47 protein-coding genes and 1 pseudogene (1 of these 48 running past the window's edge) are annotated in these 50,155 nt (G+C 74.0%); 13 read left to right on the top strand and 35 right to left on the bottom strand.

The genetic code is table 11. The features are described from left to right. The 15 genes and pseudogenes from AB0N04_RS15675 to AB0N04_RS15605 all read right to left on the bottom strand — a co-directional run. Positions 1-1,583: pseudogene (locus AB0N04_RS15675) on the bottom strand (hypothetical protein); the annotation flags it as partial. A gap of 504 nt (positions 1,584-2,087) precedes the next feature. Then, positions 2,088-3,353, bottom strand: coding sequence for a precorrin-6y C5,15-methyltransferase (decarboxylating) subunit CbiE (gene cbiE / locus AB0N04_RS15670; RefSeq protein WP_360208806.1), 1,266 nt, complete (start codon positions 3,351-3,353; stop codon positions 2,088-2,090). A 181-nt stretch (positions 3,354-3,534) separates the two neighbouring features. Beyond that, on the bottom strand, positions 3,535-4,206 hold the full coding sequence (locus AB0N04_RS15665) for a GNAT family N-acetyltransferase (RefSeq protein WP_360208803.1): 672 nt from the start codon (positions 4,204-4,206) through the stop codon (positions 3,535-3,537). 196 nt (positions 4,207-4,402) lie between these two features. Then, positions 4,403-5,224 carry a MetQ/NlpA family ABC transporter substrate-binding protein gene (locus tag AB0N04_RS15660; protein WP_360208800.1) on the bottom strand — a complete coding sequence of 274 codons (822 nt, stop codon included), beginning with the start codon at positions 5,222-5,224 and terminating at the stop codon, positions 4,403-4,405. Between the two features lie 90 nt (positions 5,225-5,314). Then, positions 5,315-6,043 (bottom strand): methionine ABC transporter permease, encoded by a 729-nt coding sequence (locus AB0N04_RS15655; protein WP_360208797.1) that lies wholly within the window; start codon positions 6,041-6,043, stop codon positions 5,315-5,317. Next, positions 6,040-7,065 (bottom strand): ATP-binding cassette domain-containing protein, encoded by a 1,026-nt coding sequence (locus AB0N04_RS15650; RefSeq protein WP_360208794.1) that lies wholly within the window; start codon positions 7,063-7,065, stop codon positions 6,040-6,042. The genes AB0N04_RS15655 and AB0N04_RS15650 overlap by 4 nt, the downstream gene beginning before the upstream one ends. Positions 7,066-7,630: 565 nt before the next feature. Beyond that, positions 7,631-8,134: a GNAT family N-acetyltransferase gene (locus tag AB0N04_RS15645; protein WP_360208791.1), complete on the bottom strand. Its 504-nt coding sequence runs from the start codon at positions 8,132-8,134 to the stop codon at positions 7,631-7,633. Positions 8,135-8,527: 393 nt separating this feature from the next. Beyond that, positions 8,528-8,785 carry a hypothetical protein gene (locus AB0N04_RS15640; protein ID WP_360208788.1) on the bottom strand — a complete coding sequence of 86 codons (258 nt, stop codon included), beginning with the start codon at positions 8,783-8,785 and terminating at the stop codon, positions 8,528-8,530. Between the two features lie 107 nt (positions 8,786-8,892). Beyond that, positions 8,893-10,317, bottom strand: a complete 1,425-nt coding sequence (gene argH, locus AB0N04_RS15635; RefSeq protein WP_360208786.1) for an argininosuccinate lyase — start codon at positions 10,315-10,317, stop codon at positions 8,893-8,895. A gap of 159 nt (positions 10,318-10,476) precedes the next feature. Further along, the gene (locus tag AB0N04_RS15630) at positions 10,477-11,025 is read right to left on the bottom strand and encodes an arginine repressor (RefSeq protein WP_360208783.1); all 549 of its coding nucleotides are present in this window, start codon (positions 11,023-11,025) and stop codon (positions 10,477-10,479) included. A 23-nt stretch (positions 11,026-11,048) separates the two neighbouring features. Beyond that, positions 11,049-12,254 carry an acetylornithine transaminase gene (locus AB0N04_RS15625; RefSeq protein ID WP_360208780.1) on the bottom strand — a complete coding sequence of 402 codons (1,206 nt, stop codon included), beginning with the start codon at positions 12,252-12,254 and terminating at the stop codon, positions 11,049-11,051. Continuing rightward, the gene (gene argB / locus AB0N04_RS15620) at positions 12,251-13,126 is read right to left on the bottom strand and encodes an acetylglutamate kinase (RefSeq protein ID WP_360208943.1); all 876 of its coding nucleotides are present in this window, start codon (positions 13,124-13,126) and stop codon (positions 12,251-12,253) included. The genes AB0N04_RS15625 and argB overlap by 4 nt, the downstream gene beginning before the upstream one ends. 127 nt (positions 13,127-13,253) lie before the next feature. Then, positions 13,254-14,408, bottom strand: coding sequence for a bifunctional glutamate N-acetyltransferase/amino-acid acetyltransferase ArgJ (argJ, locus tag AB0N04_RS15615; protein WP_360208940.1), 1,155 nt, complete (start codon positions 14,406-14,408; stop codon positions 13,254-13,256). 14 nt (positions 14,409-14,422) lie between these two features. Further along, complete coding sequence (argC, locus tag AB0N04_RS15610; RefSeq protein ID WP_360208777.1) at positions 14,423-15,451, bottom strand: N-acetyl-gamma-glutamyl-phosphate reductase; 1,029 nt, start codon at positions 15,449-15,451, stop codon at positions 14,423-14,425. Positions 15,452-15,558: 107 nt separating this feature from the next. Continuing rightward, positions 15,559-16,809: a methyltransferase gene (locus AB0N04_RS15605; RefSeq protein WP_360208774.1), complete on the bottom strand. Its 1,251-nt coding sequence runs from the start codon at positions 16,807-16,809 to the stop codon at positions 15,559-15,561. A gap of 84 nt (positions 16,810-16,893) precedes the next feature. Between AB0N04_RS15605 and AB0N04_RS15600 the strand changes: the two genes are divergently transcribed. Beyond that, positions 16,894-17,319, top strand: coding sequence for a VOC family protein (locus AB0N04_RS15600; protein ID WP_360208771.1), 426 nt, complete (start codon positions 16,894-16,896; stop codon positions 17,317-17,319). After that, positions 17,312-17,695, top strand: a complete 384-nt coding sequence (locus AB0N04_RS15595) for a S4 domain-containing protein (RefSeq protein ID WP_360208768.1) — start codon at positions 17,312-17,314, stop codon at positions 17,693-17,695. Before AB0N04_RS15600 ends, AB0N04_RS15595 begins: the two co-directional genes overlap by 8 nt. A 7-nt stretch (positions 17,696-17,702) precedes the next feature. Here AB0N04_RS15595 and AB0N04_RS15590 read toward each other — a convergent pair whose 3' ends face one another. Next, entirely contained in the window at positions 17,703-18,209 is a 507-nt protein-coding gene (locus AB0N04_RS15590) for an FBP domain-containing protein (RefSeq protein WP_360208765.1), read from the bottom strand. Positions 18,210-18,366: 157 nt separating this feature from the next. After that, positions 18,367-19,251: an SAM-dependent methyltransferase gene (locus tag AB0N04_RS15585; RefSeq protein WP_360208762.1), complete on the bottom strand. Its 885-nt coding sequence runs from the start codon at positions 19,249-19,251 to the stop codon at positions 18,367-18,369. Positions 19,252-19,541: 290 nt separating this feature from the next. On the opposite strand from AB0N04_RS15585, the gene AB0N04_RS15580 reads away from it, so the two are divergent. Beyond that, positions 19,542-20,438: a polysaccharide deacetylase family protein gene (locus AB0N04_RS15580; protein ID WP_360208759.1), complete on the top strand. Its 897-nt coding sequence runs from the start codon at positions 19,542-19,544 to the stop codon at positions 20,436-20,438. 27 nt (positions 20,439-20,465) lie between these two features. On the opposite strand, the gene AB0N04_RS15575 is transcribed toward AB0N04_RS15580, so the two are convergent. Continuing rightward, positions 20,466-21,284, bottom strand: coding sequence for an SDR family oxidoreductase (locus AB0N04_RS15575; RefSeq protein WP_360208757.1), 819 nt, complete (start codon positions 21,282-21,284; stop codon positions 20,466-20,468). Between the two features lie 316 nt (positions 21,285-21,600). On the opposite strand from AB0N04_RS15575, the gene AB0N04_RS15570 reads away from it, so the two are divergent. Next, positions 21,601-22,470 carry a 3-hydroxybutyryl-CoA dehydrogenase gene (locus tag AB0N04_RS15570; RefSeq protein WP_360208754.1) on the top strand — a complete coding sequence of 290 codons (870 nt, stop codon included), beginning with the start codon at positions 21,601-21,603 and terminating at the stop codon, positions 22,468-22,470. Between the two features lie 69 nt (positions 22,471-22,539). Here AB0N04_RS15570 and AB0N04_RS15565 read toward each other — a convergent pair whose 3' ends face one another. The 11 genes from AB0N04_RS15565 to infC form a co-directional block, all read right to left on the bottom strand. Continuing rightward, the gene (locus AB0N04_RS15565; RefSeq protein WP_360208751.1) at positions 22,540-23,379 is read right to left on the bottom strand and encodes a chitosanase; all 840 of its coding nucleotides are present in this window, start codon (positions 23,377-23,379) and stop codon (positions 22,540-22,542) included. Positions 23,380-23,487: 108 nt separating this feature from the next. Further along, entirely contained in the window at positions 23,488-24,453 is a 966-nt protein-coding gene (locus tag AB0N04_RS15560; RefSeq protein ID WP_360208748.1) for an ABC transporter permease subunit, read from the bottom strand. Continuing rightward, positions 24,450-25,376: an ATP-binding cassette domain-containing protein gene (locus AB0N04_RS15555; protein ID WP_360208745.1), complete on the bottom strand. Its 927-nt coding sequence runs from the start codon at positions 25,374-25,376 to the stop codon at positions 24,450-24,452. Before AB0N04_RS15555 ends, AB0N04_RS15560 begins: the two co-directional genes overlap by 4 nt. Continuing rightward, positions 25,376-25,813, bottom strand: coding sequence for a GntR family transcriptional regulator (locus tag AB0N04_RS15550; protein ID WP_360208742.1), 438 nt, complete (start codon positions 25,811-25,813; stop codon positions 25,376-25,378). The genes AB0N04_RS15555 and AB0N04_RS15550 overlap by 1 nt, the downstream gene beginning before the upstream one ends. Before the next feature lie 173 nt (positions 25,814-25,986). Continuing rightward, positions 25,987-28,488 carry a phenylalanine--tRNA ligase subunit beta gene (gene pheT / locus AB0N04_RS15545; protein WP_360208739.1) on the bottom strand — a complete coding sequence of 834 codons (2,502 nt, stop codon included), beginning with the start codon at positions 28,486-28,488 and terminating at the stop codon, positions 25,987-25,989. Continuing rightward, positions 28,488-29,609 carry a phenylalanine--tRNA ligase subunit alpha gene (gene pheS, locus AB0N04_RS15540; protein ID WP_360208737.1) on the bottom strand — a complete coding sequence of 374 codons (1,122 nt, stop codon included), beginning with the start codon at positions 29,607-29,609 and terminating at the stop codon, positions 28,488-28,490. Before pheS ends, pheT begins: the two co-directional genes overlap by 1 nt. A gap of 222 nt (positions 29,610-29,831) precedes the next feature. Beyond that, entirely contained in the window at positions 29,832-30,935 is a 1,104-nt protein-coding gene (locus tag AB0N04_RS15535) for an ATP-binding protein (protein ID WP_360208735.1), read from the bottom strand. Between the two features lie 145 nt (positions 30,936-31,080). Continuing rightward, entirely contained in the window at positions 31,081-31,947 is an 867-nt protein-coding gene (locus AB0N04_RS15530; RefSeq protein WP_360208732.1) for an RNA methyltransferase, read from the bottom strand. Between the two features lie 122 nt (positions 31,948-32,069). Then, positions 32,070-32,465 carry a 50S ribosomal protein L20 gene (rplT, locus tag AB0N04_RS15525; protein ID WP_030055649.1) on the bottom strand — a complete coding sequence of 132 codons (396 nt, stop codon included), beginning with the start codon at positions 32,463-32,465 and terminating at the stop codon, positions 32,070-32,072. 109 nt (positions 32,466-32,574) lie between these two features. Continuing rightward, on the bottom strand, positions 32,575-32,769 hold the full coding sequence (rpmI, locus tag AB0N04_RS15520; RefSeq protein ID WP_360208729.1) for a 50S ribosomal protein L35: 195 nt from the start codon (positions 32,767-32,769) through the stop codon (positions 32,575-32,577). A gap of 139 nt (positions 32,770-32,908) precedes the next feature. Beyond that, positions 32,909-33,634: a translation initiation factor IF-3 gene (infC, locus tag AB0N04_RS15515; protein WP_360208938.1), complete on the bottom strand. Its 726-nt coding sequence runs from the start codon at positions 33,632-33,634 to the stop codon at positions 32,909-32,911. 491 nt (positions 33,635-34,125) lie between these two features. On the opposite strand from infC, the gene AB0N04_RS15510 reads away from it, so the two are divergent. Then, positions 34,126-34,503 (top strand): DUF1844 domain-containing protein, encoded by a 378-nt coding sequence (locus AB0N04_RS15510; RefSeq protein WP_360208727.1) that lies wholly within the window; start codon positions 34,126-34,128, stop codon positions 34,501-34,503. Between the two features lie 77 nt (positions 34,504-34,580). On the opposite strand, the gene AB0N04_RS15505 is transcribed toward AB0N04_RS15510, so the two are convergent. After that, the gene (locus AB0N04_RS15505; RefSeq protein ID WP_360208724.1) at positions 34,581-35,354 is read right to left on the bottom strand and encodes an SseB family protein; all 774 of its coding nucleotides are present in this window, start codon (positions 35,352-35,354) and stop codon (positions 34,581-34,583) included. Between the two features lie 91 nt (positions 35,355-35,445). Here AB0N04_RS15505 and AB0N04_RS15500 point away from each other — a divergent pair, with 91 nt between their 5' ends. From AB0N04_RS15500 to AB0N04_RS15490, 3 genes are all read left to right on the top strand, one after another. Then, entirely contained in the window at positions 35,446-36,657 is a 1,212-nt protein-coding gene (locus AB0N04_RS15500) for an alanine racemase (RefSeq protein ID WP_360208721.1), read from the top strand. 63 nt (positions 36,658-36,720) lie between these two features. Continuing rightward, positions 36,721-37,131 carry a hypothetical protein gene (locus tag AB0N04_RS15495; RefSeq protein ID WP_360208718.1) on the top strand — a complete coding sequence of 137 codons (411 nt, stop codon included), beginning with the start codon at positions 36,721-36,723 and terminating at the stop codon, positions 37,129-37,131. A 240-nt stretch (positions 37,132-37,371) separates the two neighbouring features. Continuing rightward, the gene (locus AB0N04_RS15490; RefSeq protein WP_360208716.1) at positions 37,372-38,295 is read left to right on the top strand and encodes a lytic polysaccharide monooxygenase; all 924 of its coding nucleotides are present in this window, start codon (positions 37,372-37,374) and stop codon (positions 38,293-38,295) included. 159 nt (positions 38,296-38,454) lie between these two features. Here the strand turns inward: AB0N04_RS15490 and AB0N04_RS15485 are convergent, their stop codons facing one another. The 3 genes from AB0N04_RS15485 to AB0N04_RS15475 all read right to left on the bottom strand — a co-directional run bounded on the left by AB0N04_RS15485 (position 38,455) and on the right by AB0N04_RS15475 (position 41,989). Then, positions 38,455-39,645, bottom strand: a complete 1,191-nt coding sequence (locus AB0N04_RS15485) for a DUF2510 domain-containing protein (protein WP_360208714.1) — start codon at positions 39,643-39,645, stop codon at positions 38,455-38,457. 108 nt (positions 39,646-39,753) lie between these two features. Beyond that, on the bottom strand, positions 39,754-40,542 hold the full coding sequence (locus AB0N04_RS15480; protein WP_360208712.1) for a 3-oxoacyl-ACP reductase: 789 nt from the start codon (positions 40,540-40,542) through the stop codon (positions 39,754-39,756). A 61-nt stretch (positions 40,543-40,603) separates the two neighbouring features. Beyond that, complete coding sequence (locus tag AB0N04_RS15475; RefSeq protein ID WP_360208709.1) at positions 40,604-41,989, bottom strand: glutamine synthetase family protein; 1,386 nt, start codon at positions 41,987-41,989, stop codon at positions 40,604-40,606. A 155-nt stretch (positions 41,990-42,144) separates the two neighbouring features. Here AB0N04_RS15475 and AB0N04_RS15470 point away from each other — a divergent pair, with 155 nt between their 5' ends. From AB0N04_RS15470 to AB0N04_RS15460, 3 genes are all read left to right on the top strand, one after another. Next, on the top strand, positions 42,145-42,873 hold the full coding sequence (locus tag AB0N04_RS15470; protein ID WP_360208707.1) for a gamma-glutamyl-gamma-aminobutyrate hydrolase family protein: 729 nt from the start codon (positions 42,145-42,147) through the stop codon (positions 42,871-42,873). A gap of 152 nt (positions 42,874-43,025) precedes the next feature. Further along, the gene (locus AB0N04_RS15465; protein WP_360208705.1) at positions 43,026-44,087 is read left to right on the top strand and encodes a cation diffusion facilitator family transporter; all 1,062 of its coding nucleotides are present in this window, start codon (positions 43,026-43,028) and stop codon (positions 44,085-44,087) included. A 58-nt stretch (positions 44,088-44,145) separates the two neighbouring features. Continuing rightward, on the top strand, positions 44,146-45,048 hold the full coding sequence (locus AB0N04_RS15460; RefSeq protein ID WP_360208936.1) for a 5'-3' exonuclease: 903 nt from the start codon (positions 44,146-44,148) through the stop codon (positions 45,046-45,048). Between the two features lie 70 nt (positions 45,049-45,118). Here AB0N04_RS15460 and AB0N04_RS15455 read toward each other — a convergent pair whose 3' ends face one another. Continuing rightward, positions 45,119-47,974 carry a DEAD/DEAH box helicase gene (locus AB0N04_RS15455; RefSeq protein ID WP_360208933.1) on the bottom strand — a complete coding sequence of 952 codons (2,856 nt, stop codon included), beginning with the start codon at positions 47,972-47,974 and terminating at the stop codon, positions 45,119-45,121. Between the two features lie 254 nt (positions 47,975-48,228). Here AB0N04_RS15455 and AB0N04_RS15450 point away from each other — a divergent pair, with 254 nt between their 5' ends. Next, a complete protein-coding gene (locus AB0N04_RS15450) occupies positions 48,229-48,603 on the top strand; it encodes a hypothetical protein (protein WP_360208703.1) in 375 nt (124 codons plus the stop codon). 29 nt (positions 48,604-48,632) lie between these two features. Beyond that, positions 48,633-49,037 carry a metalloregulator ArsR/SmtB family transcription factor gene (locus tag AB0N04_RS15445; RefSeq protein WP_360208701.1) on the top strand — a complete coding sequence of 135 codons (405 nt, stop codon included), beginning with the start codon at positions 48,633-48,635 and terminating at the stop codon, positions 49,035-49,037. A 59-nt stretch (positions 49,038-49,096) separates the two neighbouring features. Here the strand turns inward: AB0N04_RS15445 and AB0N04_RS15440 are convergent, their stop codons facing one another. Continuing rightward, positions 49,097-50,155 carry the 3' portion of an aminotransferase class V-fold PLP-dependent enzyme gene (locus AB0N04_RS15440; protein WP_360208698.1) on the bottom strand. Its footprint extends 144 nt past the window's final position, so only the last 1,059 of its 1,203 coding nucleotides appear in the window; its start codon lies beyond the right edge, outside the window; the stop codon is at positions 49,097-49,099.

Below are 50,155 nucleotides of genomic sequence, written 5' to 3'. Positions count from 1 at the left end.
GACTCCACCGACTCCACGGCCTCGACGACCACGGGCACCTCGGCGGCGGCCTCGACGACGGGCTGGCCGGAGGGCATCTCCCCGGTGCCGGCGGCCGTCTCGGCGACGGCCTCGACGACCGGCTCCGAGGCGGGGGCCGCGGTCTCCCCGGCCTCGACCGGCTGGGCGGCCTCGACCGGCTGGGCGGCCTCGACGGGCTGGGCGGCCTCGACCGTCTCCACGGGCTGAGCGGCCACGACCGGCTCGGTGGCCGCTATGGGCGCGGGCTGCGGTGTGGCGGCCTCGTCGGCCGCAGGGTTCTGACCGACCGCCTCGACCGGGGGCAGACCGTGCGGGGGGGGCGCGGCGAGGAAGGCCGAGATGCGGCGCGGCTGGCCGGCCTGGGCGGCCTCGGCCTGCTCGGCGGGCTCGGTGGCCGGCGCAGCGGCGGGCTCGGTGACGGCGGCGGCCTCGACGGCGCCCTCCGCCACGGCGACGACGGGCTCGGCGATCGGCTGCACGGCCTGCGCCTGCTCGGCCGCCACGGCCTCGACCGCGTCGACGGCCTGGGCCTGCTCGGCGGCGGCCGGCTCGACGACCGACTGCTCGGCGACCGGCTGCTCGACGGCGGCACCCGCGGCCGACAGGACGTCCGGCAGCTCGACGACCTCGACGACCTCGATCGCCCCGACCGTCTCGACGCCCAGCAGGCCCTCGACCGGCTGCCCGGCCAGCGGCACCTGCTGGTACTGCGGGACCTCCTGGGCCACCGGCGCACCGGCGGCCGGAGCCGTCGGCGGCACGGACACCGGGACGGCCTGCGGCGCGGTGGCCGGCACCGGCGCGACGGGCTCGGCCGTCGGCGGACGGCCGACCACCGGGATGCCGTGCGCGGGCGTGCCGCCCTGCGACGGGCCGCGGTCGGCGAGCGAGCGGACCGGGACCTGGCCGGTCATCAGCGACGGGTCCGGGATCGGCGGACCGGCGTGCAGCGGGCGGCGCGGCGGCTGAGCGGCCGTCATCTGGTCCTGCGCCTGCGGCTGCAGCGGCGCGCCCTGGAGCGGCTGCTGGGACTGCTCGGCGCCGAGCACCGGCGGGTCCAGCGGCGGCCAGGACGGCTCGACCGGCATGCCGTCGTGCTGCGGCGCGAGCGGCTGCTCGCCCCAGGAGCCCTGCGGGCCGGGCATCAGCAGGACGTCGTCCTCGTCGTCCAGCCCGTCGGGCTGGTCGAGGAAGTGGAAGGCCGGGCGCGGGGCGCCCTGGTCGGCGCCCCAGCCCTCGACGGGCACGCCGGGCATGCCCGGGGCCGGAACGCCGGGGGCCTGCATGCCGGGGGCCGGGACGGCGAATCCGGGCGCGCCCAGCGGCTGTCCCATCGCCTGGCCCACCGGCTGGCCCTGCGGCGGGATGACACCCGCACCGGGGGGCACCGCACCGGGGAGCCCGTGGCCGGGTGCCGTCGGGTTCGGGATCACGCCGCCGTCGGTCGCGACGCCCTGCAGGGGTGCAACGCCCGCGACGCCCTCCGGTCCGCCGAGCGGGTCGGGCCCGGCGTACAGGTGCTCCGGCAGTCCCTCGCCCGGGACGTGGCCGCCATCGGTCATTGTCAAAGCTCCTTCCAGGCCGCTGCCGCGCCCTTGGCGACACGATCACCGACCGCAGCGCCCATCCGCACGGGCCGGGCCTGCACCGACCCGCCCCTCAACCACACGCGGCCGCCGCGCCGTGGCGCTGCGGCCCAAGTCCTTCCGGCGCGCTGCGGCACCCCGGCCCGCGCCGTCCTCGGAGGACGGCGCACCATCTGAAACAACGACAACCCGGAGCAACCGGCACGACCGCACCGGACCCTACGGCATTCTCCAGGTCCGGCACGCGGCCCGTCGAATCGCCCACACTCCGGGCGGTCCCGGCCTGCGCCACGTCAAAAAGGCGACAAACCGACCCGATCGGGCGGGTCGCCGACCGCCGCAGCCGTCCAGGACGCCACACTACCGGCCCGGCGCCGTCACCTCTCGAATCATTGTCCGGATGCGACCTGGATCACCGCCCGGGCCGGGCCGCGCGGGGCGCCGGCCGCACAGGACCGGCGCCGGACGGGCCCAAGGCCTTCACGTGATCTGCTCACCCCAGAGCAGCAGCACGCCCTCCTCGCCCGACCCCGGCAGCAGGCCGCCGCCGGGGCTCCAGGCCGGGCGCAGCGGGGTGGACTGCAGCAGCGCGCCGTCCGCCCGGTAGCCGGCCTCGGTCATCGCCCGGTGGACCTCCTCGGCCTCGCCGAGGCTGCGCGGCACCGCGACGAACCGCTCCGGCCTGCGGGCCAGCACCGCGCGCACCACCTCGGGGTCCGACGACTCCACCACAGCCGCGTCCGGCTCCGGCAGTCCGCCGAGCACCTCGGGGCCCTGCCCGTGCACCGTCTCCACCTCGACGCCGTAGCGGCGGGCGTTGACGGTCAGCCGGGCGCAGGCGGAGCGGGAGGCCTCCACCGCGACCACGGCGGCGCCGAACCCGGCGGCCTCCACCGCGAGGGCGCCGTTGCCGGCGCCGACCGACCAGACCAGGTCCCCGGGACGAGCACCCAGACGGGCCAGCACCAGGGCGCGCACGTGCGCGGGGAGCGCGTTCGACGCGCCCGGCTCACCCTCCGTGCGCCCGGCGCCCGCGTAGGCGTCGCCGGGGAGCGCCCAGCCGCGGTCAGCGCCGGGGAATCCCACCGGGCGCCCCGCGAGCCAGCCGGCCGCCCCGTCGACCGCCCCGGCCTGGGGGCCGCCGTTGCCGCCGATCACCAGGACCACGTTCGGGTCGCGCCAGCCGTGGTCGGCGATCCGGTCGGAGGTGAGGACGGTGACGTCCTCGTCCGGTGTGCCGAGCGCCTCGCAGACCACGAAGGTCCGGTGCACCCCGCGGAGCATGAGGGCCAGTTCGCCCGGCCCGGCACCCGGCGCGGTGAGCACCGCGACCTTGGGGTGGGCGCGGCAGATGTTGGCCGCGCGGCGCAGCCGCCCGCCGTGGGCGCTGACCACCTGGGCGTCCTCCCAGGGCATCCCGGCCCGGGCGAAGGCGGCGGCGACCGAGGAGACCGCGGGCAGCACCTCCAGTTCGAGGCCGTACTCGGGGCGGCGCAGCGCGCGCACGACGCCGAAGAAGCCGGGGTCGCCCTCGGCGACCACGACGGCGGCGCCGCGGTGCTCGGCGATCCGCCTGGCGGCCTGCGGGATGTTGCCGAGGGCGATCCGCTCGGCGGCCTCCGGCACCGGCAGGGCGCCCAGTTGGTAGGGGGCGCCGGCCACCAGGGTCGCCGCGGCGAGGGCCGCGCCGGCGGCCTCGGTCAGCGGCGTGCCGTCCCACCCGATGACCGTGATCCGGTCAGCCATCTGCGGCCGTTCTCCCTCGACTCGGTGCGCCGACAAACCACGCCGAACTGCGGCGCCGGAGGAAGGTTACCGGGTGTGATCCCCCTGCCGCCGACATCTCGCACACATGTCCGCGCCGGACGGCCGCCGGACGGCCGCCGCACCGGCCCCGGAGCGGCGCACGGGCGGACGGGCGGGCGGCTCAGTCCCGCAGCACGTAGCGCTGGTCGCCGTGCCGGCCGCCCCGGTGCGGCTCGGGCACCTCCATGTCCTCCGGCAACAGGCTCCACAGGATCAGGTCGCTGCGGCTCTCGCCCCCGGCCCGGCGCCCGGGCGGCGCCCCCACGCCCGTGTCGGACTCGCCGGACTCGCCGCGCACTATCCAGGCGCTGCGCAGCACTCCCTCACTGATCCCGCCGATCTTCTGGGCGACCTGCTGGGCGGAGGTGTTCCCCGCGGCGGTGCGCATCTCCAGGCGCAGGAAGTCGCGGTCCTCGAAGAGCCACTGGGCGACGCCGAGGACGGCCTCCGGGGCGTAGCCCTCGCCGCGCGCCCAGGCGGCGGTGACGTAGGAGATCTCGGTGGTGCGCAGCCGCCAGTCGGTGTTGCGCAGTTCGACCAGGCCGACCAGGCGCTGGGTGAGGTGCTCGGTGACCGCGAGGACGATGCCGCGGCCGGCGGCCCGGTGGGCCGGGGCGAGGGTGCGGGCGAGCTCGACGGCGTACGCCTCGGTGAAGGGGTGCGGCAGGTCGGTCCAGGTGACGACGAGGTCGTCGGCCATCATGGTGGCGAGGCCGGGGGCGTCGTCCTCCGCAAGGGGACGCAGCAGCAGCCGTTCGGTGCTGATGGCGGTCTCGGGGAAGCTCGCTGCCATGCCGTCTCTCCTCGCCGGGTCGTGGACACAACACCGTACGCCTCCCGTGCGCCCCGGGTATCACGCGGTGCGCCGCCCGCACGACGGTACGTCAGAACGCCTTCGGCGGCGGCGTCCCTGGTGCATACTGCCCGACCGGGCCCCCGCCGAGGTGCGGCGGGGGCCCGGTCGGACGGGGCGCGGATCGGTCCGCGGCTCAGAAGGCCGGGATGACGGAGCCCTTGTAGGTGTCGTCGATGTACTTCTTGACCTCGGCGGAGTGCAGCAGCTCGGCAAGCTTCTTGACCCGCGGGTCGTTCTCCTTGCCCTTCTTGACGGCGAGGATGTTGGCGTACGGGTTGCCGTCGGCCTTCTCCAGCACCAGCGCGTCGGTGGCCGGCTTCAGGCCGGAGTCGAGCGCGTAGTTGCCGTTGATGACGGCCGCGTCGAGGTCGGCGACGGAGCGGGGCAGCTGGGCGGCCTCCAGCTCCTTCCACTTGAGGTTCTTCGGGTTGCCCGTCACGTCGGCCGGGGTGGCGGCGGTGGTGACGCCCTCCTTGAGGGTGATGAGCTTGTTGTCGGCGAGCAGCTTGAGCGCGCGGCCCTCGTTGGTGGCGTCGTTGGGCAGGCCCACGGTGGCGCCGTCCGGCAGGTCGGCGATCGCCTTGACCTTCTTGGAGTAGAGGCCCAGCGGCTCCAGGTGCACCGGCTCGACGGAGACGATGTCGGTGCCGTGCTTCTTGTTGAAGTCCTCCAGGTACGGGACGTGCTGGAAGTAGTTGGCGTCGGCCGAACCGTCCTGCACCGCCGTGTTGGGGGTCACGTAGTCGGTGACCTCCTTGATGTCGAGCTTGAGCCCGGCCTTGTCCGCGAGGTTGTCCTTGACGTACTTGAGGATCTGCCCGTGCGGGGTGGGGCTGGCGACGACCTTCAGCGGCGCGTTCGGGTCCGAGGAGGACCCGGAGCTGCCGCAGGCGGCCAGCGAGAGGGCGAGGCCGGCGGTGGCGAGGATGCTGGTGGACTTCAGGACGTTGCGCACGAAAAGTGCCTTTCTGCGTGATGCGGGGAGCCGCGTCCGGAGATCGGACGAGGGAGGTCTTGGGGGCGACGGGGCCGGGGGCGGGGCCGCCTAGGAGGCGACGAGGTCCTCGTCGGGGGTCGTCCGGGTGCGGCCGAGCAGCCTGGTCCGCCCGCCGTCGCGGCCGCGGTGGGCGAGCCGGCGGACGGCGAAGTCGCCGATCAGCTGGACAGCGGTGACGATGATCACCAGCTCGGCCACGATGACCCACATGAAGGCCGTCTCGAAGCGCTGGTAGCCGTAGTTGACGGCGAGGGTGCCGAGGCCGCCGCCGCCGACGGTGCCGGCCATCGCGGAGTAGCTGATCAGGGTGATGACCGTGGTGGTCACCGAGGCCACCACGCCGGGCAGCGCCTCGGGGAGCAGCGTCTTGCGGACGATCGTCCAGCTGCTGCCGCCCATCGACTGGACCGCCTCGACCAGGCCGCCGTCGACCTCGCGGATCGAGGTCTCCACCAGGCGGGCGAAGAACGGGATGGCGCCGATGGTGAGCGGCACGGTGGCCGCCTGCCAGCCGATGGAGGTGCCGACCAGCCAGCGGGTGAAGGAGATCAGCGCGATCATCAGGATGATGAACGGCACCGAGCGGGCCAGGTTCACCACGAAGCCGATGGACTTGTTGACGAAGCGGTTGGCCAGCAGGCCGCCCTTGTCGGTGAGCACCAGGAGGACGCCCAGCGGCAGTCCGAGCAGCACGGTGAAGAACGTGGAGACGCCGACCATCTGGAAGGTCTCGCGCGTGGCCGGACCCATCAGGGCCCACATCTGGTCCCAGGTCATGCCACCGCTCCGTCCACCGCGCCGAGTACGTCCACCTGCAGGCCCTGCTCGCGCAGGTAGCCGATCGGCACCACGTTGTCCTGGTGGCCGCCGGACAGTTCGACCCGCATCCGGCCGACCATCCGGCCTGCGATGGTCTCGACGGCGGCGCCGAGGATGTTGATGTCGATCTGGTAGGTGCGGGCCAGCTGGGAGACGAACGGCTGGGCCGAGGTGTCGCCCTGGAAGGTGATCTCCAGCACGGTGGAGCCCGCGTGGCCGGTGCCGAACTCGCTGAGCGGGAACAGCTCGCGGGCCAGCTCGGAGCCGGGCTTGGCGAGCAGGTCGGTCAGCTCGCCGGACTCGACGACCCGGCCGCCGCGCATCAGGGCGGCGGAGTCGCAGACGGACTTGATGACGTCCATCTCGTGGGTGATCAGCAGGACGGTGAGGCCGAGCTGCTGGTTGAGGTCGCGCAGCAGCTTGAGGATCGAGCGGGTGGTCTCGGGGTCGAGCGCCGAGGTGGCCTCGTCGGAGAGCAGCACCTTGGGGTCGCCGGCCAGGGCGCGGGCGATGCCGACGCGCTGCTTCTGGCCGCCGGAGAGCTGGTTGGGGTAGCTGCCGGACTTGTCGCCGAGGCCCACCAGGTCGAGCAGCTCGGAGGCCCTGCGGCGGCGCTGGGTGCGGTCCAGGCCGATGATCTCCAGCGGGAGCTCGACGTTCTGCTGGACGGTCCGCGAGGAGAGCAGGTTGAAGTGCTGGAAGACCATACCGATCCGGCGCCGCGCCTCGCGCAGCTCCTTCCCGGCCCGGTTCTCGCCGCCGGGCAGGGCGGTCAGCTCCACGCCGTCCACGGTGACGGTGCCGGAGGACGGGCGCTCCAGCATGTTCACGCAGCGGATGAGGGTGGACTTGCCGGCGCCGCTGGTGCCGACGACTCCGTAGACCTCGCCCGGGCGGACGTGCAGGTCGACGCCGGCGAGGGCGGTCACCTCGCGGCCTCGGGACTGGTAGACCTTCGTGAGGTCCGTGGTGGTGATCACAGCTGCTTCCGTGGGTCGGGGGCGGGCGGCGGCGTCGACCGCCCGACCGGGTTGCGGTCGGCGGCTTCTACGGCGCTTCGCCAGGGGGATCCGGACCTGCCACCCCTTGATCGTGGCCGCTGGACGGCCGGGCCGCGCGACGGCGTGGCCCTTACGAGTCATCCGGGCGGAGTCGTCGTGGACGACCACCCGCCCGTGGACGGGCAGGCGGGAGGGAGGGGTGCGGCAGGCTGGGCGCGCTCGCACGGACGGGAGCGGCGCCGGGTCTCGCTTCGGGGCGCGAGGTGGGACACCCGGGAGGGGTGCCGGGGGCGGTGGCCCTCAGCAGTGACACATTCGACGGCACATGGCACGCTCACCTGCCGGCAGGGTGCCGGTGGGGGTCCATTTCGTCGTCGCAGTCATGTGAGCCAGTAAATCAGACCGGCCGAGGTGAGCCCAATTATTCGGATGCGCTGTCCGCAATGCGGACACACAACCCTGTGACCTGCATATATGCGACTCGGCGCCGCCTCCGGGGTGTCCGGATGATGGCGGCGCCGAGGAGGTCGGGCGAGCGGGAGGCTCAGGCGGTCGCGGCGAGCGGCGGCAACGCGGGCTTCTCCAGGTGCACCAGGCTGAGCCGGTCGCTGACCGCCTCGACCGCGGCCTGCCGGTAGCCCAGCCGCGCGTAGAGGCGCAGGTTGCCGAGGCTGCGGTGGCCGGTGAACAGGCGGTAGGAGGTCAGCGGGCGGCCGTCCTCGGCGAGGCGGCGCTCCAGCGCGTCCAGCAGCCGGCCGCCCAGGCCGTGCCGCTGCATCCTCGGGTGGACCACCAGTCGCCCTATCCGGCCGACGCCCTCGGCATCCACGTGGCCGCGGACCGTACCGACCACCTCGCCGCCGAGGCGGGCCACCAGGACGCACTGCTCGGACAGTTCGGCGCGCAGGCTCTCCAGGCTCTGCGTCAGCGGCTCGATCGCCCAGTCGCCGTACAGCTCCGCCTCGGGCTGGTAGCCGAGGTACTGGAGCTTGAGGATCTGTTCCGCGTCCGCGGCGTCCGCCGCCGAGATGATCACGCTCATGCCCATGTGCTGGGGCCTCCCCATCGTCGTGCCCGGCGCGCAAACGTGAGGGTGTCGCACCGGATGCCCTGCCGGAGGTGTCCCGGCCGGGGATCTGCCCTGACCGGGGGTGGCGCACGAACGTACCAGCCGCGCGGCCCGGAAGTGGCCCGGGTCGACGGCGACGCGCTCACGCTCAGTATCCGAGTGATCGCGGCACCGTCAAGAGCTACGTTCGCCAGCGCTCTACCCGCGTGTCAGCTGCGCTCAACCTCCGCGGCACCGAGCGTGAGGAGCGTCACCCGGCCGACCGGGCCGTCGGCGCGGACGGGCTCCGGAGGTCGAACGGCCCGGCGGCGCGGACGGGGCGGCCGGAGCCGGCCGGGGACTCCACGCCCGGCGTGCCGCCCCCGCCGCGGTTCACGGGTAGCGCTCGGCGTGCAGGAGGACGCGCAGGCAGGCGAGGCAGCGGGAGCGGGTCGGGCCGATCGAGCCGCGCGGCATGGCGAGGCGCTCGGCGAGCTCCCGGTAGGTGGGCGGCGGGTCCTCCGCGAGGGCCGCGACCAGCTGGGGGCAGCGCCCCGGCAGGCCGGCCACGGTCTCGCGGACGACCCGGCGGCGGTACTCGGCGAGGTACACGTCCTCGGCGGAGGGGACGGGCGGAAGGGGGGTGCACACACCGTGCATGACGGGCCGGGGCGGGGCCGGTTACGCCCGGCCGGAGGCGCGGACGGCGGAGGGGCGCGCCGGTCGGACCGCCGCGCCCCTCGTCCGCTGACCGGTGGTCAGCCCCGGACCCACTCCTGCTGCCGCGCCAGGTCCGCCTTCACCTCGGCGAGCTGGACCGCGACGGCCGACGGAGCCGTCCCGCCGCGCCCGTTGCGGGCGGCGATGGCCCCGTGCACGCTGAGCACCGAACGGACCTCGGGCGTCAGGTGCGGTGAGATCGCGGCGAACTGCTCGTCCGTCAGGTCGGACAGCTCGATGCCCTCGGCCTCGCAGACCTTGACGCAGGCGCCGGCCACCTCGTGCGCGACCCGGAACGGCACGCCCTGCTTGACCAGCCACTCGGCGATGTCGGTGGCCAGCGAGAAGCCGGCCGGGGCGAGCTCCTCCAGCCGCTCCCGGTGCACGGTGAGGGTGGCCATCATCCCGGTGAACGCGGGCAGCAGCACCTCCAGCGTGTCGCAGGAGTCGAAGACCGGCTCCTTGTCCTCCTGGAGGTCCCGGTTGTAGGCGAGCGGCAGCGCCTTGAGGGTCGCCAGCAGGCCCGTCAGGTTGCCGATCAGCCGGCCGGACTTGCCCCGGGCGAGCTCGGCGATGTCCGGGTTCTTCTTCTGCGGCATGATCGAGGAGCCGGTGGAGAAGGCGTCGTGCAGCGTGATGAAGCCGAACTCCTTGGTGTTCCAGATGATCACCTCCTCCGCGATCCGGGAGAGGTTGACGCCGATCATCGCGGTCACGAACGCGAACTCGGCGACGAAGTCGCGCGACGCCGTGCCGTCGATGGAGTTGCCGACCGAGCCGCCCTCGAAGCCGAGGTCGGCGGCGACGGCCTGCGGGTCGAGCCCGAGCGAGGAACCGGCCAGCGCCCCGGAGCCGTACGGCGAGACGGCCGTGCGGGCGTCCCACTGGCGCAGCCGCTCGGCGTCCCGGCCGAGGGCCTGCACGTGCGCGAGGACGTGGTGGGCGAAGAGCACGGGCTGGGCGTGCTGGAGGTGGGTGCGGCCCGGCATCGCGGTGTCCGGGTGGGCCTCGGCCAGGCCGACCAGGGCGTGCTGGAGGTCGAGCACCAGACCGCCGATGGTCTTCGCGTGGTCCCGCAGGTACATCCGGAACAGGGTGGCGATCTGGTCGTTGCGCGAGCGGCCGGCCCGCAACTTGCCGCCCAGGTCGGCGCCGAGGCGCTCGAGCAGGCCGCGCTCCAGGGCGGTGTGCACGTCCTCGTCGGCGACCGTGCCGGTGAAGGTGCCGGCGCCGACGTCGGCGAGCAGCCGGTCGAGGCCGTCCAGCATCGCGGCGAGCTCGTCGTCGGACAGCAGGCCGGCCTTGTGCAGGACCCGGGCGTGGGCCTTGGAGCCGGCGATGTCGTAGGGCGCGAGGCGCCAGTCGAAGTGGACGGAGGCGGAGAGCCTGGCCAGCGCCTCGGAGGGGCCGTCGGCGAAGCGCGCACCCCAGAGGCGGACGTCGGCGTTCTGATCGGCGGTCATCGCGTGGGCTCCTTGCACGGGGAGAGGGGTCGGTCGGGTAGGGGCGGATCAGGCGAGGTCGTACAGGTTTACGGCGATGGGCATAAGTATGCACGATGCCGTATGAAACACAAACCCTGGCCGGTGGATCACCGGCCGGGGTCCCGTGGCGTGCGGACGCTACTGCGCCTTGGCCTGGGCGAGTTGCATGAGGTGGTCGGCGAGCGCCTGGCCGCCGGCCGGATCGCGGCTGATCAGCAGGACGGTGTCGTCACCGGCGATGGTGCCGATGATCTCGAACACCTCGGCCTGGTCGATCGCCGAGGCGAGGAACTGCGCGGCGCCCGGCGGGGTGCGCAGCACCACCAGGTTGCCGGAGGCCGTCGCCGAGACCATGAGCTCGCCGGCCAGCCGGGCCATCCGGCCCTCGCTGGCCGACTCCCCCATCGGCGCGCGCGGCGTGCGGTCGCCGCCCTCGGCCGGGACGGCGTAGATCAGCGCGCCGTCCCGGTTGCGGATCTTGACCGCGCCCAGCTCGTCCAGGTCCCGGGAGAGGGTGGCCTGGGTGACCACGAGTCCGTCGTCGGCGAGCAGCTTGGCGAGCTGGCTCTGCGAGCGCACGGGCTGGCGGGTGAGCAGGTCCACGATCCGCCGGTGGCGCGCGGTGCGGGTCTGCGGCACCTGCGGCGACGGGCCGGCGGCGGACTGGCCGAAGGGGGAAACGGTCATGTGACTATTCTCCCGGACGGCGGTCAGCTCGCATCGGCCGGGGCGCTCTCGCGCACCGTCCGGAGGATGCCCGGCAGCGCGGCCAGGAAGGCGTCCGCCTCCTGCTCGGTCAGCACCAGCGGCGGGGCCAGCCGCACCGCGTCCGGGACGGCCGCGTTGACCAGGAAACCCTCCTCCTGCGCGACGGCCTGCACCCTCGCCGAGACCGGCTCGGTCAGCACGATCCCGAGCAGCAGCCCGGCCCCGCGCACGTGCGAGACCAACGGGTCGTCGATCGCCTCGACGCCGTGCCGCAGCCGCTCGCCCAGCTTGCGGACGTGCTCCAGCAGGCCCTCGGACTCGATGGTGTCCAGCACCGCGAGGCCGGCCGCCGCGGCCACCGGGTTCCCGCCGAAGGTGGTGCCGTGCTGGCCGGGGGTGAGCAGCTCGGCGGCCTCGCCGAAGGCCAGCACCGCGCCCATCGGCAGTCCCCCGCCGAGCGCCTTCGCGAGGGTGACGACGTCCGGTTCCACGCCCTCGACGGCCTGGTGGGCGTACCAGTGGCCGGTGCGGCCGACGCCGGTCTGGATCTCGTCCAGGACCAGCAGGGTGCCGGTGGCCCGGGTGATCTCGCGGGCCGCCCGCAGGTAGCCCTCGGGCAGCGGGACGGCGCCGTTCTCGCCCTGGATCGGCTCCAGGAAGACGGCCGCCGTCTCCGTGGTCACGGCCGCGCGCAGCGCCTCGACGTCGCCGAACGGGACGTGCGTGACGTCGCCGGGCAGCGGGCGGAACGGGTCCTGCTTGGCGGGCTGGCCGGTGAGCGCCAGGGCGCCCATCGTGCGGCCGTGGAAGGCACCCTGGAGGGCGACCAGACGGGTGCGGCCGGTCCGGCGGCTGATCTTGAACGCGGCCTCGTTGGCCTCGGCGCCGGAGTTGCAGAAGAACACCCGGCCGCCCTCCCGGCCGTCCAGCGCCAGCAGTCGCTCGGCCAGGGCGACGGTCGGCTCGGCCATGAAGAGGTTGGAGACGTGGCCGAGGGTGGCGATCTGCCGGCTGACCGCCTCGACGACCGCCGGGTGGGCGGTGCCGAGCGCGTTGACGGCGATGCCGCCGAGCAGGTCGGTGTACTCCTTGCCGTCGGCGTCCCAGAGCTTGGCGCCCTCGCCGCGCACCAGCGGGATCCGCGGGGTGCCGTAGTTGTCGGTGAAGGCGTGCTGCCACCGGCTGGTCAGTTGCTCGTTCGCGGTCATGCCAGTCCCCCGGTCACGGTCGGTTCGTCGTCCGGCACGACCATCGTGCCGACTCCCTCGTCGGTGAAGATCTCCAGCAGCAGGCTGTGCTGCACCCGGCCGTCCAGGACGCGGGCGGTGCCGACCCCGGAGCGGACGGCGCGCAGGCAGCCCTCCATCTTGGGCACCATGCCGCTGGCCAGGCCGGGCAGCAGCTCCTCCAGCTCGCTCGCGCCGAGCTGGCTGATCACGTCGTCGGAGTTCGGCCAGTCCTTGTAGAGGCCCTCGACGTCGGTCAGCACGACCAGCATCTCGGCGCCGAGCGCGACCGCCAGGGCGGCGGCCGCGGTGTCGGCGTTGATGTTGTAGACGTGGCCGTCGGCGCCGCGCGCGATCGAGGAGATGACCGGGATCCGGCCGTCGGCGATCAGCGCCTTGACCGCGCCCGCCTCGATGTTCACGATGTCGCCGACCAGGCCGATGTCGACCTGCTCGCCGTCCACCACCGCGTAGCGCTTGACCGCCGTCATGGTGTGGGCGTCCTCGCCCGTCATGCCGACCGCGAACGGGCCGTGCTCGTTGAGCAGGCCGACCAGCTCGCGCTGCACCTGGCCGGAGAGCACCATCCGGACCACGTCCATGGTCTCGGGGGTGGTGACCCGCAGGCCGTTGGTGAAGCTGGACTCCAGGCCGAGCCGGTCCAGCTGGGCGCTGATCTGCGGGCCGCCGCCGTGCACCACGACGGGGTGCAGGCCGGCGTAGCGGAGGAAGACGACGTCCTGGGCGAAGGCCGCCTTGAGGTCGTCGTCCACCATGGCGTTGCCGCCGAACTTGATCACGACGGTCTTGCCGTGGAAGCGCTCCAGCCACGGCAGCGCCTCGATGAGCGTCATCGCCTTGGGCAACGCGGTGTTGTTGCGGGCCTGTTCGCCCTTGGGTGCGATCTTCACGGATGTCCCTCGTCCGAGGCGGATGTCGCGCGGCGGGTCGGGTGGCCGGTCGGCCCGGGCCCGCCGCGGATCAGGTGGAGTAGGCGCTGTTCTCGTGGACGTAGTCGGCGGTCAGGTCGTTGGTCCACAGCGTGGCGCTCGCCGTGCCGGCGTTCAGGTCCGCGGTGATGACGACCTCGCGCCCGGACATGTCCACCAGGTCGCGGTCCTCGCCCACGCTGCCGTTCCGGCAGACCCAGACGCCGTTGATGGCCACGTCCAGCCGGTCGGGGTCGAAGGCGGCGGCGGTGGTGCCGATCGCGGCCAGCACCCGGCCCCAGTTCGGGTCCTCGCCGTGGATGGCGCACTTGAGCAGGTTGTTGCGGCCGATCGTCCGGGCGACGTCGACGGCCTCCTGCTCGCTCGCGGCGCCGGTGACGTCGATCCGGATGTCCTTTCCGGCGCCCTCGGCGTCGCCGATCAGCTGGCGGGCCAGGTCGGCGCTGACGGTGCGGACGGCCTCGGCGAACTCGGCCCCGTCCGGGACGACGCCGGAGGCGGCCGAGGCGAGCAGCAGCACGGTGTCGTTGGTGGACATGCAGCCGTCGGAGTCGATCCGGTCGAAGGTGGTGCGGGTGGCGTCGCGCAGGGCGGCGTCCAGGGCCGGGGCGTCCAGGTCGGCGTCGGTGGTGAGGACGACCAGCATGGTGGCCAGGCCGGGGGCCAGCATCCCGGCGCCCTTGGCCATGCCACCGACCGTCCAGCCGGCCGGGCTGGTCACCTGGGCGGTCTTGTGCACGGTGTCGGTGGTCTTGATGGCGATCGCCGCGGCCTCGCCGCCGTCCGCACCGAGCTCCCGGGCGGCCAGGGCGACGCCGGGCAGCAGGACGTCCATCGGCAGCCGCACACCGATCAGGCCGGTGGAGGCCACGGCCACCTCGCCGGCGTTCAGGCCCAGCTCCTCGGCGACCTTCTCCGCCGTGGCGTGGGTGTCCTGGAAGCCCAGCGGACCGGTGCAGGCGTTGGCGCCACCGGAGTTGAGGACCACCGCGGACACCTGGCCGCCCTTGAGCACCTGCTCGGACCAGAGCACCGGAGCGGCCTTGACCCGGTTGCCGGTGAAGACGCCGGCGGCGGCGAGCGCGGGGCCGTCGTTGACCACCAGGGCGAGGTCGGGAGCGCCCGAGGCCTTGAGGCCGGCGGTCACCCCGGCGGCGCGGAAGCCCTTGGCCGCCGTCACGCCCACGTCGGTGCTCTTGCTCACGGTGCGACTCCGTTCAGGGGAAGGCCCAGCTCCTCGGGCAGGCCGAGGGCGATGTTCATGCTCTGCACCGCGCCGCCCGCAGTGCCCTTGACGAGGTTGTCGATCGCGCTGATCGCGATGATCCGCCCGGCGGTGGCGTCCAGGGCGACCTGGACCAGGGCGGTGTTGGCGCCGTAGACGCTGCTGGTCTGCGGCCACTGCCCCTCGGGCAGCAGGTGGACGAACGGCTCGGCGGCGAACGCCTCGGCGTAGGCGGCGCGCAGCCCCTCCGCCGTCACGCCGGGCTTCGCCTTGGCGGAGCAGGTGGCGAGGATGCCGCGCGGCATCGGGACGAGCGTCGGCGTGAACGAGACGGTGACCGGCTCGCCCGCGAGCGGGGTCAGGTTCTGCGCCATCTCCGGGGTGTGCCGGTGCACGCCGCCGACCCCGTACGGGCTGACGCTGCCCATCACCTCGCTGCCCAGCAGGTGGGTCTTGGCTGCCTTGCCGGCGCCGGAGGTGCCCGAGGCGGCGACCACGACGGCCTCCGGTTCGGCCAGGCCGGCCGCGTACGCCGGGAACAGCGCCAGGGAGACGGCCGTCGGGTAGCAGCCGGGCACGGCGATCCGGTTGCTGCCCTTCAACGCGGCCCGGTGGCCGGGGAGTTCGGGGAGACCGTAGGGCCAGGTGCCGGCGTGCGCGGAGCCGTAGAACTGCTCCCAGTCGGCGGCGGCCCGGAGGCGGAAGTCGGCGCCGCAGTCGACCACCAGCACGTTGCCGCCGAGCGCCTCGGCGACGACCGCGGACTGGCCGTGCGGCAGCGCCAGGAACACCACGTCGTGGTCGGCCAGCACCTCGGGGGTGGTCGGCTCGAGGACGCGGTCGGCGAGCGGGATCAGGTGCGGCTGCAGCGCGCCGAGCCGGGTGCCCGCGTTCGAGCCGCCGGTCAGCGCCCCGATCTCCACTTCCGGGTGGCCGAGCAGCAGACGCAGCACCTCACCGCCCGCGTACCCGCTCGCGCCGGCGACGGCGACTCGCAATGCCATGGCGTTCCTCCTTGGTCGTGGCATGAATATACGCAGCACGGAACATCCATGCAAGGAGTATGTGCGGGAACCCCGATTGGTAGGTGCCGAACCGGCCAGTGTGCGGACTACCGCTTGACGGCGCGCAGCACCACGAACTTGGGATTTCCGGCCACCACCCGGCAGTTGCCGAAGAGCCGGCGCAGCTTGACGTGGTACCCGAGGTGCCGGTTGCCCACCACCCACAGCTCGCCGCCCGGGCGCAGCGCCCGCCGGGCACCGGTGAACATCCGCCACGCGGTCGCGTCCGTGGTGGCCTGGTGGGAGTGGAACGGCGGGTTGTTCAGCACCAGGTCCACCGAACCCGGGGCGACCACGTCCGCCGCCAGCGCGTCGGCGGTGACGAACTCGGCCGGGGCGTCCGGGCCCAGGTTGGCGCGGAAGGTCTCCTCCGCCGAGGCCACCGCCTGGTACGACTCGTCGACGAACAGCAGCTCCGCGCCCGGCCCGGCCAGCGCCGCCGCCGTCCCCACCACGCCGTTGCCGCAGCCCAGGTCGACCACCCGGGCACCGGGCGCCGGGGTCGGCAGGTGGGCGAGGAGGAAGCGCGTCCCGATGTCCAGGCGCTCGGCGCAGAACGTCCCCGCGTGGTTGACCACCGTGCGCCCCGAGACCGGGCCGACGTCCGCGGGCAGCGCGTAGCGGTGCGGCCACGGATTGGGCCCCGGGTCGGGCACCGGACCCGGGGTGCAGAAGATCAGCCGGGCCTTGCGGACCGCCAGCGAGGTGCGGGTCGGGCCGAGGATCCGTTCGAAGAGCTGCAGGGTCGAGGTGTGGATCTCGGTGACCATGCCGGCGCCCACCACCACCGTGCCCGGGTGGACGGCCGGGGCGAGCCGGCGCAGCTGGTCCTCCAGCAGCGCCAGGCTCTTCGGCACCCGCACCAGCAGGACGTCGATCCGCTCCGGCGGGGCGTCCCGGGTGGTGAGCAGCCGGGCGGGGTCCACCGGGGCGCCGGCCCGGGCCAGGTTGGCCAGGGTGGCCTGCCGGCCCAGGTAGGAGTCGACGATCTGGACCGGGGCGTGGGCGGCCGGCGCGCCGTCCGGCCCGGCGGTGAGCGTGGCGGCCGGCCCGGCGGTCAGCGCGGTGGTCAGCGCGCCCCAGCGGTCGCCCAGCACCACCACGCGGCGCCCGGCCAGTTCCGTGGCCGCGCCGCGGGCGCTGTCCGCCTCGCCGGAGAGGTGGCGCAGCAGGTACTCGTCGGCGGCGTCCCAGGCCCGCAGCGTCTCGCGCGGGTCCTCGGGGAAGCGGGTGAGCGCGAGGGCCCCCCAGGGAGTGGTGAACAGGGGCGCGGGGGCGGGCGTGCTGAGGCGGTTCATCGTGCCCTCAGGCTAGCCGACCCGGCGGCGCGGGCCCGCCCGGCGGCCGATACTGGAAGGGCCCGACCGAGAGGGGTGAGGGCGATGGACTGGAAGCTCGAAGTCGTGGTGGTCCCCGTGTCGGACGTGGACCGCGCGAAGCTGTTCTACGAGGAGCAGGCCGGCTTCACGGTCGACCACGACACCCGGCTGCGCGACGGGGTCCGGGTGGTGCAGCTGACTCCCCCGGGTTCCGCGTGCTCGATCGTCGTGGGCAGCGGGATCATCGAGGCACCGCCGGGCTCCGTCAAGGGGCTCCAGCTGGTGGTGCGGGACATCGAGAAGGCGCACGCCGAGCTGGCCGCCCGGGGCGTCGAGGTCAGCCCCGTCCAGCACTTCGAGGCGGGCGCCCGGGTCGACGGGCACGGCGAGGCGTGGAACTCGTTCGTGTTCTTCAACGATCCGGACGGCAACGGCTGGGCGGTCCAGGAGTCGCCCCCGGCCGCTTCGGTAGGCTCCGGGGGTGGCTGAACACGAGGGACCCGAAGGAAGCGTGCGGGTGGACAGCTGGATCTGGTCGGTCCGGCTCGCGAAGACCCGCGCGCTGGCCGCCGCCGCCTGCCGGGCCGGGCACGTGCGGGTCAACGGCGAGCGGGCCAAGCCCGCGCAGGCCCTGCGCCCCGGCGACGAGGTGCGGGTCCGCGAGGAGGGCTACGAGCGGGTCGTCGTGGTCCGCAAACTGATCCGCAAGCGGGTCGGGGCCCCGGTGGCGGCGGAGTGCCTGGTCGACAACAGCCCGCCGCGCCCGCCCCGCGAGCTCCTCGCGTCGACCGGCGAGCGCGACCGCGGCGCCGGGCGGCCCACCAAGCGCGAGCGGCGCGACCTCGACCAGCTGCGCCGACGCTGAGGCCGCCCTACCCGGCGGTGCCGGTGAGCACCTTGGCGAGGAAGGCCTCCAGGTTGGTGACCGTCCGGGCGATCTGCCGCTCCAGCGGCAGCGACTCGTCGGGCCTGGTCACCAGCGTCGACCTCCTGAGCCCGCGCACGTACAGCGAGCAGGCGAGGTCGCCGCAGACGTAGGTGCCGACGGTGTTGCCCTCCCGTCCGGAGGCCCCGGCCCGCCGGGCGGCCAGCAGGGCGACGCCGGAGCCGGCGTGCGCGGTGATGCACAGCGAGCAGACGTTGCTCCTGGTCAGGCTGCGGCGGACGGTCGGCACGCGGAGCGTCACACCCACCCGCTCGCCCCGGTACGGCGCCACCAGGTACGCCCGGTCGGGGGCGCCCTGGTCCCGCCAGCCGAGGAAGTCCAGGTCCTCCCAGGGCAGTTCCGCCAGACCCCGGGGGAGGCTGAGCCGACTCGCCTCGCCCTTGGAGCAGTTGACGAAGGACGCGCGGATCTCGTTCTCGCTCAGCGGTTCCATGCCGCGGAAGCTAGCACCGCCCCGCCTCCGCCGTCGCGCCGTTTTCCCCCGGCCCGCACGGGAGCCTTGAGGGGTTGTCAGTGGCTGCGCCTAGCCTTCGGGGTGTGGAGGGCCGGTCCCGGCGTAGGAGGGAGGCGCCGGGGCCGGTCCGCCGCGGTCAGGGCTTGAGGGCGACGCCCGCGTAGGCGGAGACGTCCTGCCAGCCCTCGGGGAGGTCGGTGGTGGGGACGTGTCCGGCGGTGGGGCGCCAGAGCGGCAGCTGGACGAGGCCGGGGCCGACGAACTCGAAGTCGCCGAAGAAGGGTTCGACGCCGGCGCGGGGGCGCAGGACGAGCGGCGCACTGGCGCTCTTGTATATCCGGGCCCCCTCGGCGGCGCTCTCCCGGGAGGCGAAGTCGGGGCTGCCGTGGGAGAGGATCAGCGCGCTGCCGGGCGCGAGCGCGTCACGCAGGGTGCGCACGATCTGCTGCGCGCCCTCCTCGTCGCGGATGAAGTGCAGGACGGCGACCAGCATCAGCGCCACCGGCTGGTCCAGGTCGACGGCGCCGCGCAGGCCGGGGTGGTCCAGGATGGCGGCCGGGTCGCGCAGGTCGGCCTCGATCACGGAGGTGTGCCCGGTGGGGTGGCCGGCCAGCAGGGCGCGGGCGTGGGTGGCGACGATCGGGTCGTTGTCGACGTACACCACCCGGGCGTCCGGGGCGACCCTGCGGGCGGCCTCGCTGGTGGAGCCGACGGCCGGGATGCCGGTGCCGATGTCGAGGAACTGGCGGATGCCCCGGCCGGCGGCGAACTCGACCGCGCGGCCGAGGAACTGCCGGTTGGTGCGGGCCAGCAGCGGCAGTGCCGGGTAGGCGGCTATCGCGGCCTGGGCGGCCTTGCGGTCGGCCTCGAAGTTGTCCTTGCCGCCGAGGTAGTAGTCGTACATCCGGGCGGTGTGCGGGATGCCGGTGTCGAGCTCGCTCGGCGGCTGCCAGTCGTCCGCCCTGGCCCAGTGCCAGTCGGTGCCGGTGGTGCCGTCGACGGCCGCGGTCTCCTCGTACATGCTGTTCCGCCCCCCAATGCGTGCCACTGATGCGGCGCCCGCTGCCGGGCACCGGCACCGCGGCGGCGGCCGGCGGTCCTTCCGGTGCGACGGGTGTTCCCGCTCCCGGCCCGGCTACCGTCCCGTAACCCGCGGTGCGCCGTGATCGTATCCGACGACACGCCGTGGAAACAGCGGGAGTTCAGGTTTACGCACCACCCGGGGCACGGTGTGTGTGCACGTCAAGCAGGGTGTTCCGGACGCCCGCCCCGGATCGCTCCAGCTCGCCGCCCTCTCTATGCTGGCTGCCGATGACTGCCGACCGCCGCACCGTACTGCGCACCGCCGCCCGCCTGGCCGCCCTGACCGCCGCCGGCGGTCTCCTCACCGCGTGCGGCAGCGGCTCCCCGCGCCGGGCCGACCCCGGGACGCTCGCCGTCCACCCGGGCACCGTCGACCCGCAGCACACCACCGATCCGGCCTGGAACGGCGGCGAGGGCCCGGCCTCCGCCGAGCCGACCGCCCCGGCGGAGCCGCAGCCCACCGCGGCCGCCGCGGCCACGACCCAGCCGCCCGCCCCGCCGGTGCTGCCGCCGCTCGCGGCCGGCACCCCGGTCGAGGTGGTGAACGGCCCGCGCACCGGCAAGAACGTGGCGCTCACCTTCCACGGCGCCGGTGATCCGAAGCTCGCCACCGCCCTGCTGGAGGCCGCCGAGCAGCGCGGCGCCAAGGTGACCGTGATGGTGGTCGGCAGCTGGCTCGACCAGCAGCCGCAGATGGCCCGGCGGATCCTGGACGGCGGCCACGAGCTCGGCAACCACACCCAGAACCACCTGAACATCTCGGCGATGAACCCGGACCAGGCCCGCGCCGAGATCGCCCAGTGCGCGGACCGGCTGCAGCGGCTCACCGGCTCGATCGGCCGCTGGTTCCGGCCGTCCGCCGCGCAGTACGCCACCCAGATGGTGCGGGACCAGGCCAGGGCGGTCGGCTACGAGCACGTGCTCTCGTTCGACGTCGACCCGCGCGACTACAACGACCCGACCGCCGCCGAGCTGCAGCGCCGGGTGCTGGCCTCGGTGCGCGGCGGCTCGGTGGTGGCCCTGCACATGGGCCACCAGTGCACGGTGGACGCGCTGCCGGGCATCCTGGACGGCCTGGCCAAGGCGGGCCTGAAGCCGGTGACCGCCAGTCAGCTCTGCGCGTAGCGGCCCGGGGCCGGGACCGGGACCGGCTCAGCCCATCGGGTCGTCGTCCTTGTAGGGCCGCAGCCGCAGGGTCCGGGCGTCCGCCGCCCGGATCTCCTCGGCCCGGGCGACCAGCTCCTCCAGGTCGTCCCGTCCGGCGTGGACGAACCGGCCGTGCAGGGCGTCGAAGCGGCCGCGGGCGGCGTCCACGGTGACGGCGACGACGTACGGGATGGAGCCCCAGGCCTTCATGTCCCGGAACATCGGCATCGCGGCGGTCATGTCGGTGGCGACCGCGCCCGGGCTGATGTCGAGGACGACCACGCCGTGCCGGGCGAGCGAGTCCGCCATGTTGTCGGAGAGCTGCAGCAGCGCGCCCTTGGAGGTGGCGTAGGCGGTGTAGTGGCCGTCCGGGCGCAGCGCGAAGCCCGAGTTGAGGTTGACGACCCGGCCGGCGCCGCGGGACACCATGCCGGGCAGGACGCAGCGCAGCAGGTTGTAGGGGCCGCGCAGGTTGGTCTCGACCACCTGCCACCACTGGTTGGCGTCGGTCTCCCAGAGCGGCACCTCGGCGCGGTCGACCAGGCCGGCGTTGTTGACCAGCAGGTCGACCGGGCCGAGGTCGCGCTCGACGATCCGGACGGCCTCGCGGACGGAGCCGGGGCGGGTGACGTCGGCGCTGACGGCGACGCCCCGGGAGCCGTGCTGGACGCACTCCTTGAGGGTGTCGGTCAGCGTCCCGTGGGTGCGGCCGACCAGTCCGACGGCCATGCCCTCGGCGGCCAGGCCGATGGCGATCTCGCGGCCGATGCCCCGGCCGGCGCCGGTGACCAGGGCGACCTGTCCTGTGAGCGATCCCGTCGGCACCGCGTGCTCCCTTCCCGTCCCCGGCCCCCGTCTGCGGCATTCTGTCGGCCGTTCGGCGGACGGGGCCCCGGGCGCACGGGCGACGGGCGTGGCCTCACCCGTTCGGAGGACCCCCGACGAGGTCCCGGAGGGCCCCCGGGGGACCGCTCACCGGTGGCACCCGCCCGGGGAGGGGGTGACCTACTGGCCGGTACGGAGTAGTAACGTCGTCGGGGCGGTGACCGGTGCACCCATTCCGGTTCCCCGGCCCGCTACCCAGCACCTCGCTGGGCGACCAGACGCTGGGCGACCCCCAGCAGCACCGAAGGGCAACTGAGTGAGTGACATCGCGCGCGTCGGAGTGATCGGCTGCGGTCTGATGGGGTCGGGCATCGCCGAGGTGTTCGCCCGGGCCGGGCTGGACGTCCTGGTGGCGGAGGCCAGCGGCGAGGCACTGGAGTTCGGCCGCACCCGGCTGACCAACTCCCTGGAGACGGCGGTCAAGCGGGGCAAGCTGACCCCCGAGCAGCGGGACGAGGCGCTCTCCCGGCTGGGCTTCACCGTCGACCTGGCCGACTTCGCCGACCGCGACCTGGTGGTCGAGGCGGTCGCCGAGCGCGAGGACGTCAAGGTCAAGATCTTCCAGACCCTGGACCAGGTGGTGGAGCGCCGCGACGCGATCCTCGCCTCCAACACCTCCTCGATCCCGATCGTGAAGCTGGCCGCCGCCACCTCCCGCCCGGAGCAGGTCATCGGCCTGCACTTCTTCAACCCGGCGCCGGTGCAGAAGCTGGTCGAGGTCATCCCGACGCTCACCACCTCGGCGGCCACCACCGAGCGGGTCGAGGCCTTCGCCTCCCAGGTGCTCGGCAAGGACCCGATCCGCGCCCGCGACCGGGCCGGCTTCGTGGTCAACGCGCTGCTGGTGCCCTACCTGCTGTCCGCGGTGCGGATGTTCGAGTCGGGCGTGGCCACCGCCTCGGACATCGACAAGGGCATGGAGGCCGGCTGCGCCCACCCGATGGGCCCGCTTCGGCTGTGCGACCTGATCGGCCTGGACACCATCGTGTCGATCGCCGAGTCGATGTACGACGAGTACAAGGAGCCGCTGTACGCCGCTCCCCCGCTGCTGTCCCGGATGGTCGACGCGGGCCTGCTGGGCCGCAAGTCGGGCCGCGGCTTCTACGACTACACCGCGAGCGCCTGAGCACGGGCGCCCCGCACGCGGAGGGGCCCGGGGGCGGACGACCGCCCCCGGGCCCCTTCGGGCTCCGGGTCAGCTGTTGATGCTGTAGCTGTCGCCGTAGACCTTCCACTTCAGCGGCGGGTTGAGGTCGAAGTTCCTGGCGTTCAGGAACACCGTCTGCTCGGTGTCGACCCGGCTGGTGTCGGAGTGGGCCTCCTCCTTCTTCATGACCACCTTGCGGGCGTCGAGGAAGGCCTTGAGGTAGGTGGCCTCGTCGCCGCCCTGGGCGGGGGTCTTGGCCTTCTTCATGGCGGCCGCGCGGATGCCGCCGAAGCTGTCCGAGCTGTTGCCGGGGCCGTGCATGACGATGGCGTCGTAGTAGGCGAACTGGCCGAGCGCGCGCAGGCCGTCCGCCTTGGCCTGCTTGACGGCGGGGTTGAAGTACACCCGGTCGCGCTCGTCGTTCTGGGCCTGCTGGAAGACGGTGTCCTTGGCGGCGGCGGCCCAGTCCTTCTCGAAGGCCGCGCCCAGGCCGGCGTGGGAGTCGCTGCCGTTGACCTTCTTGAGGGCCGGCAGGTACTTGGCGAGGACGTTGCCGGGCTTGAGGTCGGTGTAGTGCTGGACGAGCTCGAGCATGTCGCCGGTGCCGGAACAGAACCCGATGATGCCGGCGGTGTAGCCGCGTCCGTCGCCGATGTCCTCGATGTACTTGTACTGGGCCTTCCAGTCCAGCGAGGAGTTCTCGGCGCTGGACACCAGCTGCATCGCGATGTCCTTCTTGTGCGGGTCGTCCAGGCCGACTCCCGCGAGCCGGACGGACGTCGCGGGTGCCGGCGCGGCCTGGGCGGAGGCGGCCGCGACCGTGGCGGGCACGGCCACCAGGGCGGCGGCGAGGGCTATGCGGAGGGCGCGGCGGGGCTGAGGGCGCATGTGAACGCTCCGTTTCCTCGGGGGGTTAGGAAACTTTCCTAACGTGACGGTAGCGCCCTCGACCCCCAGCCCCGCAAGGCCTTTGACGGAATCTCCTCAAAATCGGCCTCAGGCCGCGCGGCGGCGCACCCACCGGACCGTCACCGCGCACAGCACCACCGCCAGCAGCGCCGTCCAGCCGAACTCGATGAGCTGGAAGGGCCAGTAGCGGCCGTCCGGCTGGTAGGTCTCGTGCACGGCGTAGCCCCCGTCGGTCACCAGCTTCTGCGCGCCGTAGTAGTCGCCCGCCAGGTCGTAGAGCCGGCCGAGGTCCAGCCGGGCACCGCCCGGGTCGGTCGCCCAGACGGCGCCCTCCCAGCGGTGGTCGACCGAGCTCTGCGCCAGCGTGTGCACGGTGTCCTGCAGCGGCGGGAGGTAGTGGAACCGCAGGGACTCGGCGACCAGCGTGGTCACCACCGAGGCCACGACGCCGACCCCCACCGCCACCACCGTCCGCCGCAGCACCGCGCCCGCCAGCGCGGACAACGCGAACACCAGCAGCACCCGGCCCACCAGGGCGGGCGGGGCGCTCGCGAACACCAGTGGCGAGAACCGGCCCGACTCCGCCGCCAGCGGCGCGATCCACCAGCGGAGCACCGTGGCCAGCAGGGCCGTCGCGACGGCCAGGACACCGCCGGCGACGAGCAGCCCGCCGACCGTCCACCGGGTGCGCCCGGCCCCCTGGGTCCAGGCGAAGCGCACCGTGCCGTGCTCGAACTCCCGGGCCAGCAGCGGCGCCCCGACGAAGGCCCCGAGCGCGCCGCCGAGGAAGTAGGTGACGTTCCCGCCGAACGCCAGCTCGGCGCCGTACCCGCGCAGGAACTCCTTCCAGTGCTCGTTGCAGGCGCGCAGCGCCATGTCGCACCCGCCCGCGCCGGAGCGGTCGAGCCCCGCGTGCAGCCGGTACCCCGTGACGGCCAGCAGGGCGGCCAGGGCGGCCAGCACGAGCAGCAGCGTCCGCAGGGAAGGCCGGTGGCGCAGCCCGGCCGCCCGCAGCACGGCGGACCGGGACGGCGCGATGGTGGTCGAACTCACGGCAGCAGCACCTTCTCGTTGGGGCGGACGGCCCCGCGCGGGCCGGGGAGGGCGGAGGCGGTCGGCTCGCGCAGGTAGGCGAGGACCAGCTCCTCCAGGCCGACGCGCTGTTGACGCCACCCGCCGGACACCGGGGCGTCCACGCCGCCGGTGCGCACCAGCAGGTGCGACTGGGCTCCGGCCCGGCGGTCGCGGACCACCGGCAGCCGGGCGGCGACGCCGTCCGCCTCCCCGGTCGGGCCGGTCAGCATCCGGTGGCCGGCCAGCAGGTCGTCCACCTCGCCCGCCACCTGGACCCGGCCGCCGCCGAGCACCACCAGGTAGTCGCAGCTCTGCTCCAGCTCGTTGACGGCGTGCGAGGAGAACACCACGGACAGGCCGTCCTCGGCCACGGCGCTCAGCAGCGCGGCCATGAAGTCGTGCCGGGCCAGCGGGTCGAGCGCTGCCAACGGCTCGTCGAGAAGCAGGAGTTCGGGGCGCTTGGCGAGGGCCAGTGCGAGCGAGACCTGCGCCTGCTGGCCGCCGGAGAGCCGGCCGTACTTCCGGTCCGGCGGGATGCCGAGGTCCGCCAGGTGGGTCCGGGCCCGGGCGGCGTCCCAGCGGCGGTTGAGGTGGCCGCCCATCGCCAGCAGGTCGCGCACCCGCAGGCCCGGGTAGAGGGCGGCGTTCTGGGCGACGTAGCCGATCCGGTCCAGCGCCTCCGGGGAGCCCGGGGTCCGGCCGCCCAGGACGGTCAGCGCGCCCTCACTGGGCAGGCTCAGGCCGGCGGCGAGGCTCAGCAGGGTGGTCTTGCCCGCGCCGTTCGGACCGACCAGGGCCACCACGTGCCCGGCGGGGACGGCGAGGTGGCAGTCCCGCAGCGCCCAGGAGCGGCGGTAGCGCTTGCCGATCCCGCCGCAGTCGATCACGGTGTCCCCGGCCATCACGCGACCACCCCGTCGCGTCCCTCGCGCAGGTCGCGCAGCGCGTCCTCGAACACGGCGACCATCCCCCCCTCGTCCAGCCCGGCGGCGTGTGCCGAGCGCATCCAGTCGATCAACCCCGCGCGCAGCGCGGCCCGTTCGCGCAGCGGCACCACCCCGGCGGGCAGCCCGCGCACGAAGGTGCCCTGACCGCGGCGGCCGGCCGCCAGCCCGCGGTGCTCCAGCTCGCGGTACGCCTTGAGCACGGTGTTGGGGTTGATCGCCAGCCCCGCCACGACCTCGCGCACCCGGGGCAGCTGGTCCCCCTCCGTCAACCAGCCCATCCGCAGCGCCTGTTCGACCTGCTGGACCAGCTGCAGGTAGGTCGGGACGCCGGAGGCCGGGTCCAGACGGAACTCGATGGGAGAGGGCTGGTCACCCGCTTTATCTACTTCCATAGGGAAAGAGTTAAGCTGAGCCGGTGACGGTTCGTCAACCCGCCGGACGCCGGCCCGGAGCCCCGACCGAAACCCCGGCCCGAGCCCCCGGACGCGCGCCGGCCGCGCCGCGAACGCCGAAGGGCCCCGCGCGGACCGGTCGGTCCGGGCGGGGCCCTTCGGGGCCTGCGGGATCAGGCGCCGCGCAGCACCGCGCCGGTGCGGGCGACGGCCTCGGCGACGGCCGCCTCGCGGGCGGCGGTCGCCTCGTCGGCGGTCAGCGTGCGGTCCGCCGCGCGGAAGCGCAGCGCGTACGCCAGCGACTTCTTGCCCTCGCCGACCTGCTCGCCGGTGAAGACGTCGAACAGCCGGATGGCCTCCAGCAGTTCACCCGCGCCCGAACGCAGCGCGGCCTCGACCTCGGCGGCCGGGACGGCCGTGTCGACGATCAGGGCGACGTCCTGGGTGGCCACCGGGAACCCGGAGACGGCCGGCCCGTCGACCTTCACGGCACCGTCGGCGGTGAGCAGGTCGATGTCGACCTCCATCGCGCTGGTGCGGGCCGGCAGGCCCAGCGCCTTCACGACCCGCGGGTGCAGCTCGCCGGCGTGGCCGACCACCCGGTCGGTGCCCGAGACGACCAGCTCGGCGCAGCGGCCCGGGTGCCAGGGCGCCTGCTGCCCCTGGCGGACGGTCAGCTCGACGCCGGCCGCGCGGGCCACCGTGCGGGCCGCCTCGACGGCGTCCGCCCAGGAGGCGCCGGCGCCCTGGCCCCACCAGCCGGACGGCAGCCGCTCGCCCGCGAGGGCGGCGGCGACCCGGCGCGGCTGGTCCGGCAGCGCGGCGTCGAGCGCGGCCAGCTCCTCGTCGCTGGGCCGGCGCTCGACCGACGGCCGCGGGGCCACGGTCAGCTCGTCCTTCGGCAGGAAGACGGTACCGGTCTCGTAGATCGCCAGGTCGGTGTTGCCCCGGCCGACGTTGCGGCGCAGCGCGCCGAGCAGGCCCGGCAGCAGCGTGGTGCGCAGCGCCGGCTCCTCGTCGTTCAGCGGGTTGACCAGCTGGACGGTGCGCCGGCGACGGTCGTCCGGCTCCAGGCCGAGCGCATCGAAGGCGGCCGTGCCGAGGAACGGGTAGTTGTTGACCTCGACGTAGCCGGACCCGGCCAGCGCGACGCCGATCCGGCGGTGGGTGCGCTGGGCCTCGGTCAGGCCCTTGCCCGGCGGCACGTCGGGCATCCGGGCCGGGACGTTGTCGTAGCCCTCGAGCCGGATGACCTCCTCGGCGAGGTCGTACGGGTCGGTGAGGTCGGGGCGCCAGGTCGGCGGCGTGACCTCGAGGACGTCGGCGCCCGCGACCGAGCAGCCGATCTCCTGCAGGCGCCGGGTGACGGTCTCGCGGCCGTACTCGGTGCCGGCGACCCGGTCGGGCAGGTCGGCGGCGATGGTGATGGTGCGCACCGGGTGCGGGGCGGCGATGTCGGTGACCCCGGCCTCGGCGGTGCCGCCGGCGATCAGGACCAGCAGGTCGACGGCGCGCTGCGCGGCCGCGCGGGCGGCCTCCGGGTCGACGCCGCGCTCGAAGCGCTTGGACGCCTCGGAGGGCAGCTTGTGCCGCTTGGCCGAGCGGGCGATGGAGACCGGGTCGAAGTGCGCGGCCTCGATGATCACCTCGGTGGTGCCCGGCCCGGCGGCCGGGTCGAGGATCTCGGTGGAGGCGCCGCCCATGACACCGGCCAGGCCGATCGGGCCGCTGTTGTCGCAGATCAGCAGGTCTTCGGCGTCGAGCTTGCGGGTGACCCCGTCCAGGGTGGTGAGGGTCTCGCCCTGCTCCGCCCGGCGGACCGTGATCGGGCCGTCGACGCGCTGCCGGTCGTAGGCGTGCAGCGGCTGGCCGACCTCCAGCATCACGTAGTTGGTGATGTCGACGGTCAGCGAGATCGGCCGGATGCCCGCCTTCTGCAGGCGGCGCTGCAGCCAGATCGGGGACGCCGCGTCCGGGTCGACGCCGACGACGGTGCGGGCCACGAAGCGGTCGCAGCCAGCCGGGTCGTTGACCTTGACCAGGTAGCCGAAGGAGTTGGCCGGCGGCACGTCGAGCAGCGCCGGGTCGGCCAGCGGCAGCCCGTACGCGGCGGCGGCCTCGCGGGCGACGCCGCGCATGGACAGGCAGTAGCCGCGGTCCGGGGTGACGGCGATGTCCAGCACCTCGTCGACGAGCTGGAGCAGCTCGATCGCGTCGGTGCCGGGCTCGAACTCCGGCGGCAGCACGATGATGCCGTTGTGGTCGTCGCCCATGCCGAGCTCGCGCGCGGAGCAGATCATGCCGGCCGAGGTCCGGCCGTAGGTCTGGCGGGCCGCGATCGGGAAGGGGCCGGGCAGCACGGCGCCCGGGAGGACCACGACGACCTTGTCGCCGACGGCGAAGTTGCTGGCGCCGCAGACGATCTCCTGCGGCGCGCCGGTGCCGTTGGCGTCGCCGACGTTGACGAAGCAGTGCCGGATCGGCTTCTTGAAGCCGGTCAGCTCCTCGATGGAGAGCACCTCGCCGACCACCAGCGGGCCCTTGAGGTCGCCGCCGAGCTGCTCGACGGTCTCGACCTCCAGGCCGGCCCGGACCAGGCGCTCGGCCACGTCACGGCCGGTCTCGCCGGCCGGCAGGTCGACGTACTCGCGCAGCCAGGAAAGCGGGACGCGCATCAGATCTCCATCCCGAACGGAAGGGTGAAGCGCACGTCACCCTCGACCATGTCGCGCATGTCGGCGACGTTGTGACGATTCATCAGGATCCGCTCCAGGCCCAGGCCGAAGGCGAACCCGCTGTAGCGGTCGGGGTCGACGCCGCAGGCGACCAGCACCCGCGGGTTGACGACGCCGCAGCCGCCGAGCTCGATCCAGCCCTCGGAGGAGCAGGTGCGGCACGGGCGGTCCGGGTTGCCGACGCTCTCGCCGCGGCACACGAAGCACTGCAGGTCGATCTCGGCGCTCGGCTCGGTGAACGGGAAGTACGAGGGGCGCCAGCGCAGCTCCAGGCCGCCGCCGATGAGCTTCTCGACGAGCACCTCGATGGTGCCCTTGAGGTCGGCGAAGGTGATGCCCTCGTCCACGGCGAGGCCCTCGACCTGGCGGAACACCGGGGTGTGGGTGGCGTCCAGCTCGTCGGTGCGGTACACCCGGCCGGGGCAGACCACGTAGACCGGGGGCTCGCGGTCCAGCAGGGTGCGGGCCTGGACCGGGGAGGTCTGGGTGCGCAGCACCACGCCGGAGTCGGCGGAGCCGTCCGGGGCCCGGACGAAGAAGGTGTCCTGCATCGAGCGGGCCGGGTGGTCCGGGCCCAGGTTGAGGGCGTCGAAGTTGAGCCACTCGGCCTCGACCTCGGGGCCCTCGGCGACCTGGTAGCCCATCGCGACGAAGGTGTCCTCGATGCGCTCGGCCAGCGTGGTCAGCGGGTGCCGGGCGCCGCGCGGGGCGCGGTCGTACGGCAGGGTGACGTCCACCGCCTCCTCGACCAGCACGCGGGCGTCACGCTCCGCCTCCAGCTCGGCCTGCCGCCGGGCGAGGGCCTGGTTGACGGCGCCGCGGGCCTGGCCGATCAGCTTGCCGGCGGCGGCCTTGGCGTGCGGGGGCAGGGCGCCGATCTCGCGGTTGGCGAGGGAGAGCGCGGAGCGGTCGCCGGTGTGGGCGACCTTGGCCTGCTTCAGCTCGTCGAGCGTGCTGGCGGCGGCGAAGGCGGCGACGGCCTCGTCCCGCGCCTGCTCCACCACCTCGGGCTTGAGGGCCTCGACCTCGACCGGGTCGTACGACTTGTTGGGTGCCGACATCTCTATCTTTCCCGTGCTCCTGCTCGTCCGTGCTCAGGTAAGGGTGCGCGCCGTGGCGGCACGCCCGGCGGGGCCGGGGCACGGGCAGGCCGTCTCCGTTCACCGGAGGGGCTCACGGGAGGGTGTCCGCGGCTCAGCCGCGCAGGGCGTGGCGCAAACGCCAAAGGTCGAGTGTAGTCGCAGCGCGTAGCGCGACCGCCGCGCTGCCCGTCCGGAGCGGGCCTACAGCATGAAGTCGGGGATCCCTGCGGGCAGGATGAAACGGAACCGGGCGCCGCCGCCGGGGGCGCGGTCGACCCGGATGGAGCCGCCGTGGGCCTCCACGATGCCCTTGACGATGTAGAGGCCGAGGCCGGTGCCGCCGCGCTTGGAGCCGCGCCAGAAGCGGGTGAAGACCCGCGGCACGGCCTCCTCGGGGATGCCGCCGCCCTCGTCGCTGACGGTCACCGCGGTGCCCTCGACGACGCGCGGAGGGGTGCCGGAGCGCTCCCAGGCCGGCGCCTCGACGACCTCCTTGGCGGGGGCGACCTCGATCGTGACGGTCCCCTCGCCGTGCCGGACCGCGTTCTCCAGCAGGTTGGCCAGCACCTGGTCGACCTTGTCTGGGTCGGCCCACAGGACGGTCAGCGGCTCGCCGATCCGGACGTCGAAGCGCTCCTCGGGGATGCCGGTGGCGACCTTGCGCTCGACGTGCCGGCGCACCGCGGCGGCCAGGTCGACGACCTGCTTGCGCAGCTCCAGCCGCCCGGCGTCGATCCGGGAGATGTCCAGCAGCTCGGCGATCAGCCGGGTGACCCGGTCGGCGTCGGCGTCGACGGTCTCCAGCATCAGCCGCTTCTGCCCGTCGGTGAACCGCTCCCACTTGGCCAGCAGGGTCGCCGTGAAGCCCTTGACGCTGGTCAGCGGCGAGCGCAGCTCGTGGGCGACGGTGGCGATCAGCTCGGCGTGGCTGCGCTCGGTGCGGCGCCGGGCCTCGGTGCCGCGCAGCGCGATCACCAGGCGCTCCGGCGGCGCCAGCGGCACGGGCCGGACGTAGCGGGCGGAGACCAGCACCTCCCGGCCGCCGGGCAGCAGCAGGTTGCGCTCGGGCTGGCCGGTGCGGATGGCCAGGCCGCCGTACGGGTCGGTCAGCTGCCACCAGCGGCGGCCGTCGAGGTCCTCCAGCGGGAGGACGTCATCGAGCGGCCGGCCGAGCGCGGCCCGCGGGAGCACGCCGGTCAGCCGGGCCGCGGCCCGGTTGAAGCGGACCACCAGGCCCGTCGCGTCGGCGACCACCAGGCCGTCCGGCAGGTCGTCCGGGTCGAGCTCTGGCCCGCTGCCGACCATGGGTGTCCTCCCCGATTACCCACCGTGCCGTTCCCCCCACAGAGGCAGACCCTAGCGCCTCGCAGCCCCCGGCAGTAGGGCCTGCAACGGGGTGATCCGGGCGCGTCGCGGGGCGTGTCCGGCGGACGGCGCCCCGGCGCGCGGGTCAGACGTTCGCGCGGCAGCCCCCGGGCGATCGCTGCGCCCGGGCCGAGGCGTACAGGCAGACGGCCGCGGCGGTGGCCAGGTTGAGGCTCTCGGCGTGCCCGTGGATCGGCACCCGGACCACCTCGTCGGCGAGCGCGCGGGTCTCCTCCGGGAGCCCCCACGCCTCGTTGCCGAAGACCCACGCGCCGGGCGCGCCCAGGGTGCCCTCGTCGAGCTCCTGGTCGAGGTCGCGCTCCCCCGCACCGTCCGCGGCGAGCACCCGGACGCCGGCCGCCCGCAGCTGCGCGACGGCCTCCTCGATCGGCACGCCGACGGCCACCGGCAGGTGGAACAGGCTGCCGACGGAGGCCCGGACGGCCTTGGGGTTGTAGAGGTCCACGGAGGCGTCGGTGAGCACCACGGCGTCCGCGCCGGCCGCGTCGGCGGTGCGCAGCACGGTGCCCGCGTTGCCGGGGTCGCGGACGTGGGCGAGCACGGCGACCAGCTTCGGGCGGGCCCTGAGCACCTCGGCGAACGGCGTGTCGATGAAGCGGCAGAGCGCCACGATGCCCTGCGGGGTCACCGTGTCGCAGATGTCGGCGATCACCTCGTCGGTGGCGGTCAGCACCGGCAGCCCCTCGGCCAGGGCCTCCTCGACGATGCCGGCGTGCCGCTCGGCGGCCTCCGGGGTCACGTACACCTCGACCACGGCGTGGTCGGCCGAGTCCGGCAGCCGGCCGAAGGCCACGGCCTCCCGGACGGCCTGCGGGCCCTCGGCCAGGAACCGGCGCTCCTTGGTGCGCTGGTTCCGCTTGGCGAGCCGGCGGGCGGCGACGACGCGCGGCGAGCGCAGGGAGGTGAGCAGGGGGGTCTCGGTGCTCGGCATGGTCTCGTTCTCTGTGACGGGTGACGCTGAGGGTCCGCGCCGGGCGAACGCGGCGGGGAATGCAGAACCGGACCCGCAGGAGTGCCTGCGGGTCCGGTCGGAGCTCAACTGATCCGGGGAGATCAGGCGGCGTCGGCGGCGGCCTTGGGGGCGTTCACGTCGGCCGGCAGCGCCTTCTGGGCCACCTCGACCAGGGAGGCGAACGCACCCGGGTCGTTGACGGCCAGGTCGGCCAGCATCTTGCGGTCGATCTCGACGCTGGCGGCCTTCAGGCCCTGCACGAAGCGGTTGTAGGTGATGCCGTTGGCACGGGCCGCAGCGTTGATGCGCTGGATCCACAGCTGACGGAAGTCGCCCTTGCGCTTCTTGCGGTCGTTGAAGTTGTAGACCAGCGAGTGGGTGACCTGCTCCTTGGCCTTGCGGTACAGGCGCGAGCGCTGGCCCCGGTAGCCGCTGGCGCGCTCCAGGATGACCCGGCGCTTCTTGTGGGCGTTCACTGCCCGCTTGACGCGTGCCACTTGATTACTCCTTGGGTAGGACCACGGACTACTTCACGTGGTCCGTCATTCGAATGGGTCGGGAAGGATCAGCTGCCCCGCTCACGGCTCGCGCCGGGCGGGAGGGCGATCACTTGCCGAGAAGCTTCTTGATCTTCTTGGCGTCAGCGGGGGCCATCTCGATCGTCCCGGCCAGCTTGCGGGTCAGCGTCGAGGGCTTGCGCTCCAGGAGGTGGCGGCGGCCGGCGCGCTCGCGCAGCACCTTGCCAGAGCCACTGATCTTGAAGCGCTTGCTGGCGCCACTGTGCGTCTTCTGCTTCGGCATTTCGCCGTATCTCCTCGTCGGTCCCGTTCACGCCCGCGCGGCCTGCACCACGCGGGCGTGAACTGGATGGATCTGCGTGACCGGGCGGGACGCCCCGTCACCCTGGGGGCCGACCCCCGGACTGCCTGGGCCCTGGGGCTCAGGCGCCCTGGGGGGCGGCCGGCTGCTCGACCGGAGCGTCGGCCTCGGCGGCCGGCGCCTCGGCCGGGGCGTCCTGCGCCTCGGTCACGGCCTCGTCGGCCGCCGCCACGTCGTCCTCGTCCGCGGGGGCGGCGTCGGAGCCGACGGTGCGGCCCTGACGCTCGGCCTTGCGGGCGTCGGCGAGGGCGCGGGCCTCGGCCATGGCCTCGGTCTTCTTCTTGTGCGGGCCGAGAACCATGATCATGTTTCGGCCGTCCTGCTTCGGCGACGACTCCACGAAGCCCAGCTCCTGGACGTCGTCGGCGAGCCGCTGCAGCAGACGGAAGCCCAGCTCGGGGCGGGACTGCTCACGACCACGGAACATGATCGTGATCTTGACCTTGTCGCCCTGCTTGAGGAACCGGACGACGTGACCCTTCTTGGTGTCATAGTCGTGCGGGTCGATCTTCGGCCGGAGCTTCATCTCCTTGATGACCGTGTGCGCCTGGTTCTTGCGCGCCTCACGGGCCTTCATGGCCGACTCGTACTTGAACTTGCCGTAGTCCATGAGCTTGCACACCGGCGGCCGGGCGGTCGCCGCGACCTCGACCAGGTCGAGGTCGTACTCCTGCGCGAGCTCCAGCGCCTTCGCAAGCGGCACGATGCCGACCTGCTCGCCGCTGGGACCGACGAGTCGCACCTCCGGAACGCGAATCCGGTCGTTGATGCGGGGCTCGGTGCTGATGGGGCCTCCTCGGTTGCACCTTCTGCGATGCGGCCGTCGGACGGCGGTCGCACGTAGTGGACTCGACCACTGGGCGGGGCTTCATTCGTGCTGCGCTGCCCGGTACCTTCGGCACCGTGTGCACCGCGACACGAAAAAAGCCCCGCTCGGTACAAGCGGGGCTCCACACAACCGGGGGCGGCGCCCTGGTGAGGAGCGCTGCGGCGACTCGGCGCCGTGGCGCCCGTCGCGGACCGGGACCCGTCGACCGCGAGGCCGATCAGGTGGGAGACTTTCGCGGTTGCCCTCTCGGGCCTCCTGAGTGGAGCCTCCACTTGCTGGCCAGGCACCCCTGAGGGATCCCGGCCGGTCAGTCTCGAAGCATACAGCGCTGCGGAGTCGAACGCTATTCCGCCCCGCCGCACCGCCCGCCGCACTGCCCGCCGGGGCGCGATCCGGGCCCTTGTACGCTCCAGGGGTACGGACAAACGCCACGACGGAACGAGCCCCCCTTGAGCACCGAGCCCACCCAGACCCCCGGCGCGGACGACGACGCGATCGGCTTCGACGACCTCACCCGGGACATCGCCGAGGTCCCGGCCGTCGAGGTGATCACCACCGTCGCCGTGCACCTGATGAGCGCCGCGGCGGTCAAGTGCGGCCTGGCCGAGGGCGGCGAGAAGGACAAGGACCTCGACGAGGCGCGCAAGCTGATCACCGCCCTGGCCGGGCTGGTCACCGCCGGCGCCCCGGAGATCAGCAACTTCCACGCGGCCCCGCTGCGGGACGGCCTGCGCTCGCTGCAGCTGGCCTTCCGCGAGGCCTCGCTCGTCCCGGACGCGCCGGGCGCCGGCCCGGGCGAGAAGTTCACCGGGCCCGTCTACTCCTGACGCCGCCGGCCGAGGACCCGCCCGCTCACCCGAGCGGGCGGGTCCTCGCCGTTCCGTCCACGAGGGCGCGGGGTGCGCTACCGCCGGTACAGCGGCTCGCCGGGCAGCTGCGCCGTCGCCGGCAGCACCGCCAGGTCGAGGCCTCGGTCGAGCCGCACCCGCAGCAGCGGGTCCCCGGCCACCGCCCGGCCGACGCGCTGCGCGGCCGCCTGCACGCCCGCCTGGTCCAGCGCCGCGTCGAGGACCACCGCGAGCACCCCGTCCGAGCCCTCGGAGGCCGCCAGCAGCCCGGTGACCACCTGCGGCTCGGCCGCCAGCAGCGCCCGCACCGCCTCGCGCACCTCGGGGTCGCGCACCGGCGGCAGGTAGGGGCGGTTCTCCGCCAGCGCCCGGAGCCGGGCCCCCTCCAGCCGGTAGGGGACCGGGCCGGCCGGGTCGACCAGCAGGGTGTCGGCGCGCTCGGAGAAGGCCACCATCGCCGCCTGCGGGGCCGCCACCGGCGCCGGCCGGGCGTCGGCCCGCCAGCGGGCCATCGTCTCCAGCGAGGTGAAGGCCGGCAGCGCGCGGCGGCCGTCGGGCGCCTCCAGCACCGGGACGGCCATGTCGCTGCTCTTGTCGTGCTTGTGCCCGTGCTCGTCGACCTCGACCTCGCCGAGCAGGGCGACGATCGGGACCATCAGCCGGGTGGGGGTCAGCGCCGCCAGCACCGCGGGCTCCGCCGCGCGGTCCTGCGACCAGCGGGCCAGCGCGTCGGCGAGGGCCGGGTCGGCGGTGCCGTCGTCCTCGCCGAAGCCGGGGTTCGGGATGCTCTTGCCGACGAACGCCGGGTTGGAGAAGTCTTTGCGGTCCACCCGTCCGAGCCTATGCCACCGCACCCGGGCGGCCCCATTTCCCTGCACGCGGGGCCTACCCACCGGTAGCGCGGTGTGGCACCCTGCGCCCATGGTCATCCTCGATGCCCCCGCCCCGGTCTCCGACCGCCTCCGGTACGACCGGGCCACCGCACACCTGGACGGGCCGGTGGCCGTCGTCGACCTCGCGGCCTTCGACGCCAACGCCGCCGACCTGGTGCGCCGGGCCGCCGGCAAGCCGGTCCGGGTCGCCAGCAAGTCGGTGCGCTGCCGGGCCCTGCTGGACCGGGTACTGGCCCTCGACGGCTTCGCCGGCGTGATGAGCTTCACCCTCGACGAGTCGCTCTGGCTGGCCCGCACCGGCGTGCGCGACGTCCTGCTCGCCTACCCCTCCGCCGACCGGTCCGGCTACGCCGAACTCACCGCCGACCCGGAGCTCGCCCGCGAGGTCACCGTCGTCCTCGACGACCCCGCCCAGCTGGACCTGATCGACAAGGCCCGCGGCGGCGACGCCGAGGTGCGGGTCTGCCTGGAGCTGGACACCGCGCTGCACCTGCTCGGCGGCCGCGTGCGGGTCGGCGCCCGGCGCTCCCCGCTGCGCACCCCCGAGGACCTCGGCGCCTTCGCCGAACTCGTCCAGCAGCGCCGGGGTTTCCGGGTGGTCGGCCTGATGGCGTACGAGGGGCACGTCGCCGGGGTGGGCGACCGGCTGCCGGGGCGCCCGGTGCGCTCCCGGCTGATCCGGCTGATGCAGGACCGCTCCCGCGCCGAACTCGCCGAACGGCGCGCGGCGGTGGTGCGGCGGCTGCGGCGGGTGGCCGAGCTGGAGTTCGTCAACGGCGGCGGCACCGGCAGCGTGGAGTCCACGGTGGCCGAACGCGCCGTCACCGAGGTGGCCGCCGGCTCCGGGCTCTACCAGCCCCGGCTGTTCGACAACTACCGCTCCTTCCGGGGCCGTCCGGCCGCGCTGTTCGGCCAGCCCGTGGTGCGCCGGCCCGGGGTCGGCGTGGTGACGGTGCTCGGCGGCGGCTACCCGGCGTCCGGCGCGGCCGGCCAGGACCGCTCCCCGGAGCCGTACCTGCCGCACGGGCTGCGCTACGACCCGATGGAGGGCGCCGGCGAGGTGCAGACCCCGCTGCTCGGCGCGGCCGCCGACGACCTGCTGATCGGCGACCGGGTGTGGTTCCGGCACGCCAAGGCGGGCGAGCTGTGCGAGCGCTTCGCGGAGCTGCACCTGATCGAGGGGGACCGCGTCGTGCGGACCGTCCCCACCTACCGGGGCGAGGGGAAGGCCTTCCTCTGACCGCGCGTCAGTTCCGTGCTCTACCGTGGTGGCGACACCGCGGGCAGCGACGAGGGGAGCGGCATGGACGCCGAGATCACGGAGATTGCGACGAGGGGTGCGACCGCGCTGGCGGGCCTCATGGTCACCTCGGCCTGGGACCGGGTCAGGCCGCGGGTCGCCGCGATGTTCGGCCGCCGGGCCGAGGCGGTCTCCGAGGCGCTGGAGGAGACCCGGGCCGACCTGGTCGCGGCGCAGGAGGGGGACGGCGAGGCCGCCGCCCGGAGCGCGCAGGGCGAGTGGGAGCCGAAGCTGCGCCGGCTGCTGGCCGACGATCCGGCCATGGTCGCCGAACTCCGCTCGATCCTGGACGAGTTCAGCCCGGCGCCGGCGCCGGAGCCCGGCGCGACGTACATCACCAACACGATCAGCGGGGGCTCGACCTTCAACGAGAGCGTCATCCAGGCCGGCATCATCCACAAGCTGGAGCGCTGACCTTTCCGCAGTCTTAAGCGGGCCCGATGGATCGCCTAACCCGGGTGATCCGTCGGGCCTTTGCACTGCTCCAGGCCGTACTGTCCGTCAGAAAGCGTGACACGCAGGGCTATTGCCAGCTGGTCCAGACCAATCATACGCTCTGGCCGGGGGCCGCCGTCCGGGCCGGCGCCCCCGAACGGGCAGGCGTGTCCGCTCCCCCACACCCGCCCGGAACGACGGTCAAGGAGTCCCCACCCCATGTCCATCAAGCGAAGCGCCCTGTCCGTGGGCGTGGTCGGCGCCGCGGTCCTCTCGGTGGCCGTGTCCACCGCCGGCACCGCCAGCGCCCACGGCACCATGACCAACCCGGTCAGCCGGATCGCGGCCTGCTACGCGGAAGGCCCCGAGCACCCCGTCTCCCAGGTCTGCAAGGACCTCGTCGCCGCCAGCGGCACCCAGCCGCTGTACGACTGGAACGAGGTCAACATCGCCAACGCCGCCGGCAACCACCAGGCACTGATCCCGGACGGCAAGCTCTGCTCGGCCAACCGCGACAAGTACAAGGCCCTCGACTGGCCGCGCACCGACTGGCCGGCCACCCCGGTCAAGGCCGGCGCCTTCACCTTCCAGTTCCGCACCACCGCGCCGCACCTCGGCACCCAGACCGTCTACATCACCAAGCCGGGCTACGACGCCACCAAGCCGCTGAAGTGGTCGGACCTCGACCCGACCCCGGTCGCCCAGGTGCAGGTCACCCGCACCGCCACCGACGGCTACTACAGCTACGCCGGCACCCTGCCGCAGCGCACCGGCCGCCAGCTGCTGTACACGGTGTGGCAGCGCAGCGACAGTCCGGAGGCGTTCTACAGCTGCTCCGACGTCGACTTCGGCGCCACCGCCGCGGCCGGCACCCAGGCCGTGTCGGCGCTCGCCGCGCAGGCCCCGGCCGCGCCCAGCGACGCCCAGATCGCGGCCGACGCACCCCGGTCCACGGTCGCCCACCACGGCCACGGCGGGGACCCGAACTCCCCCGCGGGCGTGGTGATCCCGACCGCCTCGGCGGCCGTCGGCACCTCGGCCACCGGTCCGCTGCTGCTGGCCGGCGCCGCCGCGATCGGCGTCGGCTGGGCCGGCATGGTGCTCCGGCGCCGTCGCGTCGAGGCTGTTCGACGCGACTCCTGACGCCGGACACGGAGCCGGACCGGCCAATCCCCCGTCCGGTCCGGTTCCGTCATGCGGCACCGCCCTGCGGAGCGCCGCCCGCCCGGCCCGCGGAACGACCACGGCGGCCCGCCCGGAGCACTCTCCGGGCGGGCCGCCGCCGGGTGAGGAGCGGGTGGCTCAGGTGGTGGTGCCCCCGGTGCCGCCCGGGCCCCCGGCCCCGCCGGAACCGGGCATCCCGGGGATGCCGCCGCCGGGCAGCGAGGGCAGCTTGCCCTGGTAGTCCGCGATGCCGCTGACGATGGTGTCCATCACGCCCGGGTCCGGCGCCTTGTCGGCGATGTCGAAGCCGAAGTGCACGGAGATGAGCGCCTTGCCGTCGGCGGACGGGAACACGACGGTCTGCACGTAGCCGTTGTTGCCCTTGGGCGCGTCCACCTTCCAGCGGACCAGGTAGCCGTCCCGGCCGCTGACCTTCACGGCCTCGGACTTCAGCTCCTGGTGGCCGGTGATGTCGCCGTACGCGTCCTTGGCGGCCTTCTCGATGTCGGCCTTGGCCGCCGCCTGGGCGTCCGTGCCGCCGCCGGCGATCCGGCCGGTGGTGACCCCGCCGAGGGAGCAGGAGCTGGTATCGCCGTCGCAGTCGTACGTGCCGATGATGATCGAGGCGTAGCCGTCGGGGGTGGTGCGGGCCTGCCAGCCGGCGGGCACCGGCAGGCTGAGCCGGTTCACCACGTCGACCGCGTTCCCGGCTCCGGGCCTGGTCCGGCCGTTGCCGTTCCCCTGGCCGCCGTTGCCCTGCCCGCTGTTGCCGCCGCCGTTGTTGCCGTTGTTCCCGCCGCCGTTGCCGCCACTGCCGTCGTTGCTGCCGCCGCCGTTGTCACCGCGCCCGTTGCCGCCGAGGCCGGGCAGGCCGCCCCAGGGGCCGTTCTCGCCGTACGGCGCGGCCGGGCGGGCGCTGCGGTGCGGGCGGTCACCGGTGTGGCCGTCCATCGCCAGGTAGGTGATCCCCGAACCGGCGCCCAGGCCCAGCAGCGCCGCGACGGCCGTCGCGATCACCAGCCGGGAGGGGCGGCGGCGGGCCTTGCGGGGCGGCGGCACGGCGGTGCCGTACGCGGCGCCGAAGGGCGGCGGTTCCGGGTAACGGACGGTCGGCCCGCTGTCCAGCACCTCGCCCTCCAGCACCGTGGGCTCCTCGGCGGCCTCCGGCCCCGGAGCCCCGGCGGCCGGGGCGTCCGGCTCCGGGGCGTCCGAGGGTGCGGGCCGGGTGCTAGCCGTCCAGCCCCTGCCGTCCCACCAGCGCTGCGGTCTCGGGTCGCCGCCGGTGTCCTTCGGGTCCGGGTACCACCCGGCGGGAATCTGCTCGCTCACGACATCGAATCTAAAGGCACGCGGATAAACGCGAAATCAGCGATGCAGGGAATTCCGGCGGTTTTCGATGAGATTACGGTGAGAAGCGGCCCGGCCTCCGCGCCGCGACTACACCGGCGTGACGTACGCCCCCGAGATCCCGCCGTCGACCAGGAACTCGCCCGCCGTCATGAACGACGAGTCGTCACTCGCGAGGAAGGCCACCGCGGCGGCGATCTCCTCCGCCCGGGCGAACCGGCCGAGCGGGATGTGCACCAGCCGGCGGGCGGCCCGTTCCGGGTCCTTCGCGAACAGCTCCCGGAGCAGCGGGGTGTCCACCGGCCCCGGCGACAGCGCGTTCACCCGGATCCCCTCCCGCGCGAACTGCACGCCTAGCTCCCGGGACATCGCCAGCACCCCGCCCTTGGAGGCGGTGTACGAGATCTGCGAGGTCGCCGCCCCCATCCGCGCCACGAAGCTGGCCGTGTTGATGATCGAGCCCCGCCCGTGCCGGCGCATGTACGGCAGCACCGCCCGGCAGCACAGGTACACCGAGGTCAGGTTGACCTCCTGCACCCTCCGCCAGGCGTCCAGGCCGGTGGTCAGGATCGAGTCGTCCTCGGGCGGCGAGACGCCCGCGTTGTTGAAGGCGACGTCGACGCTCCCGTACGTCTCGTACGCCTCGTCGAACAGCGCCTCCACCATGGACGGGTCGGTGACGTCGGTGTGCACGAACAGGCCGCCGACCTCCGCGGCCGCCGCCCGGCCGGACTCCTCGTCCAGGTCGGCGCAGACCACCTTCGCGCCCTCGGAGGCGAGCCGGCGGGCGGCCGCCAGGCCGATCCCGCTGCCCGCCCCGGTGATCACGGCGGTCCGGCCGACCAGCCGGCGGCACACCGCGGCGTGCTTCTCGGTCATCGGGCTTCCCACTCCTCGCTCTGGATGACGACGTCCCCGGCCGGGCGCGCGCCGGCCCGCCTCACAGGCGCTCGAAGGACCGGTAGCGCTCCCAGTCGGTGACGGAGCCGTCGTACGCGCTCTGCTCGACCCTGGCCATGTTCAGGTAGTGGTCGACCACGTCGTCCCCGAAGGCCGTCCGGGCCAGTTCGCTCTGCGCCCACAACCGGGCCGCCTCGCGCAGCGAACCGGGCACCCGGGCGTACTCCTCCACCGCGTAGGCGTTGCCCAGGCACGGCGCCGGCAGCTCCAGCTTCCGCTGCAGCCCGTCCAGGCCCGCCGCGATCATCCCCGCCACCGCCAGGTACGGGTTGACGTCGCCGCCCGGCACCCGGTTCTCCATCCGCAGGCCCGGGCCGTGGCCCACCACCCGGTACGCGCAGGTCCGGTTGTCCCGGCCCCAGGCCACCGCCGTCGGCGCGAACGAGCCCGGCCGGTACCGCTTGTAGGAGTTGATGTTCGGCGCGTACAGCAGGCTGAACTCGCGCAGCGCCGTCAACTGGCCGGCCAGGAAGTGCCGCATGGTGTCGGTCATCCGGCCGTCTCGGTCCGCGAAGGCCGGCGCGCCGACCGCGTCGCGCAGCGACAGGTGGATGTGGCAGCTGTTGCCCTCGCGCTCGTCGTACTTGGCCATGAAGGTGAGCGCGCAACCCTGCTGCGCCGCGATCTCCTTGGCGCCGGTCTTGTAGACGCTGTGCTGGTCGCAGGTGGTCAGCGCGTCCGCGTAGCGGAAGGCGATCTCGTGCTGGCCGAGGTTGCACTCGCCCTTCGCCGACTCCACCACCAGGCCCGCGCCGGCCATCTCGGTGCGGATCCGGGACAGCAGCGGCTCGACCCGGGCCGTCCCCAGCATCGAGTAGTCCACGTTGTAGAGGTTCGCGGGCGTCAGGCCGCGGTAGCCGCCGAGCCAGGCCTGCTCGTAGGTGTCCCGGAACACCAGGAACTCCAACTCGGTGCCGATGTCGGCCGCCAGCCCGTACTCGGCCAGCCGCGCGATCTGGCGGCGCAGCATCTGGCGCGGGGCCGCGTCCACCGCGTGGCCGCCGTGCCGGGCCAGGTCGGCGGTGACCTGCGCGGTGCCCGGCTGCCAGGGGGTCAGCCGCAGGGTGGCGAGGTCGGGGCGCATCGCGAAGTCGCCGTAGCCGGTGGCCCAGGAGGAGAAGGCGTAGCCGTCCACGGTGTTCAGGTCCACGTCCACGGCCAGCAGGTAGTCGCAGGCCTCGGCGCCGTGCTCCACGACCTCGTCCAGGAAGAAGCGGGCGGCGAACCGTTTGCCCTGCAGCCGGCCCTGCATGTCGGTGAAGGCGAGCGCGACGGTGTGCACCTCGCCCGTGTCCACCAGCGTGCGCAGTTCGTCCAGGGTCAGCGGCGGACGGGCCGGAGCGCCCGCGGCGCCGTTCTCGGACATGACGGAACCCTCCTCCTCGATCACGCTTCGAGATCACACGGTCACAGCGAACCGTACGGCCTACGGCGGACGGCGCGGAAGAGGGCGGGCGGGTGTGGCGCGCCGATACGCGTGGTTGACGGGGGAACGAACGGTGCGGGAGGAGAATGCCCGCCATGGATCGCAGGCCTTTCATCGGCGTCAGCACCTACGTGGTCGGCGCGAGTTGGAGCGACTGGCGCGACCGCCGGGTGGCCCTCGTGCCCGAGCGGTACACCGCGTTCGTCCAGGACTCCGGCGGGATCGCCGTCCTCCTGCCGCCCGACGCCCCCGAGCGCGCCCCCGAGGTGCTGGCCCGGCTCGACGCACTGGTCATCGCCGGCGGGCCCGACGTCGACCCCGCCTACTACGGGCAACCCGCCCACCCGCGGACCGAGGTGGACTCGCCCGAGCGCGACCGCTGGGAGGTCGCGCTGCTGCGGGCCGCCCTGGCCGCGGGGATGCCGCTGCTCGGGATCTGCCGCGGCATGCAGGTGCTCAACGTGGTCTGCGGCGGGACGCTCGTGCAGCACCTGCCCGACGTCGTGGCGGTGGACGTCCACGCGGGGACGCCCGGCCGGTACGGCACCCACCTGGTGCGGCCGGTGCCCGGCACGCTGCTCGGCGGGCTGCTGCCGGAGAGCGAGTTGGAGGTGCCGACCTTCCACCACCAGGCCGTCGACCGGCTCGGCGACGGCCTGCGGGTCGGCGCGCACGCACCGGACGGCACGGTGGAGGCGGTGGAGGGCCCCGGGTTCACCCTGGGTGTCCAGTGGCACCCGGAACAGGGCGAGGACCTGCGGGTGATGCAGGCCCTCGTCCAGGCCGCGACCGCGGCCCACCTGGACGCGGCGGTGCTGCTCTAGCGGCCGGTTCCCCCGCCCGGTGGAGCACCCTGAACGGCAACGACAACGGTCACCAGTACAACCTTTGGATCTTTGTCCGATCTGGGGTTCACTTCGGGTGCGGGGCGATCGCGGCCCGTCTCCTCCCACCCGTGCGTCCAGAGAGGACTTCGATGGCCGGGCACGAGCACTCCCTCGACGATCATGCGCATGACCACAAGCACTCCCACGGCCACGGCGGTCACGGCCACGGCCACGGCCACGGCGGCCACTCGCACGCCGTCGCCGCCGACGCCGACCGCCGCTGGTTGATCAGCGCACTCGCCCTGATCGTCGTCTTCATGGCCGGCGAGGTCGTGGTGGGCTTCGCCGCGCAGTCGCTGGCCCTGATCTCCGACGCCGCGCACATGCTCACCGACGCCGCCTCGATCGTCCTCGCCCTGGTCGCGATGCGGCTGTCCGCCCGTCCGGCCCGCGGCGGCTACACCTACGGGCTCAAGCGGGCCGAGATCCTCTCCGCGCAGGCCAACGGCGTGACCCTGCTGGTGCTCTCGGCCTGGCTGGGCTACGAGGCGATCACCCGCCTGCTCGAACCGCCGGAGGTCACCGGCTCCCTGGTCCTGATCACCGCGCTGGTCGGGATCGTGGTCAACCTGGCCGCCACCTGGTGCATGTCCAAGGCCAACCGCAGCTCGCTGAACGTCGAGGGCGCCTTCCAGCACGTGCTCACCGACCTCTACGCGTTCGTCGCCACCGCCATCGCCGGTGTGGTCATGCTGACCACCGGTTTCGTCCGGGCCGACGCGATCGCCTCGCTGATCGTGGTCGCGCTGATGCTCAAGGCCGGCGTGGGCCTGGTCCGGGACTCCGGCCGGATCTTCCTGGAGGCCGCCCCGGCCGGGATCGACCCGGACACCGTCGCCGACCGGATGGTCGCCCAGCCGCTGGTCGAGGAGATCCACGACCTGCACATCTGGGAGATCACCTCCAACCAGCCGGCCCTGTCGGCGCACATCCTGGTCACCCCGGGCGGCGACTGCCACGCCGTGCGACGCGCCCTGCAGCGGCGGCTGGCCGACGAGTACGGCATCACCCACAGCACGCTCCAGGTCGACCACGTCGGCGAGGACGAGGCGGGCGCGCTGCTGCAGATCGCCGCCCCGGGCGAGCTGTCGGCCGAGCACTGCGCGGACGCGCACGGCCCGGTCCACCGCGCCGGCCCGCACGAGCACTGAAGACCGCCCGCCGTCGCCCCCGTACGGCATGATCTGACGCGTGACCGCACCCCGACTGATGCTGCTCGACTCCGCCAGCCTGTACTTCCGGGCCTACTTCGGCGTACCGGACACCCTGCGCTCCCCGCAGGGTGAGCCGGTCAACGCCGTCCGCGGCCTGCTGGACTTCATCGCCCGGCTGGTCCACGACCACCGCCCCGACCAGCTGGTCGCCTGCATGGACGCCGACTGGCGCCCGCAGTGGCGGGTCGACCTCGTCCCCTCGTACAAGACCCACCGGGTCGCCGAGGCGGCCCAGGACGGCGAGGAGGAGGTGCCGGACACCCTCGCCCCGCAGGTCCCGGTGATCGAGCAGGTGCTGGACGCGCTCGGCATCGCCCGGGTCGGCTCCCCCGGTTACGAGGCCGACGACGTGATCGGCACCCTCACCGCCCGCGCGACGGGCCCGGTGCAGATCGTCACCGGGGACCGCGACCTCTTCCAACTGGTCGACGACGCCCGGCGGATCACCGTGCTCTATCCCGTCAAGGGGATGGGCAACCTGCAGGTCACCGACGACGCCCTGCTGGTGGGGAAGTACGGCGTGCGGGGCGCGCAGTACGCCGACATGGCGGCCCTGCGCGGGGATCCGTCCGACGGCCTGCCCGGCGTCAAGGGCATCGGCGAGAAGACCGCCGCCCAGCTGATCAACGAGTACGGCGACCTCGCCGCCATCCGGGCCGCCGCCCTCGACGTCGGCTCGAAGCTCACCCCGGCCCGCCGCCGCAACATCGTCGAGGGCGCCGGCTACCTCGACGTCGCCCCCACGGTGGTCCGGGTCGCCGAGGACGCCCCGCTCCCCGCCTTCGACCCGGCCCTCCCGCACGAGCCGCTGGACCCGATGACCCTGGAGGAGCTCTCCACCCGCTGGGGCCTCGGCACCTCCCTGGACCGCGTCCTGGAGGCCCTGGCCGCCCGCTGACCGCGCGACGCGGACGCGAGGGGCCCGCACGGAGCGATCCGTGCGGGCCCCTCGCGCTCCCCGGTTCGGCTCAGCCCACCGAGGAGTAGGCGATGATGCCGCGGCGGAGGCCGTCGACGGCCTTGCGGGCCGTCCTGCGGAGCTCGACGTCCTCGCCCGCCGCGTCCTGGATCTGGCCGAGGACGTCGATCAGCTGCTTCGTCCAGCGCACGAAGTCGCCGGCCGGCATGTCGGCGTCCCGCAGGACCTGGTCCAGGCTGTGGCCGAGGGCCCAGCGGTAGGCGGCCCAGGCGAAGCCGAGGTCGGGCTCGCGCTGGCCGACGCCCTCGGCGGTGTTGATCCGGTGCTGCTCCTCCAGGGCGTCGAGGTGGCCCCAGATCCGGACCATCTGGCCGAGCGCCTCCTTGGCGGCGCCCTCCGGCACCCGGGGGGCGCCGGCGTCGTCGGCCTGCCGGGCCTCGTAGACGAGCGCGGAGGCGCAGGCGGCGAGCTCGGCGGCGGCCAGGCCGCTCCAGACGCCCTCGCGGATGCACTCGGAGGCGAGCAGGTCGAGCTCGCCGTAGAGCCGGCCGAGCCGCTTGCCGTCCTCGGTGACGGCGTCGCCCTGCAGGTAGCCGAGGTCGGCGAGCAGTCCGCAGACCCGGTCGAAGGTACGGGCGATGGTGTGGGTGCGGGAGCGCATCCGGCGCTCCAGCAGCTCGGTGTCCCGGTGCAGCCGGTGGTAGCGCTCGGCCCAGCGGGCGTGGTCCTCGCGCTCGTCGCAGCCGTGGCAGGGGTGCTGGCGCAGCTCGGTGCGCAGCCGGGTGATCTCCGGGTCGTCGGCGGCGGCGGCCCGGCCGCGGCGGAACCGCTCGGGCTCCAGGTGGCCGGCCTTGGTGCGCAGCGCGGAGGCGAGGTCCCGGCGGGACTGCGGGCTGCGCGGGTTGAAGGACTTCGGGATGCGCACCCGCTCGACGGCGACGACGGGGTGCGGGAAGTCGATCATGGCGAGGCGCTTGACCTGCCGCTCGGCCGTGAGCACCACCGGGCGCGGTCCGTCCTGGAAGTCGGGGTGGCGCGAACCGCCCCGGCCGGAGCGGTCGACCGGCGGCAGGCCCGGGTCGAGGACCAGCGCCAGACCGGCGAACTTGCCGGTGGGGACGTGGATGACGTCGCCCGGCTTGAGCCGCTCGATGGACTCGACGGCGGCGGCGCGGCGCTGGCTGCTGCCCTCGCGGGCGAGCTCGTTCTCGCGGTCCTTGAGCCGGCGGCGCAGGTCCATGTACGCGTCGAAGTCGCCGAGGTGGCAGGTCATCGACGCCCGGTAGCCGTCCAGGCCCTCCTCGTTGCGCTGGACCTGGCGGGCGATGCCGACCACCGAGCGGTCCGCCTGGAACTGGGCGAAGGAGGTCTCGAGCAGTTCGCGCGAGCGGTGCCGGCCGAACTGGGAGACCAGGTTGACGGCCATGTTGTAGGAGGGCCGGAAGCTGGACTTGAGCGGGTAGGTGCGGGTGCCGGCGAGCCCGGCCAGCGCCTCCGGGTCGAGGCCGCGCTGCCAGAGCACCACGGCGTGGCCCTCGATGTCGATGCCGCGCCGCCCGGCCCGGCCGGTGAGCTGGGTGTACTCGCCGGGGGTGACGTCGGCGTGGGTCTCGCCGTTCCACTTGACGAGCTTCTCCATGACCACCGAGCGGGCGGGCATGTTGATGCCGAGGGCCAGCGTCTCGGTCGCGAAGACGGCCTTGACCAGGCCCTTCACGAACAGCTCCTCGACGACCTCCTTGAACCGCGGCAGCATCCCGGCGTGGTGGGCGGCGATGCCGCGCTCCAGGCCGTCCAGCCACTCGAAGTAGCCGAGGACGTGCAGGTCCTCGTCGGGGATGTCGGCGCAGCGCTCCTCGACGATGGCCCGGACCCTGGCGCGGTCGCCGTCCTTGTTGAGCCGCAGGCCGGAGCTGAGGCACTGCTGGACGGCGGCCTCGCAGCCGGCCCGGCTGAAGATGAAGGTGATCGCGGGGAGCAGGCCCTCGGCGTCGAGCCGGTCGATGACGTCCACCCGGCCCGGGGTCCAGACCCGGCCGGGGCGCCCGTTGGGCATGCTGCGGCCCCGGCCGCGGCCGAAGCGGTCGCGCGGGTTGCGGTCGAGCTCGGAGCGGGCGAGCCGGACGAGCTCGGGGTTGACCAGCTTGCCGGGGTTGCGCGGGCCGGCCTTGGGGCGGCCGTCGCGGTCCGGGTCGGCGAACAGGTCGTACATCCGGTTCCCGGCCATCACGTGCTGCCACAGCGGCACCGGGCGGGTCTCGGAGACGATGACCCTGGTGCCGCCGCGGACGGTGTCCAGCCAGTCGCCGAACTCCTCGGCGTTGGAGACGGTCGCGGAGAGCGAGACGAGGGTGACCGACTCGGGGAGGTGGATGATGACCTCCTCCCAGACGGCGCCGCGGAAGCGGTCGGCGAGGTAGTGGACCTCGTCCATGACGACGTAGCCGAGGCCGTCGAGGGTGCTGGAGCCCGCGTAGAGCATGTTGCGGAGCACCTCGGTGGTCATGACCACCACGGGGGCGTCGCCGTTGACGGTGTTGTCGCCGGTGAGCAGGCCGACCTTGGCGGCGCCGTAGCGCTTGACGAGGTCACCGTACTTCTGGTTCGACAGCGCCTTGATCGGCGTGGTGTAGAAGCACTTGCGGCCGGCCTGGAGGGCCAGGTGGACGGCGAACTCGCCGACGATGGTCTTCCCCGAGCCGGTGGGGGCGGCGACCAGCACGCCGGAGCCGGCCTCCAGCGCCTCGCAGGCCTCCACCTGGAAGTCGTCCAGCGGGAAGTCGTACAGCTGCCGGAAGCCGTGGAGGGCGGAGGCCTGCTCCTTGGCCCGGCGGCGGCTGGCCGCGTACGCCTCGGCGGGGCTGAGCTCCCGGTCGTCGTGGGGCTCGGGCTCAGGGGTGTTCATCGCCGTCCGGGTGTGGTTGGTGTGATCTCGCATCTCAGCGAGAGGTTACCCGGCGGCACTGACATCGATAGCACCGTTTTTCCGAGCTGCGAGATCAGATCTCTCTCAGATCCATAGTTGCAAATGTCTTCAAGTGATCAGAGTCCGACCAGCTTCGAACGTCTCCGATCATTCGCGGTGGAACCCGAGCGGTCCTGCTTACCTTCGGTCTCACAGCGGGCTCACCGCCACCTACTCACGGGAGGACACCGACGATGGCGAACCTGGAGACGTCCCTCAAGGAGGCCATGGCGATCGACGGCGCGATCGGCGTCGCGCTGGTCGACTACGGCAGCGGCATGGCGCTCGGCAGCCTCGGCGACGGCGGGGAGCTCGACCTCAACGTCGCCGCCGCCGGGAACACCGACGTGGTCCGGGCCAAGATGCGGGCCATGGAGATGCTCAACCTGCACGACAACGACATCGAGGACATCCTGATCAGCCTCACGAACCAGTACCACATGGTCCGGCCGATCACCACGCCCAGCGGCCGCGGCCTCTTCCTGTTCCTCGCCCTCAACCGCACCCGCTCCAACCTGGCGATGGCCCGCCACCAGCTCAAGCGGATCGAAGTCGCGCTGGAGATCTGAGCGGGCCGACACCAGGGAAGGGGGGCCTCGTGGCGGTAGCGCTTTACCAGGCCAAGGCCGAGTTCTTCCGGATGCTCGGCCATCCCGTCCGGATCCGGGTGCTGGAACTGCTCCAGGCCGGCCCGACACCGGTGCGCGACCTGCTGGCCGAGCTGGCGGTCGAACCGTCCAGCCTCTCCCAGCAGCTCGCGGTGCTGCGCCGGTCCGGCATCGTCACCGCCACCCGGGAGGGCAGCACCGTGGTGTACGCACTGGCCGGCGGCGACGTGGCCGACCTGCTGCGAGCGGCCCGGCGGATCCTCACCGGGCTGCTCGCGGACCAGAACCTGCTGCTCGCCGAACTGCGGGCCGGCGCCGACCGGGCCGACGGGCCGGGCACCGAGCAGGGTGCCGACCGGGAAGCCCAGTTGGGTGCCGGGCAGGCCGCCGGGTAGGAGGCCGGACGGCGGCGCGGGCCCGACGGGGCCCGGCCCGCCCGGCCCGCCCCGCCCGCTCAGCCCTTCAGCAGCCCGGCCAGCCCCTCGGCCAGCCGCTCGTACTCCCCCGGCCGGTTGTACAGCTGTGCACTGACCCGCAGCACCCCGCCGCCGGCCCACGGGCGCACCGCGATCCGGGTGGCCAGCCGCCGCCACACCTCGGCCATCAGCGCCTTCGCCTCCTGCTCCGTCTCGCAGCGGCCGGCCGGCAGCCGGACGGCCCGCATCCACACCCCGGGCGTGCCGGGCAGCGGCGGCAGGCCGGCCCGCTCGGCGAGCACCCGCTGGCCGTACGCGGCGAGCGCGGTGTTGTGCGCGGCCACCGCGGCGGCGTCGAGCGAGCGCAGCAGGTCGAAGCCGGCCGGGGCGGCCAGCCACGGTGTGTAGTCGCAGGTGCCGCGCCATTCGACGTTGCCGGGGAAGCCCTTGTCGTGCTCCCAGGACAGGGCGAGCGGGCGCACCCGCTCCGTCCAGTCCGGCGCCACGGCGAGCACCCCGGTGGCGCGCGGGGCGAAGGCCCACTTGTGCAGGTTGCCGAACCAGAAGTCGGCGTGCGGGTCGGCCGGGGCGGGCAGCATGCCGGGCGCGTGGGCGCCGTCCACGACGGTGGTGACACCGCGCGCGCGCAGCTCGGCGAGCAGGGCCGGACCGGCCACCAGCCGGGCGGTCGGCGAGGTGAGCTGGTCGAGCACGGCGACGGTGACCCGCTCGTCGACGGCGGCGAGCACGGCCTCCCGCACGGCCCGCTCGTCCGGGGCGTCCAGCGGCACCTCGGCCACGACCAGTTCGGCGCCGGTCTCGGCGGCCCGGCGGGCCGCCGCCCCGGTCACCGCGCCGTAGCCGTGGTCGGTGACCAGGATCCGGTCGCCGGGCCGGAGCGCGACGGTGTCCAGGGCGATCGCGACCGCCTCGGTGACGTTGGAGACCAGGGCGAGCCGGTCCGGGTCGGCCGCCAGGTCGGCGGCGATCCGGATCCGGGCCGCCGCGATCCGGGCCGGCAGGTCGGCGAAGAAGCCGTCCGGGTCGAGCTCGTGCTCAGTGCGCAGCTCCTCCTGCACCCGCTGCACCGGGACGGG

Source organism: Kitasatospora sp. NPDC051702 (assembly GCF_040681575.1).
Taxonomy (GTDB): Bacteria; Actinomycetota; Actinomycetes; order Streptomycetales; family Streptomycetaceae; genus Kitasatospora.
Note: the sequence above shows the minus strand (reverse complement) of the source record. Positions and strands in the feature narration are given on the sequence as shown.

Bases quoted from the DNA above. Each gene is read 5' to 3' on its own strand.
- argB (WP_360208943.1), bottom strand. From the start codon at position 13,126: ATGACGCTCATCGAGGCGCTGCCGTGGCTGGAGCGCTTCCACGGCAAG.
- pheT (WP_360208739.1), bottom strand. From the start codon at position 28,488: ATGCGCGTCCCGCTTTCCTGGCTGCGCGAGTACGTCGACCTGCCGGCC.
- AB0N04_RS15555 (WP_360208745.1), bottom strand. From the start codon at position 25,376: ATGGCCGGGGACACCGTGATCGACTGCGGCGGGATCGGCAAGCGCTAC.
- cbiE (WP_360208806.1), bottom strand. From the start codon at position 3,353: ATGGCTGACCGGATCACGGTCATCGGGTGGGACGGCACGCCGCTGACC.
- AB0N04_RS15460 (WP_360208936.1), top strand. From the start codon at position 44,146: ATGCTGCTCGACTCCGCCAGCCTGTACTTCCGGGCCTACTTCGGCGTA.
- AB0N04_RS15535 (WP_360208735.1), bottom strand. From the start codon at position 30,935: ATGGTCGGCAGCGGGCCAGAGCTCGACCCGGACGACCTGCCGGACGGC.
- AB0N04_RS15465 (WP_360208705.1), top strand. From the start codon at position 43,026: ATGGCCGGGCACGAGCACTCCCTCGACGATCATGCGCATGACCACAAG.
- rpmI (WP_360208729.1), bottom strand. From the start codon at position 32,769: ATGCCGAAGCAGAAGACGCACAGTGGCGCCAGCAAGCGCTTCAAGATC.
- AB0N04_RS15530 (WP_360208732.1), bottom strand. From the start codon at position 31,947: ATGCCGAGCACCGAGACCCCCCTGCTCACCTCCCTGCGCTCGCCGCGC.
- AB0N04_RS15655 (WP_360208797.1), bottom strand. From the start codon at position 6,043: ATGACCTGGGACCAGATGTGGGCCCTGATGGGTCCGGCCACGCGCGAG.
- AB0N04_RS15450 (WP_360208703.1), top strand. From the start codon at position 48,229: ATGGCGAACCTGGAGACGTCCCTCAAGGAGGCCATGGCGATCGACGGC.
- AB0N04_RS15550 (WP_360208742.1), bottom strand. From the start codon at position 25,813: ATGGAAGTAGATAAAGCGGGTGACCAGCCCTCTCCCATCGAGTTCCGT.
- AB0N04_RS15585 (WP_360208762.1), bottom strand. From the start codon at position 19,251: ATGTACGAGGAGACCGCGGCCGTCGACGGCACCACCGGCACCGACTGG.
- AB0N04_RS15645 (WP_360208791.1), bottom strand. From the start codon at position 8,134: ATGGGCATGAGCGTGATCATCTCGGCGGCGGACGCCGCGGACGCGGAA.
- AB0N04_RS15605 (WP_360208774.1), bottom strand. From the start codon at position 16,809: ATGAACCGCCTCAGCACGCCCGCCCCCGCGCCCCTGTTCACCACTCCC.
- pheS (WP_360208737.1), bottom strand. From the start codon at position 29,609: ATGTCGGCACCCAACAAGTCGTACGACCCGGTCGAGGTCGAGGCCCTC.
- AB0N04_RS15495 (WP_360208718.1), top strand. From the start codon at position 36,721: ATGGACGCCGAGATCACGGAGATTGCGACGAGGGGTGCGACCGCGCTG.
- argH (WP_360208786.1), bottom strand. From the start codon at position 10,317: ATGACCGCCGATCAGAACGCCGACGTCCGCCTCTGGGGTGCGCGCTTC.
- AB0N04_RS15490 (WP_360208716.1), top strand. From the start codon at position 37,372: ATGTCCATCAAGCGAAGCGCCCTGTCCGTGGGCGTGGTCGGCGCCGCG.
- AB0N04_RS15565 (WP_360208751.1), bottom strand. From the start codon at position 23,379: ATGCGCCCTCAGCCCCGCCGCGCCCTCCGCATAGCCCTCGCCGCCGCC.
- AB0N04_RS15580 (WP_360208759.1), top strand. From the start codon at position 19,542: ATGACTGCCGACCGCCGCACCGTACTGCGCACCGCCGCCCGCCTGGCC.
- AB0N04_RS15480 (WP_360208712.1), bottom strand. From the start codon at position 40,542: ATGACCGAGAAGCACGCCGCGGTGTGCCGCCGGCTGGTCGGCCGGACC.
- argC (WP_360208777.1), bottom strand. From the start codon at position 15,451: ATGGCATTGCGAGTCGCCGTCGCCGGCGCGAGCGGGTACGCGGGCGGT.
- AB0N04_RS15500 (WP_360208721.1), top strand. From the start codon at position 35,446: ATGGTCATCCTCGATGCCCCCGCCCCGGTCTCCGACCGCCTCCGGTAC.
- AB0N04_RS15590 (WP_360208765.1), bottom strand. From the start codon at position 18,209: ATGGAACCGCTGAGCGAGAACGAGATCCGCGCGTCCTTCGTCAACTGC.
- AB0N04_RS15630 (WP_360208783.1), bottom strand. From the start codon at position 11,025: ATGACCGTTTCCCCCTTCGGCCAGTCCGCCGCCGGCCCGTCGCCGCAG.
- AB0N04_RS15625 (WP_360208780.1), bottom strand. From the start codon at position 12,254: ATGACCGCGAACGAGCAACTGACCAGCCGGTGGCAGCACGCCTTCACC.
- AB0N04_RS15600 (WP_360208771.1), top strand. From the start codon at position 16,894: ATGGACTGGAAGCTCGAAGTCGTGGTGGTCCCCGTGTCGGACGTGGAC.
- AB0N04_RS15470 (WP_360208707.1), top strand. From the start codon at position 42,145: ATGGATCGCAGGCCTTTCATCGGCGTCAGCACCTACGTGGTCGGCGCG.
- AB0N04_RS15475 (WP_360208709.1), bottom strand. From the start codon at position 41,989: ATGTCCGAGAACGGCGCCGCGGGCGCTCCGGCCCGTCCGCCGCTGACC.
- AB0N04_RS15665 (WP_360208803.1), bottom strand. From the start codon at position 4,206: ATGGCAGCGAGCTTCCCCGAGACCGCCATCAGCACCGAACGGCTGCTG.
- AB0N04_RS15455 (WP_360208933.1), bottom strand. From the start codon at position 47,974: ATGAACACCCCTGAGCCCGAGCCCCACGACGACCGGGAGCTCAGCCCC.